Source organism: Scytonema sp. UIC 10036, assembly GCF_009725235.1.
The window spans coordinates 1-57,671 of the sequence record NZ_WJFC01000071.1; the positions used below are offsets into that span (position 1 = coordinate 1).

A 57,671-nucleotide genomic window follows, 5' to 3' on the forward strand; every position below is an offset into this window, starting at 1 on the left:
GGGTTAGGGTGGGGTAAAAAATATTTGATACATCAATCATGACTTTTCAAACATCCTCTCAGATAATGTAAGCATTGTGTGCCAAACTCGTTATATAGATGCAGGGCTATCTCAGTATCAGAGTTGGTTTTTAGCTGATATCCCCATTGTTTCAAATCGCGCTGTATACGCTCGAAGTCATAAAATTCACCATTGGCAATAATATGTAGAGTTTCATCTTGGTTGGCAATCGGTTGATCTCCGTTTTGGAGGTCGATAATACTTAGTCGTGTATGTCCTAATGCAACTCGACGGTCAGGAGAAATCCAAAATTTTTGTCCATCTGGACCTCGATGCTGCAAGCAATCAATACCTAATCTCAAAGAGGATTCGGAAATAAGTCCCTTTTGTGAAAACAAAGCCACTATGCCACACATAAAATACCCGCATTCTTTCAGAATAATTTAGATGAAAAGAGTTTATATGTAAACCGACTTAGTACCACCTGCCCTCGGTCAATATGAGAAAATTAAATACCTTACAGCTTAATCATTTTCTCCAACGCCATTTGTAAATCTTGTGTCAAATCAATAACCGCCTGTCTAGCTGCTTGACGGCTTTGCTGATACTTTGACCAACGTTCTGTTACAGAAATCGGTTCACCCACTGTTATCCGAGATTTTCTCCAACCGAGTCGAGGGCGTGCGGGGCTTTTCTCTCCTTTAATGCGAGCAATTAAGTCAAATAAAATCAAAGAGGTTTCTGCAAATCTCTCGAAAGATGGCTTTTCTAAAATATAGCTTCCTGTAACTGCAACAAAACTCTCTGCCAAACGCATATGCAGTACTCGCAAAGATGCTTCTTCTGCAATCCAATCTGCCAAACCCCTTTCTAAGGGTGATAGTGTCTGCAAATCGGGCAAATCTTTGCGGTAAATATCATCCCAAGATGCGGCTTCCAATCGACGACATCGGTCAATTATGTTTCCTTCGCTGTCCAGCCCAAAAAATTGCTCGGCTGCTTTTAGGGATCTATCTAATACTTTCTGGAGACGATTGGCGAGTATCTGGTTGCGGCTAACAGATGGATCGCTTGGTGCTGCTTGGGTGGTGCTTTGATGGTTAAAGCGATCGTAAAACTTTTCCATTTGCAAAAGGATATGTTCGCCAAGATGAAACAGTCGCTCATAGAAAAACTTCTCTCGGTCAACCAGAGTTGCTTGGCTCATTTGCTGCACTGGTAAACCGCAATCTGCTTCTAACTTTCCTAAAAGCCAATCTAGTTTTTTCCAAGATGGATTGATGTAGCTATATTGATTGTAGACTGGCACAATGAAAACCTCTTCAGTCCGATTGGCTTTGAGCAAGTCTTCCACGCACCAAAAGCCCATGTGAGCAACACCCGGTTCTAGAGGGCTGACAATTTCACTGTGTCCGTTGGTTCCTCCTTCAGGAGCGACAGCAATGGGAATTTTACCATTGGCAAATAAATCCCGTGCTGTCTTCATGCCAATTCTGTCCAATCGCTTACCTCTATGGATTGGTAAGCCGCCCAACCCAGAAAACAGCCAACCCAACCAATTTCCCGCCCATAAAGTCATTCCCCGTTCGTAAATAAAGTGAGAATGGATTGGAGATTGCAGCGAAATCCCTTTTTTACGTGCAATTTCCGGTACAGCTTTAGATACTAGGTGAAACATACACAGAGGATCGTCCACCTCAGGATGGCGAAAGGCAATTAAAAAGCGGATTTTGCCAGCCTGAAATTGTTGGTACAGCTTGGCTAACACCTCAACATTCACCGTTTCAACTTGGGCAATACCAGTTGGTAACCAGGGTCGCAACCTTAAACGCAACACAACGGGTAAAATCACTTGCATCATATAGCGTACAAGTGGGTTGTAGTGCGGTGGAATAAACTCTAGTGGTGGTTGAGCAAGTTGAATGGGATGGGGCAAGATGGCTCTCCTGATTATCTTCCGAAAGATAGAAATACTTAGTAGATCGTAAATAAGTAATATGTCTTTAAATTATAGTCGTTGCTCACCTGATTAAACATCTTCAGAAATTAATTATGCGTGCGTACAACCTTTAGAGACGCTTCAAACAGCGCGTCTCTACATTGCTTTTGGCTCTTATGTTTATTGATGAAACAAACCCCTTATTATTAAATAATATAAAGAACATCTCTACAACATTCAAAAAATCAGTGCTAAAACAGAAGAAGGATAAAGTGTGTGGGATGAAGTGAGTCTATACACTGTATCCGAAATAGAGCATCTTCATTAAGTAGGATTTATTATCCTTTATCGTTTATACTTCATACTTTTTAGAAATAAATGTTGCTAACATCATCTACCCAACTTCCCTTACACGGGAAGCGAATTCTTGTCACTGCACCTCGGAATTATGCTATGAGATTATCTAACCAGCTTGTTAACCAAGGTGCTTTACCAGTGCTCATGCCAACTATAGAAACTTGTTCGCTGGAAAATTTTACTGAATTAGATATTGCATTACAACAAATTGAGCAATTCGATTGGATTGCTTTTACTAGTAGAAATGGAATTGAGGCATTTTTCCAACGGTTGGATGAGTTACAAATCAACCCATTGGTATTGGCAAAGTGCCGTTTGTGCGCTATCGGTATAGATTCGGAAAAATTAGCTGCTTTTGGCGTTAAAGTTGATATGGTTCCAAAAGAACCCAGCCCAGCAGGAATTATTGCTGAATTAGCTAAGATTCCTAATATTGCCAAACAAACAGTGCTTGTACCAGTTCCTGAAGTGTTGGGCGTACCAGAACCTGATGTCGTTCCCAATTTTGTTGCTGGGTTGAAACAGTTGGGGATGAATGTGACTCGCGTCCCAACTTACATGACTCGCTGTTTGGAAAAAACTGTTTATGAGGTTGAATTAAGTTTAGTTAAAAAGGGCAAAATAGATGCGATCGCTTTTAGCAGTACTGCTGAAATTATGGCTTTTTTAAAAATGGTTAATTCAAAAAGCGATTATGAAAATTGTGTTATCGCTTGTTTTGGACCTTACACGGCAGCCAATGCAGAAAAATTAGGTTTAAAGGTGTCTATCGTTTCTCAAGATTATAGTTCTTTTGCAGGATTTACAGATGCGATCGCATTATTTTTTAACGGAAGATGTACAGCCCGGACTGAACAAGGAGATCGTCTCCCTTGCAAATAACTTCCGGTTATCACATTTCTGGAGAAACCGCAATGTTCCTTAGGACAAAATAGTTACACTTACGTCGAACTAAAATCCCTCAAATTGGCTGTTTGTAAGCTTTTTGGCGTAATAATCTAAATAGTTATTCCGAACGGAATACTTCTTGTTACAACATAAGGAAAATCATGGCTAACATCAAAATCGCTGAATTGCAAACCGTCAACCAAGTTGAAGAAACCGTCAACCAAGTTGAAGAACTGAGCAACGAAGATTTAACATCTGTAGTAGGTGGAATAGCTGCAGCAGGAACCGGCGGACTCTTGGATTCAGTACCAGTTGTCGGCCCACTACTAGGTGGTTTATTAGGCGGACTACCAATCGTAGGCGGAATCGTCGCACCAGCACCATAACTGAAAAAACTTGAGAAGTTGTCTCAAGTCTCGTCAGTAATAAAGTACTTCATCTTCCTATTATAGCAACAAGCTTAAAGACTGAAAACTTGATTTTGGGAATATTTCCCAAGACTTGATGACAGTTTTGTTAAGAATTCTATAATGTCGTTTGTACTTGAAGAGGGAACTACGGTTACCCTTTTCTGTAGATCGCGCACTCCTTAAACCAAACAAAAACTTGGGACAATGTCTCAAGTTTTTGTTTTGTAAACACTCAAATCCTCAAATATTCTCCCTGAACATCAAGCTGTGAGTTGAACCACTTGCAATACTTGTTGCTTAAGCCTAAAAATCCGAAAATACGTAGGTTGGGTTGAGGAACGAAACCCAACATTTACAGACATTTGTTGCGATGGTGCCAAAAAAGAGCTTGAATCCACCAAGTAGGTTGAGGAACTCTACCCAACATTCACAGACATTTGTTGGGTTTCACACACGGTAAACCTAACCTACAATTTCCTCAGCCCTTGCAGTATTGGAACCACTTGATGGCAGTTACTGCCACAACGTGCTTCCACATAGAGAACAGAGTCTAAAAATGTATAGAAACACACTTATCATACAAATTAATGTTAATCTACCCGTATACCAGTTCTTCTAGTACTGAATTACTAAAAAACTTTTCAAAATCTACTTTTCGCTTCAAAATTATGAATATAAAGTATTAGGATTCAGTTTCAATCCCTAATAGGGAGTAAATGAAATTGCAATTTGACGGTATCTAGTCCGTCTCCCCCTTTTTTTTGCGTTTCAATCCCTAATAGGGAGTAAATGAAATTGCAATTCTCCCAAGCTATCCCCTCGCGAGTTTTCTGCTCCGTTTCAATCCCTAATAGGGAGTAAATGAAATTGCAATCTGGTATTTCCAGCAAGCTGTCTAATGAAAAAGCAGGTTTCAATCCCTAATAGGGAGTAAATGAAATTGCAATACATTATGGCACATTTCACGAGCTATTCAGTAGAATTTCCGTTTCAATCCCTAATAGGGAGTAAATGAAATTGCAATCGCCATTGATTCGGCAATTGTCAGTCTGTACGGAAACTTGTTTCAATCCCTAATAGGGAGTAAATGAAATTGCAATCGATCGTACCGTATTTGAGCATTGTATTAATGTTGTTTCAATCCCTAATAGGGAGTAAATGAAATTGCAATGCCTGGGACAATTGAAAAGAGTAGAGCTTTCAAGATTGAGTTTCAATCCCTAATAGGGAGTAAATGAAATTGCAATGTGTTTTATGTCAGATATAATTTCCGATCTGTTAGTTTCAATCCCTAATAGGGAGTAAATGAAATTGCAATTTTACAAAGTTCCAGTTATAGAAATAGCATCAGGTTTCAATCCCTAATAGGGAGTAAATGAAATTGCAATCACTTTAGCGATCGCCGTCCGCGCCGCCTCATGTTTCAATCCCTAATAGGGAGTAAATGAAATTGCAATGGCAGGAGCCTGGAACTCAATCGGTATTTGGTTGTCATGGTTCAAAATCGCGGATGGCTCAATCATAGCACGAGAAATTGAGATTGACTAGAGGGAAAATGGCTGAAATCAAGGCTGGGTAAGGTGCGCGGATGGCTTGGATGGTACGCTCGCCGCTATGTCATGTACCAAAAGGAATACGGCTATTTTTCTTGTAAGGTGAATTTCAACACCTACCCATCCGCGCTTAACTGCCAGTAGTTACCACTTTTGCGAACAGTATAGCCTTTTATGAAGAGGCAGAAAATTTTCTTGTATCATTATTAAGTTAACCGAATCCTGGCAACGGGATGAAAGCACATCTTTAATCTAAACTCAGCTTGACCATTCAACTACAACACCTGCCACCAACAAAATACGGATTAGCACTCCACACTACCACTCGCGAACTGGGCTTGGCAATAAGCAACTTTGCGGGAGACACTCGTTCTCATATCTGGTATTTAGACCGTGAGTTATCCAGCCATTTACACCAGTATTTAATTGAATTTATTCAGCCTCAAACTTGGGCTGACTTGGCGTTTATTGCAGTTGCTAAGGGACCGGGTGGTTTTACAGGCACTCGCATTGGGGTTGTGACTGCTCGTACTTTGGGTCAACAGTTGGGCATTCCCGTATTTGCTGTCTCCAATTTGGCAGCTGTGGCATGGTCACACATTCGCTTGCCGCAGGCAGAAGGGGATATAAGTTTAAAGGAACCTGTTATTGCCGTACAGATGCCAGCCCAACGAGGTCAAGTTTTTGGTGGTATCTATCAACCCAACCCCAATGCTTCTGGGCTAGAGGTTCTATTACCAGATATTGCGATCGCACCAGAGGTATGGCAAGAGAAGTTAACCAATTGGAACCAACGCTATCAACTTGTTGAAGCAACATCTGGGTTAGCAGCAACTGTCACAAGCGTATTGCAACTGGCGTATTTAGATTGGCAAAAAGGTATGCGTCCTAATTGGTCAGAAGCGTTACCATTTTACGGGCAACATCCAGTAGATCCCTGATGAGTACTTCGCCTTCGTTCCATTCTGGTTTAGAGAACACAGAGGAGCGGAGCACCGTCTTGCATATCCTCAGAATAAAGAATATTTGCTCCTGCATCTAAAGCACTTGCAACAAGTAGGCTGTCCCAGAAGGAGAAATAATATTGAGTGCGTAAATTAGACGCTTCTAATAAAGTTTCGCAATAAAAGTTAACAACTCTATATTTTCTATAAAAGCTGGTAATTAAATTGGATATTTCCTGTTCAGAGAGACGTGCTTTTTTCAACAAATTTGTACAAACTTCATTAATTACCTGTGTGCTCATTACTATATTTGGCAATTTAAGTAAAGATTTTGCTACTTCAGATTTGCGTGAATCTTCGTCATCTGAAGCAGTTGTTAGAGCGTAAAACCATACATTTGTATCTATAAAATAGACTGGCTGAGGTCATAAATTTCGTCTCGCTTCAAAGGAGTTTGATTATCTACTTGAATAGGATGCTCTAGCAGATAATCAATCATATCAACTTGAGGTTGTGTTTCATCGACAAGAATAATGACTCTTACATTTTTATAGTTTTCTAATTCCTGTCTGTAACGTTCGGGAACCTCAACTAAACCATTTTGGATGTTTGCTTGAAATTCTACAGCTAACATAAAAACTTGCCTTCATCTTTCTTTTTGTATTGCGACAGCATAACATATCGAATATTTAACGTTTCGGTGCTATTTTGACAAAGTTAGCCCAAGGCAAGAAGGAGTTTCTTGACTTGGGTTTATTACTGACAAATAGCTCAACGTGAAAAACGTTATTTTGCCACTGTCGCCATTGCTTTATCAACAGCTTGCAATGCCGTGTTGATTTCCGCCTCAGTCACAATCAAAGGTGGAACAAACCGCACAACTTTAGGACCTGCAGGCACCAGCAACAAGCCTTCGTCTATGGCAGCTTTGACAACATCAGCAGCAGTTATTGGCAGATCTGCGCTCAATTCCATGCCGTCGATCAAACCCCAGCCCCTTACATCTATAATTTGATTGGGGTATTTAGCTGCGATCGCTCTTAACCCAGCACGCAATTGTTCGCCTCTCTCCCTAACATTGAGCAAGATATTCTCCCGCTCTAAGGTTTGGCAAACGGCGAGGGCGACGCCACAAGCAAAGGGATTTCCACCAAAAGTGCTGGCATGCTCTCCTGGTTGGAAAACATCACAGGATGATTTACACATCATTGCCCCAATAGGAATACCACCGCCCAAGCCTTTAGCACTGGTGAAAATATCTGGCTCAACACCAAGATGTTCATACCCCCACAAGTGACCGCTACGCCCCATTCCAACTTGGACTTCATCAAAAATCAGCAAAATACCGATTTCATCACAAATCTCTCGCAGCTTTTGGAAGTAAGCAATATCTCCCGGTCGAACACCCCCTTCTCCCTGCAATGGCTCTAATAAAATTGCCGATACGCGATAATCCCCTTCATCCAGTTCGCTAATAGCAACTTCTACTGCATTGAGATCGTTATAAGGTACATAGTGGAAACAAGGCATTAAAGGTTCAAAGTTTCTTTGATACTTTGGTTGCCCTGTGGCAGTCACCGTTGCCAGAGTTCTACCGTGGAAACTTGCTTGTGCTGTCAAAATGATGGGTTTTTCAATTTGCTGCACTGTGTGAGCGTATTTCCGCGCCAGTTTAATCGCCGCTTCGTTAGCTTCCGCCCCCGAATTGCAAAAGAAGACCCGATCCGCGCAAGAATGTTCAATTAACCACTTTGCCAACTCTCCCTGTTCTGGGATGTAATACAAATTAGAAACGTGGTGTAACTTTTGTATTTGTTGAGTTACCGCTTCCACCATAGCTGGGTGGGCGTGTCCTAGAGTGCAAGTGGCGATCCCAGCCACAAAGTCGAGATACTCTCGCCCCTGTGTATCCCAAACACGAGCGCCATTACCTCGTTCTAAGGCAAGGGGGAACCGTGCGTAAGTAGACATCACGGCTTGATTAAAACCTTCCGTATCAAAGGGGCTAGATGGTATTATCGCTTGGTCAACCAGAGTTTGTGCGCTCACTGCCCACCTCCTGAAAATTCTTCATATTACAGCGAATGGCTACTCTCTATGAGAATCCTGCAAAAAATCTTCGTACAAACATCATCTTAAGCCAGCTCTCAAATATTCTCAAACGAGTTATTTTTTAAAAAAACTGTGTATTCTACCCTCGAGCAAAAGTACAAACGCATTCAAAAAGAGTTAACAGCAGGGATGATTGCCCTCGGTGGTGTCTTTCTGGTTGGAACTTCATGGTACAAGTTCATAGAGGGCTGGTCTTGGGAAGACGCTGCTTATATGACTGTCATTACCTTGGCTACTGTAGGTTACGGTGAAACCCAACCCTTGGGAGCTAGAGGTAGATTGTTTACCATTGCCTTGATTTTAATGGGAGTTGTTAGTATTGGTTACATTGTTAATAGATTTACTGAAGCTGTTATTGAAGGTTATTTTCAACAAGGAATTCGGCTAAGAAGACAGAGGCGTTTAATGGAATCCTTATCTGAACACTACATTATTTGTGGATTTAGTCGAACAGGTCGCCAAATTGCGATGGAGTTCGGAGCGGAGGGTGTCCCTTTTGTTGTGATTGACTCCCGTATAGAATCCGTACAAAAAGCCCAATCTCAAGGTTTTATTGTATACCAGGGTGATGCCACTTTAGATGAATCTTTGTTGAAAGTAGGAATCAATCGGGCAATCTGCATCGTAGCAGCGTTACCTTCAGATGCAGAAAATTTGTATATCGTTCTGTCAGCAAAAACATTAAATCCAAGTATTCGGGCGATCGCAAGAGCTAGTAATGAAGAAGCGTTACAAAAGTTACAGCGTGCTGGTGCAGATGCTGTGGTTTCTCCTTACATTACTGGTGGAAAGCGGATGGCAGCAGCAGCCCTAAGACCTCAAGTGATGGACTTTGTCGATGGTATGCTTTCTGGGACAGACCGACAGCTTTATATGGAAGAATTTGTTCTTGATCCGATAACCTGTCCTTTTGTTGGTCAAACTCTGGGACAGGCAAGATTGCGAGGACAAACAGGAGCATTACTTCTGGCTATTCGTCGGGCGAGTGGGGAACTGATCGGTGGTCCCACGGCTGACACAGTTTTTATGGCGGGAGATGCTCTGATTGCTATGGGTACAGCCGAACAACTGCGTGCGCTTAACCAACTTTTAGGTCCTATTCGTTCTAAGACCTTACGGCGACCGAAAAAAGGTTAAGTTATCTTAAAGTAATGCGATACGGCTGTCTTCCGTTAAGCGAAGCTTATCGCGCCACTAACTATATGTCACTTCATTAATGCCGCTAGCATAGGTTAGGTTCAGCTGTCAATAATTTCAACATGAATGACTGGGTAGAAAACTCGTTTCTCTTCCTTCACCCAGCCCTGACACAGGAGCTGATACCGATTTGAGTGACGATCGAACACGGGTACAACCTGTAAGGTATTCGGGATTAGGTTTTCAGGGATTGATTCTAACAAGGTTTCGATGATGACTTGTTGGCAGATTTCAATAGGAACCATCTCGATCTCGTTTGATAGGGTATGTTGTGTTAAGGATGATGTTGATTGGGGTTCCATCGAACAATCACAAGAGCGTCAAATATCGATAGTGAATAGGCTAACACGATGAAGTGAGAGACTGTCTTGAAAGAAGGGTTGAGTGAAATAATTTGTATAAATTACTTCAAGTATTGCAAGATAAGGAATACGATTAATCCCTAGGTATCCGAGTGGCATGCGGTAATGTAAGTATTGACCAAGTGCTTGATGGCAAAATTCTACTAAATTGGTATATCAGTTTTCAAAATGCTTGAATGTATAGCACTCTAACTCACTGCTATCAAAATTCTAGATTCAGTAATAACACTAGTGACATAATTTACTGATTTATTCTTCCGATTTTCATTTTCTGTCTAAGTATACTTAAGTCATGGGTCAATTTAAATACTAAAACTTCACCAATGCTCTGCGGAAAAAAGCGATCGCGTGGGAAGACTAAGAGCAGGTCATTGAGAGAGGTTGTGTATGAAAACTTTGGGTGTTTTAGCGACGGTATTTTTATTAACAAGCGTTGTTCCTGCCTTTGCTCTCCCCAGTAACTATCAGATATCCAGTGGGTCTCGCGTATGGAGATGGGATACAAAGAATATGAAAATGTCTGACATTAGATTTAATCCTGAATTTCTTCTTTTGTCAGTACCTGCTTCAGAGTCTGATGGCAGTCAATTTAAATTGAAAGTACAGTGCGGTAATAACCCCAATTTTTACTACAAGCAATTGGATTCATCTGGCAGAACTGTAAAAATGGGGAGAGACCAAGGGTTAGTGACCCAACTTTGCATCCAAGCCGCCGAAATCAGGGATGAGTATGTCCGTCAGCTGCTAGCTAGCGAGACTTGTACCCGCATAAATCTACAATATGGTATCCGCAGCATTCCCGTGGCTCAGTTTGGCGACATGGCTAAAAAGAAAGACCGCAACGACAACGGATTTGCATGCGATTTGTAAGTATAGCAGTATTTAGAGCAAGAAATACTCCAAGGTTCTCCTTTAAAATTGGCTGTTTGATTTTTACGTTATAGATTTTTGGGCAGTTTATCCATGTTTTATTGATTCAGGCGCTCGCATTGTTTACAAAACATTTTGTTCTTCGAGTAACCGTATAAATGCTGAATATATCGGTCTGATTGACAGATTGATATACAAGTGCAAGCAATGAGACAACAACAAATAAGTAGAAGTAGATGAAAAAGTTAGAAAAGATGAAGATAATTCATTTATTTTTGTTAGTTATTGTGTTTTTAGCCATTTCGTCAACCTCTGAGAATAAGCAGCTAGGCGCAAATCAACTAAATCCACAGAAATTGGGTTTTTCCAGACCCACGAATTTCACATTTAGCGATAATCCTATGGTTGCTACTGTAGAAACCAAAAGTCAGAGTATGGATTCTTTAAATATTTCTGTAGATGATATTAAACTGACTTTAATGGCTCCTAAAGGCGCAAAAATTATTAAAAATTCTTGGGGAAGCATAGAAATTTATGCCGGAAAGAATTTTCAAATCGAAATCTGGGCTTTCCAGAACGAAAATAATATGATGGTCGAATTTAAAAAAGAAATAGAAAATAATGAGAGTAATCGTTTACAAAGATATTTAATCAATGAGGCAAATGTTATTCTGTATGAAAGCAATGTGTACGGTCATTCACAATATCACCTCAGGAGTCATAAAATGTTTGGAAATCAATTAGTTACTTGCGAAAATCTTAAAGGAGAATTCTTTTCAGAGTCTGAGGCTAGATTAATGCTGAAATCTTGTCTTTCAATTGCTCAAAAGAAGTAGATACGGAAAATTTAAGTACGAGCGGTTCACACAATTGGCGATCGCCGAACGTAAATACTGCATTGTCGGCGTTGAAAGTGCGATCGCGAGCGCGGGACGAATACACTGCTCAAATGTCAGCCTGCTTTACAATCGTGCAAGCAGCAATACGTATTTATTTGACACTAGTTAACGGCTAGGAGCGTTTGGATAAACTTGTTGTGGTCATAGTCAGTAATAATCCACGTGCTAGTTCCTGAAGATAATTTTGCCCCCCATTGGTGATTCTTGCAGTAGATCTCGACCTCAGCCCAAGTTCCAATAGATTCGTCAATAGCACAGCAAGCTGCTAGGGGATCGTGAAACTTTTTTCCTGTAGGCTTCTTTTTTAGATAAACATCCATTCCCTGCCAAATATAAGTCAGCGCACGGCTCTTATCTTTGACCAAAAGTGGAATTTTAGAGCGCAAAGGAATAAGTATTGAAGGGGAGTACGAAGAGGGTTTTCTGAAGAGAATTACTATTGAAATTGCTAATTCTACATGAAAGTTTTAACAATTGTATGCCTTTTTAACGTGGCGACTTCTAAAGCTTTGCTGCTTTAATAAAAATGGCAAGAGCGATCGCCATTAATTTCCGACTGTATTTGCCAAATACCAAGATTTGGGATACATTCGTGCTGGAGTCTGCCTACTTGTACTTCGGGATTTCTATAGAGTTGCATGAATGGGTAACAGCATTAGAAATTGAAGAAGAATTAGAAAATCAAGAGGAGTCACAGCTAGAATCGCAAGGAAAAGAAAGTGTTTTTTTAGAAACAACCTCGTAAAAAAAAATAGATAGTTAAGGTATGCCTTTTATTGTTAAGAGTCGTCATCAACCACCTGAGAGTTTGCGTAAACGTTTTGCCAACGCACTCATCATTGATGTTACTTCCCGTGGTTCAGAACCTTGGGTTCGTTTCAGCCCCATGTATCCTCATGGAGGAATTCCCGTACCGTTCTCCCCTGGGTATTTCAGCACAACCGTTGAAGGGATCTGGCAAGGTTTGAAGGTTTTTGAGTCTATAGGTGTGGATGCAGCTAAAATGTTAATAACTGATATGAAAGGTATCAAACGCTCAACACGGAAGTATGGAAAAGTATTAGGTCATCGTGCTGGCTTGACAGGAGAGCAGCTGCTGCCTTATGACAAAGCTCGTCGGCAAATTTACTTACCTTCTTACCGATGGGTACTGGAAAATTGTCTTTTGGACTTGCTCAACGAACTCGAACAGCTTGGCACTGGCAAAACAGTCGTTTTGTTAGATTACGAAACTAATTGCGACTTGGACAACCTGTCACGTCCTTTATCGCATGCAGGTCTTATCAAGCTATACCTTGAGGGGAATTGGCCGACTTAGGGTTTTTTTGAATTCAGACATTTTTATGAAACTCCCGCCTTTTTAGTACAATTAAACTGTATGAGTGCTAATTGCCATTGGCTTACCTAAACACCACTGCCGATCGACGGCGAACGGTGGGCAGTGCCAACTCTACATGCAGGCGTGGAATTTTAGAGCACCAAAGGGAGTAGTAAATTGTGCTTTTTTCCTACAGTTATTAAACTTGCTACATAGCAATCTTAAACGAGTTGTAAGAAAATTCACCCCCTTGGGGCCTAAGTTCAATTCTGTCCATTCTCCCTTCAACAAGCTCATATTCAGTCTAAAGTGTACTCAACCTCAAAGAGTTGCTCGTTGTGACGTTTTACTACGTACAATTCCTGAAAGTCATTATTGTAATCCTCCTCTCCTTTAATATCCAGACAGGTGTATTGTCCTGCTATGCTAATGCAAGGTTGATCGTAAGTTTGATAAGAACAAAAATCGCTTTCAGATAATGGTCGATCGCAATAAAACGTGCCCGAAAAGTTTTCCCTAAAAGGAATGGCAGTTTTCATTAAAATACAGTAGCGACCATCCGCAGTGTGTAACGTATGCACTGTACCCCTTTGGGTAATACATGCTAAGCCAAAGGGTAGTTGGAGTTCGCGTGCGAAGTTTAAGGGCAAGTTTTGAGTTCTTACCCAATCCATTACTTTCTGAGATTTTTTAAGTGAAGCGATTCTCCGAATTTTGCTTATTAACAGGTATGGAAAAAAAATTATTCGCACTAGTATAAAAACTACTTTTTCTTCCAGACTAAATCTTTCTTCTGGTACATTGTTCATATAGTTTGTTTTGATAGCAAAACCCTCTTATTATAAGCTTCACTAAAGACCTGTTATATCATGACCGGGTAATCAGTTACATTAAATACCCCACTCGCCTAATGCCGCACATGACGTAAGCCAATCAACCCCGGAGAAAATGGAAAATTTTTGGGGCGAGCGGGATAGCCATCGCATAACTGTCATAAAATTGCAATTACCTGGCAATTTCATTGGTTTAGCCAGATGAGGAATTGGAGGAATTAGGCGATCGCCGTTCAGTTTTCATGAGTTAATTTCGTATAAATTCGTTAATTGGAAGAAGCGAGCGTGTTATTTAACATAGAAAATTTAGGTAGAGTTGAACTTGTACTGGGAGAAAAGTTATCCTCAAATCCACGATGGAGCCTGAGAGGAAACTCGCTGATAATCGGACAATATGATAGTGGTGAGACTCATGAAAAACACTTTCTGCAAACTATTGGCAGTGGCAATTGGTATTGGTCAGAGTTTGAAGAATATCGTTTTGGCAAAACAGATAATTTACTGCAAAGTGTTTGGTTTCACATACGTGAAGTCAATTTGGATTCAGAACAACGGCTCGCAACGTGGCAATCCCAGCCACCAGTGGAAGGTTTACTACGTTTAGTCTCCTCAGAACAACTCAAACCAGAGATGGGTGATTTTCGCTTTTTTGAACCTAGTGGAAAATTCTTTACTTGCGTGACACAAGCAGCTCTTAAAGATTCAAAACATCGCCTAAGATTACGTATTGCCCGCGACTTTGATTTATTATTTGCTGACAACCAGTTTTGTGGCTGGTTACTTTCTAACCCTACCGATTACTTGGTCTATTTTTGGGAAGCTCCTTGCCCAATTCTTCAGGCAGAAGACAACTCTCTTGCCCTTTGGGTAAGTGAATATTTATATTTAGTAGCAGAGCCATACATTGACCTGATGGAAGAAGCAGCTCCCAAATTCCGAGAACAACTAGAAGAATTGCACAACAAAATTGACTTGAATTATGGAGCAGTGAATCAACGCCAAATTATTCATGATGCCATCACAGATGTCATTGAAAAATTTTATGATTGAGCAGAACTGACAACAAAACAGGACGGATACAAAAATTTATGAAAATAGACAGAGAAGAGCAGTTGACTCGAAAGTTATTGGGCTACTTTATCTGCGATCGCATATCTTGTTTTATTGTTAACTGGTATTACTTATCGGTCTGCTTAGATTACCTAGGCGAAAGTGACGATGAATGCCAAATTATAATGCCGACACACTCAGATTTGGGAATTGAATTTGCCAAATACTGAGAGTTGGGATACATTTGTGTTGGTGTCTGCCCTTTAACTGAATTAAGATGTGAGGATGAATTCTCTTGGTAAATGTGAAGGGGTCTGTTTTAGCATTGTCTCCCATTCCCTCCAGGTTTTGTAGATTGAAGAGTTGTTGGATTGGTGATTAGATTCTTATGAAGGCACTCAAACTGTCACCCAGCTCGATTCTTTTCACAGTACTAAAGTATTATACTTCGTAGGATGTAAGCAGTAATCAAGCGATCGCGCATTCCTCAAGATCGCCATCGAACAAATCTTGAATACAGGTAGCAACTATTTTAAGTGCCAAGGGATTACTACCGTAGCGATCGCACAATAACTGCTTTTGTTGCAAAGAACCGACCACTCCTTTTGTTTGTAGCAATGAGATCGCTGCTTCAGGTGAGCCTTCGAGTCTTAAAGCACGCACTGCCAATTCTATTCCTTCAAAAGCACCGATCTCCGCAGGTTTTTCTCGGCTAGTCAGCATCAGACAGCTTTGATGTTTTGTTTCATGCTTTCCCTGACCACTACACTCAGGTAGAAAATCTGTTTGAGGATGGAGAGTGGGCTATTTTAGAGTGGAAAGGTAGTGGCACTTGGCAAGGTGAGTTTGCCGGAATGCCTCCCAATGGTAAGTCGTATAAGTTACAAGGCTTCGCATTCTTTCACGTAACAAACGGGAAAATTTGTTTTCAGCGATTTCAACTGAGATCGGATTTCGGACTCTTTTGCACTTTTGGTGATTTGCTTAAGGCAGAGCCAACTCCTATGCTAAGTAGGTAGGCAGAAAGAAACAGAAATGGCTAATTGCTAATGGCTAATGGATAATTGCTAATGACAAATGGCCCTTGACAAATGACGAGGTTATTTGATTATCTAGTAAATTGGCGTTGCCAATAGCCTGACATGATGATTGGTCTTAAGAACATCAAAGCGCAGCAACGTGCTGTTTTACAGAAAATTTTTGACCTAGCCTCAAACCCAACGCCAAATGCTGCTCGGATGCAAGAACTGCTTCAAGCTTTGATGAGAATCGTAACAGCGATCGAAAAGATTTGCTCCAATCAACAAACAACCCCTGCAAACCTCACAAGTTCTTCCCGTCAAATCTACTCATGGATGAAGTTTTTAACCGATGAACGGAATCTGCAACTCCACGTACAAGCAACGTATCGGTTGCAGCATATTGCTCAACAAGCGTTTAGCGCACGGGGTCAAGATTCAGTTAAAGTTATTGTTGAGATAACGAACTTGGCAGGGTTGTACAGAAGCAAAATAGGAGAATATTTTGCCACTCTCATTGTGAGTGAAGGATTTATTAATGCACCAGATGAAGTTTTACAAGTTTTGGTACAAGCGGCTTTATTTGGTAACAGTCGCAACACAACACGAGCAATGAAGGATTTTGCTAGTTCTGAGGAATATAGTGAAATTCTGATGGAGCTAGATTTGATTGTAGAAGCGATCGCAGAAACTTCTACGGGAAAACACTACAATCTAGATAAATTATTTGACAAAGTTAATGAGGAGTATTTTGCTGCTAAACTTGTAAAACCACGTTTAACTTGGAGCAAAATTCATACCTATAGAAAGTTTGCTCACTACGAACCAGCTAGAGATAGGGTAGTGATGAGCCTAACCCTAGATGACGATCGCATTCCCGAGTTTGTCGTCGAGTTTGTCTTGTATCACGAACTACTACACAAGTACCACGGTACAAAACTGGTTAACGGTAGGCGCATGGTTCATACATCAGAGTTTCGGACAAGCGAACGCAAGTTTAGGTTGTACAAAGAAGCTGAGGAATGGTTGAAGCAGATCTCCAGCTTCCACAAGTCAGGGATCTAAAATATGAACGCGCTCATGTTATGATATCGATTTGCATTTGCTACCCTAGATATAGTTTGGCACTGCTAGTGGCGAGCGCAATAACGTTAAATCTCCCTGGCAGGGCAAGTGTATAAATAGTAATATGAGAGCTAGCGTTATGGCAAATTTTGATAGCAGAGCAGGACGTACTTATACCCAAGAAGAAGTTCAGAAAATACTTAATTTAGCGATCGCTCGTCAAGCTGATGACAAAGAGAAAGAATTTTCCTACGAACAACTGCAAGAAATTGCGGCTGAGTTAGAAATTTCTCCAGAATCACTGCAACAAGCCGAACGCGACTGGTTGGAAACACAAGGAGAAATGCAACAACGGCAAGCCTTTAACCTCTACCGTCAAGGAAGATTTAAAAAGCGTTTTGGCAATTATGCAATTCTTAATATTTTTTTCATATCCTTGGATATGATAAGTGCTCCAGGTCTTTCCTGGTCTTTGTATATCTTACTCGTTTGCGGGCTGTCCTTGGGACTGGACACTTGGAATACCTTTCTAGTTAAAGGTGATGAGTACGAAAAAGCTTTCCAACGCTGGCGTCGCAAGCACCAAGTGAAAAAATTCTTTAATTCAGTGGTCAATAGATGGTTGAGGGCTGTTAGTGGTTAGTTGTTGGTTGTTAGTGGTTAGTGGTTGGTTGTTAGTTGTTAGTGGCTGACACGCTTTTTGATAAAGCTGCTTTAACATACTCCGATTTGGATTTTTCTTATACCTGGAGTAGAAAAAGCAGCATCGAATCTAATAATCGGATGGATTGGATTGCTAAAGTTGAAACGGTTCAAATGAACGGTTTGTCAATTCAAAATCTAAAATCCACGCATCCAAAATCTAAAATCGATATTACCAACTAGCTACAGCTTCCTGAACAGCTTCCTGTGCTTTTGCCAAAGATGCTTGGCGAGCATCTTCACCCGCACCAAGGTTTTGCACGTGGATGAATTTAACGTCTGTAATTCCAAGAAATCCAAAGATCGCTCTTAGGAAAGGCTCTTGATAATCGTAAGGTGCTGCAGGGCTTCCAGGTGAAAAGTCTCCACCTCTAGCTGTCACAATCAGCATCTTTTTACCTTCAACTAACCCCTTAAAACCACCATTGGCATCAACAGCAAAGGTGCGACCAGCACGCACAATCTGGTCAATGTAAGCCTTAAAGGTAGAGGGGATATTAAAGTTGTACATTGGTACACCGAAGACATAACGGTCAGCAGCCAAAAACTCATCCACCAAAGTATCAGATAATTCAATGGCTTTGACAAGTTCGGGTGAGCGAGCATCTGGTGGAGTAAAAGCTGCTGCAATCCATGATTCGTCTACATGAGGTACTGGATTGTGACCCAAATCCCGGTAAGTTACCTTATCTCCTGGATGGGCGTTTTTCCAAGTTGAGACAAACTCAGCTGCAAACTTGCGTGAAAAGGAACGTTCTCCACGAGGACTTGAGTCAATATGTAGGATATGCGCCATAGTGAAGTATAAAGTATGAAGAATAAGAGTTTTTCCTCATTAACTTTAAGCTATGTAAAGTTACTATGGAAAGTAGGCACTTAAAAGTAAGGTACTTACCAAAAAGAAACTGCGAGGTCATAGATGGAAGCTAAAGCGGAAAACCACAGCAGGTTAACTTGTGAAGTGGAAACCACTCTTCGAGTCATTGGTGGACGGTGGAAAGTATTGATTATTCGAGAATTGATGGTAGGTGTCAAACGCTTTGGCGAATTACAACGGGCTTTGGACGGAATTACTCAAAAAATGTTGACTCAGCAACTCCGGGAGATGGAAGAGGATGGAATTATCTCTCGCAAGGTTTATCCGCAAATTCCTCCAAAAGTAGAATATTCGTTAACTCCTTTGGGTGAAAGTCTGCAACCAATTCTTTATGCAATGCATGAATGGGGTGTCAAACATCTCTCGAATCAAGTAGGTCATCGCGAATAAGGTGATTGGTCGTTTGTCATTGGTCATTTGTCATTGGTCATTTGTCATTGGTCGTTTTGCCTTCTTCAAGGCTCAACTATTGTGCGTGCAAATACTCAATCGCTGCCTCTAATTTTGAGGGGTAAGTTTCAGCAAATTGTTCAAACCAGAGACCTTCAGGCGAATATGGATCTAGTTTATCTAGCCAATCTTGAGCTTGCTTTTTTAAAACTTCTATTTTTTTTGCTGCGATTTCTGCTTGCTGAATTCGCTCTTGTTCTAGTTGCTCCTGTCTTTGCAATTCCAAGGCTAAGTCTTTTTGCTCAAACTCAGTCTTAACTTGTTCTAGAAGATTATCAATAGAATTTGCCGATTTTGATAGTGGTATACTTACCGATCTTGTTGGAATTTGCTGGCTTGGTTCTGGTTTTGGCTGTTCGTAATTTGCTTTTAATTCAGCTAGTAATTTATCAATTGAATCCATATATTTAGCTACCAGTTATTTACTATAAATGCACTGGACAGATCCCCGACAACTTCTGCGAAGTCGGGGATCTAACCAAGCTTAATCATTTATAGCATTCAGTAAGACTTCAGCTAGACTCATATCTTCCATATCATCCATAGTGATAGTATCGCAAATGTCAAACTTTGCACCCGCTCCTTGCAGTTCATCATCTAGTACTTTCAAAAAACGACTTGCTTGAGCATCTTTACCTACTTGAATAAAAGAGATGGCTAATTCTTCATCCCGATCCATACGGCGAGAAGCTTCAATAATGACCTTCATAACCGCTTTGCGATCGTCTGGTTCGCCATCTGTAACGACTAAAATTGTCTCTCCATTTTCCTTTGTTTGATTGGCACTTTTGCGTTGGAAGTAATTATCAAGAGCGTGTTGCAACACACCTGCTAAGTCTGTACTTCCTGCTGGATCGTTCTCTTGAAAAATTTGTGTCACCTTACTAGCAGTGACATTTTCATAACGCTTAAACTTTCCAGAAAAGAGATAAACAGTAATACCATCAGGGTCAAATTGTTCGCATTTAGTTGCTAACGCAAAGGTAGATTCTTCTGCTGTAGCCCATCGGCTTTTTCCCCCTTTTTGATCTGGGGTTGCCATACTACCACTTTTGTCGATAATCAAGGTGTAATCTCGATTTTGTAACATCTCGTAACTTCCCATAATATTTTCTAACTATTTATTTACATATATAGTAATTCTATGGTAAAGCGATCGCGTTGTGCCAGTTGAGTAAGTCTCGGAAATTGTTAACTATTGTAAATAACTTTCATATTGTTACAAATTTTAAAGAGAAATTGACGTGGAAAAATAAATAATCACCATAAAAGTGACTAATTTTTCGCTCCGTGATAAAAATTTTGTAATTTCGTGATAGAGTAACACCGTACATCAGTGGTCGCATCTAATTGCACTACATCAAAGGCTTACTCAATAGGTTTAGCCCGTGCAGACCACATATTTAGGCTAAAGATTTCTTACTGTCGTCCGATACTAACTTCACGGATTAAAAAATCTGCTTCCTTCGCAAGCAGGTTTCAATCCAAAAATCTCCTAGTACCACACTAGTTCGTTTTTGCTGGCTAATTTTACCTTGAAATGGATCTCATATCTATGAAAAATACAGTGTATCGTACAGCGCTCACGCCCTGGATTGTTGTCCACATACATTCTCTGCAAAAGCGAACGATTGTCGCTCGCTTTCGTAACCGCAACGATGCAGATGGGCATTTAGCAGTTTTGCGTCGATTGATGCCTGAAGCTGAGTTGCAAATCGCATTCGATCGCAACTCAACAGATAATTAACGAGTTCAATTTGTGTGATTTCCACATGAAGTGCCTGGAGTTTATGATTTCTTTTTGGGCATAAGTACAGTTAATTGCATCTACTGCCCATTTTTCCTAAATGACACGCTTACCAATGACAAATGACTATTGACAAATAACTAATCAGTAATCGCATTCATCAAGACATCTGCAAGACTCATATCTTCTAAATCATCTAGAGTCAAAGTATCGCAGATATCAAACTTCGCACCAACGCTTTGCAACTGGTCATCCAAAGCTTTCAAAAACTTAGTCGCCTGGGGATCGGAACCTACTTGGATAATAGAAATTCCTAATTCTTCATCGCGATCCATCTTGCGAGTTGCATCGATGATAACTTCAAAAACAGCTTTGCGATCGTCTGGTTCTCCATCGGTAACAACCAAAATGGTTTCTCCGTTGGGCTTTGTTTTACCCGCAGCTTTGCGTTCAAAGTAATTTTGAGTGGCGTGCAGCAAGACACCCGCTAGATTGGTTGTACCAGCTGGGTCATTTTCCATAAATATCTGAACCACTTTAGCTGCAGTGACTTGTTCGTAACGTTTGAATTTTCCGGAAAATACGTAAACAGTAATGCCATCGGGGTCAAATTGCTCGCACTTTCTGGCTAAAGCGAGAGTAGACTCTTGAGCTATATCCCATCTGCTTCTACCACCTGCTTGGTCAGGTGTAGACATACTGCCACTTTTATCTAAGATTAGGGTGTAATCGCGATCGCTCATCATATTGCCCTTCGATTGTTGCTCTATCATTGTTCTAGTTTAACGATTAAGTTTTTCTAACCCTAAGATTTTTGCATAAATTTTTTATTTCATGCAAAGACGCAGAGGCGCTAAGAAATACTTTGCGACGAGTGCGTCTTTATCCTCAACGTGTCATCCTTTGAATTCGCTGCGGCGCATTAATGCTGACAATCCAATTTCTAGTCGCATTTACTAACTACACATTTGACCATTCATATCAATCTTTTCCACTCATTAAATATTAAATTAATTACATATAGCCTTTCTCAGTCTAATGAGGTACACCCCCCTTTCATCCCCCCTTACTAAGGGGGGACAGAGGGGGGTATTTTGTACCTCACCAAGTTGAAATTTGCTGTATGTATATTCAGTACACTTAAAATGCGTTCTACAGGGTTGCTACCTACTCTACACAAAGAGTTAAACATCCTCTAAGACGACATTTTTATGTTGACAACCCAAATATCAAATCGATTTAACAAAAACCACTCAACAGAAATAAGTTCGTATTTGAGTTAAGTTTATCCATCTGGCAAATTCAGAAAAAAGGGTTTTGAACTTAACTGAGCCGTATTTAGGTAAGAGCGGCGCTGAGAAATAATTATTTCTTTTTATCTACAAAAGGAAACGAAAAAGATTCCTTTTTCCTTTTTAGCCTACTAATCTTACCCAAAATACTTGTTTCTTTTAGCAAATCCTACCTAAGATAGATACTTAAGAATCTATGAACTAATCTAGAAAAATTCCTCAACCACTATTGACAAAATCAATTGCATCTGACAAAAATAGCGTATATAATGTTTTTCAAATTTGTTACAACATAACTGTTATAAGTGATTTAAAGAGAGGAAAAAAATATTTAATTAGGTCAAAAAAAAAGTTTAAAAAGATTGAAATACCAGATTTTAGTTGATAAATTTTAACTTAATTAATAAAACTGCTACTTGGCTAATTCAACTGGAGATAGCCCTTTTGGTTATAGAGTGGTATGAAGACAAGGAAATAGGGAAAAATTCTTCCTGTACTCCCCCCACTTAAACGTAATGTCATTTTTCATAGAGTGAGGACTTACGCAACTCCTCCCCTTTTTCAGGATTGGGGAGAATCTGCAACGCGTAAAATACCCGAAATGCTGTCAAGGCTGCGTAAGTCCACAAGAGTAGGAAATCACTTTTTTGTAGGAGAAAACAAATGGCACGCATTGAAATTGATGAATTGCGTCCTGCTGGCGCTGAACTGTTTCAAGATTTTGAAAGCTTCCTTAATGAGCTAAGCGATGGGGAAATGTGGGGTAGCGTAGGGGGCAACGCTGCTCCCACCTTAGCTGAGCTATTAAGTCCGACATTAGGAAACGGCAGCATAAATATAACGGCGGGATCGGGCAGCATACCTGTAGATATAACGGGAGGACCAGGCAGCATACCTGTAACGGGGTCTGATAGCATCGGTGACCTTTTGGCTAACACCCTCGGTCTAGCTCCTGCTCCGAGATGAGCGCGATCGCGCTCATCTCGGAATACTACGTGGGTTTTGCTAAAAACTCAAATTCAACTTTTGTTGGGTTGATGAACAAAACCCAACATTTATCAGCATTTGTTGGGTAACGCTTATGCGCTCTACCCAACCTACAATTTCCCTAGCCGAGCAGTATTGGCTCAGCTGGCATGAAAAGCGATTTCGATGAATGCTCAATAGCTGTTTTTGAACGATGAGAATTTTCTCATTAACTTTTCATCTTCTTTTCATGCATATATTAGATTCTTAGTAGAAAGAAAGTTTTTACTTATCCTGGGTACTTCTGGGTGCTTTACCCCTTTTTCGGCTATCTTCAGTAAAGAACAAAAACTGCTAAAAAATTACTCGCTCGGGATTTTTAGTCCTTTTAGGCAAGCAGTCGCTTATGCTATCAACCGCAAACGGATGAAAACTAATATCTATCAAGGGCTAATAACCGATGAGCGATCGCTGTTATTATCAAGCTTCTAAAACAATTGAATCAATTGCGACCAGACTGTCATCAAATTTGAGAAACTCAATACCAATCAAGATATCTGTTCCGACTCCAGGTGCCGTAACCCTTAATCCAATAAATGTTTCTTCAGATTTGCCAAATACTTGGTATGAGGCTTGACTATAAGATGGGCTTGCCCTGAGAAATAGGTTCAAACTGATTTATACTTGTCATTCAAGCGCTGCGAAAAACCTGACCACACTTATCCATAAGTCGTTAAGTAGGGAGGTGAACCAACAGCGCTAGTTTTTGATTTAATATGAGGGGTACGAAGTACCTGCACAGTATTCCTCCGTCGTTGTTGTCGGAGTTTTTGCCGAGCGTACTAAAATTTATGTAACATTAACTACAAATAGCATCTTTGATACAAGAAGCAGATGTTTAAAAAGCTGTGGCGCTGGCTGAAAAATTTATTAAAACGCTTTTTGGGACATAATCCCCCACCTGCCCCAGAACCTCCAAGAATGCCAAAAAAGACTTAGAAGCATAAGTTAGCAGTTCAGTGGGGTAAACTCCGATTATTACGTAAACCAATTGTCAATTATTCCTGACATAAAAACATCGCATAAAATTTTTGACACCTTATATATCCTTTTATCCGTAGAAAATGTAGTATATTTTTCAAGTTAAGCGTTATATCTATGTTCCCTTTGGTGTTAAACTGCTATTGGTTTTGGGTAGCGCTGTAACTTAACTTAACCTGCAAAATTTGCAATTACACTAACGACCTCTATGAAAAATCTAGCTCTACTATCTGCCACAGCTATCGCCGCTACATCTGGATTGGTTTTCGGGACAATACAAGCTGCCTCTGCTTTAACTTGGAACTGGAATTATTCTGGTACTGGCATAACAGCAAGCGGGACTTTCACTACTAATGACACCCCTAACGATTTGGGTTTTTACCAGATTACTGGAATTACTGGTACACGAAATAATGAAACAATTACTGGTCTGCAAACTGCTGGGACTCCAATACCGGGAAACGAACCTTTTGAGGTTGACAATTTAATTAGTCTGAACACTCGGCAATTAACGGGTGACGGTTTTGGGTATTCCACATCAGGAGGAAACTATGTGAGTCCATTTTTCGCTAGTTTTTTGCCGACACCGGGCTATTTAGAGGTTTTTTCTGCGCCGCCATTCATACCAGGTTTTGAAAATTTTGGCTCAGAAGATAGTGAATTACCTATTAGTTTTTCTGCAACTATAATCACCGTCCCAGAACCCACCTCTATCCTTAACTTACTCGCCTTCGGTGCTCTCGGCGTTATAAAATTAATTACACGTTACGCTTCGACCAATCAAGAGTCAACTACCTACACCTACCCGAAGGGAGGTGTAGGCTTGCCAAAAACTAAAGCAAGTCTTTAGCTCTTAATAGGCAACGCAAGAGTTGGTTAGGTCACTGGGGAGATTGAACAGAAATGTTCTCAATGACCCTAATTACTGTCACCTTAGCTCCTCAGTGAAGGTGTTTATGGTTAATGCCTGACTTGCCAGCGGCTTGTTCGGGTTTTTAATTTTTAGGTATACGAGTAAATAAAATCTCTTTCACCCGATCGAATTCCGCTTCAGCCGTGTTAATCGTGTGAGTTGCCCCCAGCGATCGACATTTCTCCAGTTTCCAGTTGGTGCGACTGGTGATCGCAATCAAACTTGCTCCCATCACCCGTGCGAGCTGGATAGCTGCTACACCAACACCACTGGCACCTGCATGAATCAGTACCGTATCACCCGCTTGAAAGTTTGCCTTGTCAATTAAGGCATCGTAGGCGGTAAAGAACACTTCTGGAATTGCCGGTGCTTGTTCAAATGTGAGAATGTAAATCATTAGAGTGAAAAACTTAGCGACTGCCAGAAGTAGATTGCGATCGCTAATTATAAATAACGATCGACTCAAGTCACAACTTAACAAATAAAGCTGTTACCAGAAAATGGACATTAACGTGAGCCAGATGCTGTGGGAGTAAATTGTGCAAACAGCTTTAGCATTTCTCGATTGAATGCGGGGATATCATCGGGTTGACGGCTTGTAACCCAGTTTCCATCCACCACAACTTCCCGATCTACCCAGTTTCCACCTGCGTTACGTATGTCATCTTGAATTGTGTAGTAACTGGTTAAGGTGCGCCCCTGCACTAGATTGGCAGATACCAATTCCCAGGGCGCATGACAAATAATGGCAAATGGCTTACCTGCTTGCTGCATTTGCTGGAGGAAGGATTGCACTTCGGCTTTGTTTGCAGCGTTGTCTGCAAAACACTCGCTTAAAGGTGTTACGCTATCACTACGCCGACGGAGATGTCGCTCAGTTTATCGGTTGCACGCTCAATCTGAGGGACAGTCAGCTTGTGACTCTCTGCACTAATGACAATCACATCCCCAGTAAAATATAATGGCTTGGTCGGATTGGGAAGGTGCGTTAGTATGGGTGTAAGTACGCTCGTTCGATTTCAAATAAATAGTGAGTAATGCTGCAAATATCTAATAATGTCATCATCCCAGAGAACGAGATTGAAATTAGTGCCGTTCGTTCTCAAGGAGCGGGCGGTCAAAATGTTAATAAGGTGGCTACCGCTATTCATTTGCGCTTTGACATTAAGGCTTCGTCATTACCCGATTTTTATAAAGAACGGCTTCTAAAACTTAAAGATAAACGTATAACTCAAGATGGAATTATCGTTATTAAATCTCAAGAACATAGAAGCCAGCTACAGAACAAAGAAGAAGCATTACAAAGACTTCAAGAACTTATCAAAAGTGCAGTAGCAATCCAGCAAAAGCGCAAAATCACTATTCCAACTCGCAGTTCTCAGCTAAAAAGACTTGAAAGCAAAAGTAAGCGTTCCCAAATTAAGGCAAATAGAAGGCAAGTTAGTGATGATGAATAAAATTATGATTCTTTGTGCGAAAAATGCACTTTTGCCTAGTAGAATCTGATGCTCAAGAGGTTATCAATGTTTTTGCGATGGCAATTCGATCTGGGTTTAGTACATATGAACTTAAAAAGATGATTTTCGCCTATCCGACTGGTGCTTAAGTATGATAGCCAATACAGTTATTTGATTCTAACTTTTGAAGGAATTTCAAATGAAGATGTATAGATAAGCTAGTCATAAATTCATTGCCGTTGAAAAACTAATCAACTACTTAGATGTTATGCTGGTTCAAAATCAAGCTATGCTTACTGAAGCTAGAAATATGTTCTTTGAATTAAACAGAAATATTGAGAAAGCTAATGTAATCATAATTACAAAATAATTTAACAACTATCTCTTCCTACAGGTTGTACAACTTTTACTTTCATTAAGTAAAAGTTAAAGATATACTTCATGCTCAAAATCGGAGTCCACCCTGCACCTTCTCTCCTTCTCGCGTAAGCCTTGTTGCAGGGTTTTTTTTATTTGATTTACGCTCATACTGTATTGGTGCTAACACAAAAACGTGAAGAAGGCAGACGGCAGATGGCAGATGGCAGCTATGTTTGCAATATGGTAGGGGCTTCAACCCACTACCAATTGCTAGCCACCCTTCGGGTTCGCCAGTCCACCCGGCGGGAAACCCGCACGTGTGTGCGGTGTACCAAATCGGAGATTATGGTGGGGGACTTAAACCCTTGCTCCCAAAGGCCCTTGAGAAGTACGAGGGCATTACATAGCTGCCCTCTGCCCTCGTACTTCTGCCTTTTGTTAAACCCCTTGCAACCTCGACAATAAGTTAGGCATTTGGCTTTTCCATACCTGTCTTATTTTGTAAACCCAATGTTGTCATCAATTATAGTTGTGGGCGCAACAGGCAGCTTCTCCGGGTTGGGTAAATTGAGTTTTTCAAACTCTATTTTGTCATTCCATACTTTTTTAAAGAAATCTTTGAATACTTCAACAGTGAAGAGTTCACCAGCGCAGCGACGATATCCAAACCCAAACGGCGCGTATCCCGCATAATCACAAACGGGATAGGCTTGACCATCAGTACGGTTATAAACGGTTCCAAATATACTGTTGGTCATTTCGGTATTCCTGCCGTCCTTCACTGCAAAAGTTTCTTGGTGGAAGGGGCATTGAGCAAATCCAATCTGTTTCGATTTGACTTCATCCATCTGGTCGCTCGTCGGCGCATTTTTGTAGCGATCGGGATTGAATTCTGTTGCGTTCTGCCAGTGTCGTGGATCGAAACTGGTGGCTTTGTGCGGAGTGTTAATGTAGCCGTATCGCTTGTATCGAGGTTCTCTCATTTCTTGAAGCGTGGAGATGCTGCCCGTGTTGGGTGAAATGGTACGGAACAATTCCATTACGAAGCGATCGAGCGGAGTAAAGGGCGAAGAGCCATCCACCTGCTCATACTCACTTTTCATCGTTTGCTCAAACCAAGCTTGAACCGTTGGGTCTCCTGTATTCTTGCTTAACTTGGACATGAAGTTATAGATTGTATTGCCCCATTGGCTGAGGGCAACGAAATTATGAAAGCACTCAAACACAACGTCTTTGCGTCGAAAGTTCTCACCCTCTTCACCGTTCTTCAACCAGTAGTACACGAACGTCTTTTGAGGATCGTCAACTGTTCCCTGGAGTACGGCTTCGACTCGCTCATTAATCCATGCCTTCAACGGCTCTCGCAGCGATCGCACCTGCATGAAATTCTCGTAAAAAACATCCAGAGTGGGATCGACGTAAGCAAGGATGGTATTGAAACTCTGTCCAACTTGCCGACTTGCTAGTGGGATAGCATCTCCCCGAACACCTACATGGAGATTCCAGAATAAATCGAAATAGTTATCCAAGTAACGCCGCATTACAGGCTGACCCGCATTCTTCGCATCGAATAGCTGGTCGAAAAACTGAATAATTTTATCTTGATAAATGGGACGGTAAAGATCGGGGGTCAGTGCTGAAGAGTAAATCTTCTTTCTGCGATTATGTTCACCCCGGTTTTCGTACCCTTGAATAAAGACGGAAAGCCCATCCTCTTCTTTATTGGGCTTCCAGTCGTCGTACAATGCGCCCCAGAAGAAATACGGCAAAGCATTTTCCTTTTCTAGCACCAGGTCAATCATCGGCAAGGATAAACGCTCTCCCTGATAAACGCTAGTCACTAAACAAGGTACAATAACCTGCTGAATGTAATCAGGCTCAAAGTAGCTTGGAAGCAATTCGCGGAGGCGAGCGAGCGCAAACTGCTGTCGCTCAGGAAGTTTTGAAGTAATGGCTTCTTTAGCTTCCTCGGATAAGGTTGAGGAAAATTTATCTGGGTCAGGAATTGGATAAAAATACATGGTTGGAAGTTCTTAAAATCTTCTATTGGAAGGGACTTGCGAAGCGATTAAAGCAATGTTGAAAAAGCGGCTTTTGGTTTAATAAAAAGAGCGGAGCAGAGCCAATCTTTCTGTTTGACGTTAAGCAGTTGTCTCAACATTAAATAAGAGACAGTGAATTTGCATCTTTCAGACGAGAGATTGCTATATTAACCTTTTTTATCGGCAATTCACCTGTCACCGGGCTGTTGCGTAAGGCAAAGCAGGCGCAAGTATGTCATCGATTTCTCGCAACACCTCCGAACTCAATCTCACACCCGATGCTCCTGCATTATCTGCCACTTGTTCGGGACGACTTGCACCAATGATGGCTGAGGATACCCGCTCATCCCGTAATACCCACGCTAACGCCAGTTGAGCCATCGAGAGATTTAATCGCTGTGCGATCGGCTTGAGGTTTTGAACCGCACTTAGGACGCGATCACTCCGCAAGTCTTGCATAAACCCATTCATCTGGTCGTTTGCGGCACGGGAATCTTGAGGCGGTGCTTCGCCCGGTTTGTATTTCCCAGTGAGAACACCTTGCGCCAGAGGAGACCAGACAATCTGAGTGATACCATTTGCTGCACATAAGGGAAACACTTCAACTTCGGGTTGACGCCACAACATTGAGTACTGTGGTTGGCTCGATATGAATTGCTCCACGTTGGGAAGATTTAATGCAGCTTGAATCTGTGCTGGATTCCACTCACTAAAGCCAATGTAACGAACTTTCCCTTGTCGCACAACATCGGTTAACGCTGCCATCGTTTCTTCTAGTGGGGTATTTACGTCATAGCGATGGCACTGATAGAGATCGACATAATCAGTGCGAAGTCGCTGTAATGAGGCATCGATTTGTTTATAAATTTGAGCAGCTGATAATCCCTTGTCGGTGGGTGACATCGGAAAGTAAACTTTGGTCGCAAAAATGTAAGAGTTGCGATCGATACCCTGTAACACTTCACCTAACAACGATTCTGCTGCACCATGTCCATAGACATTGGCGGTATCGATAAAATTAATTCCGACATCAAAGGCTTTGTGAATGCAAGCTTCTGCTTGTTGCCGTTCGACTCCACCGCCATAGGTCAACCACGAGCCTAAACTGATTTCAGAAACATTTAGCTCGCTCTTACCAAGCTGTCGATACTTCATAATGATATCTCCAATTAATTTAGAGGACTGTAATAAGAACAATGCAACTGCCTCCGGCGGGTGCTCCGTAGGAATGTGGCAGCTATTGCCAAGCTAAAAAATTCTGCCGTTATTACTAGCTGCTTTGTTGGAACAACTGGCGATTTTATCCTAGAAATCTCAAGTTGTCTTTCCCTCTAACTTATGGAGCATGACAATCATCAAGCTGGTCTATCCATTGAAAGAATTCGTGTAAAATTAAGATGTGAAATCAAATACAAGCTCAGGGTAAGAGCATCTCAATCAGGCTTGACAGAAGGAATCAAAAGAATCTAAAGTATTGCCAAATCCCCGTCCTCGATACTCTTTTAAAAACCACATACATTTGAGGAAAGCAGATTTCTTCATTTTTTGTCATTGTCGCACTATAATCTGGAACATGGTAACGGTTAAGCTTCTACAAAGAGTAAAACCACTTTGCCTCGCGTGCCGCCTTGCTCTATGCGCCGATGTGCTTTTGCTACTTGATTCCAAGGCAGGACAGAATCAATCAAAGGACGCAACTGCTGGCGTTCAATTAAGTACCTGAGTGACTCTAGTTTGGCATGGTGCTGTGAGGTAAAAACAAAATGCATGGTTAAGTTTTTACCCCACGCTTGCAGTAATGACTGAGGGGTAGCGGTATCTACAATGGAGACAAGACGACCATAAGAACGAAGAACATTAGTTTGCTCAATGGTATCGCCACCAATTGTATCTAGTACTAAATCGACACCTTTGCCGTGAGTGAAGCGTTGAATGACATCAACGTAATCTTCATTTGTGTAATCAATTGCGTAATCTGCACCTAACTTTCTGACAAAATCAAGATTTTTAGTACTACAAGTGGTGAAAATGTAAGCACCCATTGCCTTAGCTAATTGAATCGCAAATGAACCAACGCCACCAGCCCCAGCATGAATCAAAACAGTCTCACCTACAAGTAATTGACCTCTAGTCACCAAACAATCCCATGCAGTTCCCGCCGCGAGTGGAAAACAGGCAGCTTCAACGTGTGATAGATTCGTCGGTTTGTGAGCGACTATCTGTTCGTGGGCAACATGATATTCTGCGTAACTGCCTGCTTCGCTAAAAAGCTGTGGTGAATAGTACACTTCATCACCAACCTTGAATTTTGTGACTGACTCGCCAACAGCTTCAACGACACCGGAGATATCTACACCGAGAATGGCAGGTAACTTCACCAAATTCTGATAATCCCCACGACGAGTTTGATAATCAATTGGATTAACCGAGGTGGCATGGACTCGTACTAACACTTCCCTAAGCTTTGGTTGGGGTTTAGGGACTTCTTGGAGTTCAAAGCGATCGACATTACCAAACCCCGTTAGCAAGACAGCTTTCATGTACTGCATTGTCCTTATCCTTTAGAATGAAGTTAAAGTGTTTTGGCTTTGTTATCCAGAATAAAGATCTGTTTTGGTGACCACAAGTAAGCACTATTTGGTAAGGTAGGAACCGTTTGGTAACAAATGACTCAACAGAAGGCTCATAGCCTAGAAAAAAATTTTGCTCCTGACCGTCGGTTAAGGAGAAAAATACGAAAACACGTAGGTTGGGTTGAGGAACGAAACCCAACATTTACAGGAATTTGTTGATTTTCCCCAAGGGGAAAGCCCAACCTACAAAAATTCTTATCCGAGCAGTATTGGGACTACAGGCAAGTATGCGATGCGATCGCTAAAAAGAAAAAATTTTTTCCAAAACAATTTTATGTCGAACTATTGTAGAACCACCTCGGCTAGAGCTTTTAGGTAAGTTACCATATCCTGGTTTTCAACGGAGTTAACCTGCATTGCTATAGCGACTTTATTTTCCGGGAAATATGCAAATATACTTTGATAGCCGGGAGTCCAACCGTTGTGACCATAGGTTATCCCAAACTCAGTCTCTCGGATCGTAACACCAAGCCCGTAGCGAGTCTTTTCAGCTTCGTCTCGGGGTACTGAGGTGAGTAAATCATTGAGATAAAGGTTCTTCATAGCTTTACCTTCATAAAGCACTTTGGCCCACTGAACAAGGTCTTGTGGATTAGTGAACAGACCGCCATCAGTCCATTCAACGGCGGGGTTAAAAACCAACACACCGTCGAGCATATTTTTTTCTGGTAAACCCAAGGGATTACTCGGACTGAGATAGCCCGGTGATAGACCAGGGATGTTACGACTATTAGCAGGACCAGTTAAGCTAAGGTTGAGTAGAGTTAGGAAGCGTTTACTTAGTTCTTCGTAATACGTTGTACCGCTTACCTGTTCAACGAGCATGCCGATAAGAATATAACCAGTGTTGCTGTAAGAAAAACCTTCGCCTGCTGCAAACAGTGGCTCTTTATCTAATATAAGTTCCACTAACTCTTGTGGCAAAAAACAGAAGTCACGATTGGGGTTGTCTGACGCAAAGTGCTGTCGAATTGCTTTACGAAAGCGTTCATCACGGGTATGGTTGTTTAGACCACTGGTATGGTTCAAGAGCATACGGAGCGTAATGTCCTTACCATTGGGTAGACGGTCATACCAAAGTTGTTCTCCGAACCACTTCTCAAGTCGGTCGTCCAGGTGAACTTTGCCAGACTGCACCAAGCTGAGCACTACAGCTGCAACAAATGTTTTCCCAACACTACCCGATAGCATCTTCGTATTGGGTGTCATCGCAATTTTGTTTTCTTTATCAGCATAACCAGTAGCAAAACCACTACTTTGTCCATTAGCAAGCATGAAAGCAGCTGTAGCACCTGGAAAATTAGCTTCTTTTTGGAGCACATCCAACCTATCTTGGAAATGTTTCAACCTCTGAGAATACGTCTGGGATGTCATTTCTTGTGGTTACTATCTGATTATCGTTGACATTATGGCACAGATAAACACCCTTGTTCACTAGTCTTTAAGGAAGCCCCAGCCGTTTTGGCAGCAGATACTTTAGTCGAGTTTGACCAGTATGGGTTTGGATTGCTCCATGAGGCAATCCAGATAGCCGTTAATGTCTCGATCGCCAGTGGTTTCCTTTCCGGAAAATATCGTTCGGAAAAAGATTTAACCAATAGTTCCCGTGCAGGTTATGTAAAGAAATATTTAAACGCTCGTGGCTTCCGAATTTTAGAGGCAATTGATGAGTTGGCAAAAACTTATAATACGACTCCCACCCAAATCTCACTCGCATGGCTCATCCAGCGTCAGAGCATTACTGCTCCTATCGTCAGTGCGACAAAGCTCGAGCAACTTAATGAAATTATCAAAGCGGTCAATCTTAAACTTGACTCAGCCTCGATGGAACTTTTGGATCGAGCCAGCGCTTATGACAGTGATGAGTGATGCGTACTACAAAGAATGTGATAGCTAAGGCTTTTAAATAAACTCCAATTCATCCATAAAAATAAATTCACATTCAGTTGGTGAGAGCCAAACTTGACATATGATATTGTCGTACACTTCGGCTTCAAGCGTAACGCCCGGTTGCAGATATTTATTTCCTACAAAATCAGAGTTTCTAATGTAAAAATTTCCTCCAACTAACAGTTTAACTCTTTTCAACTTCCCCTCTTGTCTAGCTTGGTAATACACTTGGGACAGTTCTTCATTTGTGGGATGATGATGTATATAACTCATTAATAATTCCCATTTTTCTTGACTTAGACTTTGTTTTAACTTTAAAGATAACCCACTTGGTTTTACGTGTTCGGCTTCTACTTTCAGCTTTTTGATATATAAATCCAAGGCAGCAGACACGCTGATTTTATGAGTTTGAGCAATTGTCATAACGTGGGCAACAATCTCTAAATCTTTTATTGAGTCATCTAGCATCTTTTTTCTCTCATAAATACAGGTACTAATTATCGCTCGCGTCAGTAAACTTGTCTGGTCTCAGCATCTGGTTCCAGTCTAGATGATTTGTCTAAAAGTGAGGTTTATTCTTGGCTGAACAGGTTTACTCGTCTTTGCTATTTGATGCTGCCAAAACTGTTGGGTAGTTCCTTGCATTAGTAATAAACTACCATGCGTTAATTCAATATTAAATTTTAATTCCTTTGTTTGTTTGTGCCTGAACATCAAGTGACGAGTGCCACCAAAACTCACAGAGCCGATTACAGGGTTAGTACCAAGTTCCTTTTCATCATCACTATGCCAAGCAATACTATCTCTTCCATCACGATATAAATTCAGCAAAACACTATTAAATTGCTGACAAGAGGCTTCTTCAATTTGAAGCTTAATTGCCTTTAAAACAGGAATCCAAGGCTGGGGTTCCATTTTAATCTTGGAATATGTGTATGACTTTCCTTTATCTCCAAACCAAGCAGTCAGTCTTGGTAGAGCAACCTGTTTACCATAGAGATATGTAACTTCCTGTCGCCATGTTACAGTTTCATACAAAACAGAAAATATCGTATCACTCTCATTGTCAGAGAAAAAATTGTCATACACAATTACATCTGCATCGGGCATAGGCAGACTTGAACCAATCTTGTGATGGCTTTTTTCAAATTCTTCTAAAAGAGAAAGTTGATTGTGGCTAAATCTATCATTCATGGATTAATACAATAGTACTAAAAAGGCTGTGAATTATAAATTTTATCCAATAAGAACAATCAGCAGAACTTTTTATATTCTCTCATAGCTTAACCACGTATCCGATATGGTGGCTCAATTTACACCAGTTTTGAGGTAGTTCAGATAATATGTGCTTCTAAACAATGCTGCTATCCACTACTTCGCAATAGCTTTGCTAACGGCTATACTGCTGTACCGGTTCATGACCTTTATACCTCGGAGTTACATAGGGAGTGCGATCGCCTCCCTCAAATATAGATGGAATTACCAAGCAGCAAGCACGTGTTGGTAAAAGGAGGGAGTTTAAGACCAAGTGTCAAATAACTAGTCTTCAAATAAGGCATCAACACTGCTTGTGCTTACATCTTCGTACTTTTTTGCAACAGTTAGTGTTTGCAGAATTTATTTAAAAAACTTTCAGCAATTAAACCCTGCTGTTATATCTTTCCTCATTTTTCGATAAACTTAATATTACTGAATAAAGAGGTTTTTATGGTTCAAACAGTTACGTCTCATGATTATCCTAACTTAGGCGTGTTTGAAAGTCATTCTGTTTTGACGGGAAGGCTGATTACAATGGGTCGCGTAGTTCAATGCAGCAAAGGTTATTTACCGCAAGTTAAGCATTACAACAAATGGATTAACGTTTCGTCCTCACTGCCAACGTCAGAAGAAGCTAGAAAATTTCTGTTTACCCGTCATTACGCGGAAGCTCAAGCAAAACGGGGTTGGACTGACGAACAACTTCAAGAACAAGTACTGAAAGTAGAGGAAAAGAATTTAAAAATGTGGTCATCTAGACTCCAAAAAAGAATGCAGATTCAGAAACAACTAGATGCCAATTTAGAACCAGTTAGAACTCAAATACAGATGATTCTTGATGACCCACACACACAAACACTGACAGCTAGGAAGTTGCTAGATTTAATTATTCCTTTGTGCTCAAAAATTTTCTTTCCTGAACATTGGGTTGAAAGAACAAAATCTGGGGCATTTCGGACTCTACAACATATTCTTAGATATTGTGACGACATTGAGTTACAGCAGCAACGCTTAAGGCAAGTAGCGGAACTTGATTAATGTAAAAAACAATATAATTTAAATTAATTGTATCTGAAGAAGTAATGGCAATACTACTCGGATAAGAATTTTTTTATGTTGGGCTTTCCCTTTAGGAAAACCTAGCAAATATCTGTAAATGTTTGGTTTCGTTCCTCAACCCAACCTACGTGTTTTTGTGTTTTCAGGTTAAAAAAACAGAGATTGAACAGCTAGATCCTTTTGGGTGATAGTGAAGTTACGCTGTTCTGCTGTGGCAATGAATGAAACGATCGCTTCACACGCCACAGCGACGGTTAACATCACCAGGTTTCGTGCCAACGGATAATCACAGACATCATCATAAGCATCGGAAGGAACGCGATAAACGTCATTCCAAATCACTTCTGCATAATCAGCCGATAGTCCAGCATGAAGACAAGGTATATTGAATTGTTCGGCATAATCTTTCACTGCTTGGCGTGCCACACTATTGTCAAAAACATCAACAATTAGCTGGCTGCTTTGGAGTAGTTGAATTGTATTTGCTGATGTCAACTCCTTGGTTTTAGCATCAACTTTAGTACCAATTGCTCGGTATAAATTGTTAGCTAGTATCTTCGCCTTAAACGCTCCCACATCGGAACGGTAGTAAGGCTGAGTTGAAAGATTGCGCTCTTCAATGCGATCGCGATCTATCACTGTAAGTCTATCAAAACCAGACCGAGCTAAATTTTCAGCTATGTTAGCTCCTAATGCTCCAGCCCCACAAATTGTTACAGGATAGTTTTTTAACTTTGCCATCACAGCATTGGTGCGGTAAAGCTGTTCGTGAAAAAAGATACTCATAATAATTTTTAATAAAGGCAAAAGGTTCCCTACGTTTTAAATGTTCTCAAGACCCCCGTTGTTCCATGACACCCACTAAGGATTGCAAGTCAAAATCGCCATCGCGTCCACTCAGACAAATACCAGAACTTACAACAGTCAAATCAGTTTTAGCGATCGCACTACTATGGCGAACACCATCAGCCGTTGTCCAATCGACTGTCCAGTAATCGCCGCGATCGTGGAATTGGTTTAAAGAACCTCCGCCAATTTGCAAAGCCTTTCTCAATCTCCTTTCATCCTGTTGAGGTTGAGCAAATCCCTCAATGCGCCGAGTTGCTAATTCATACACTGTGCGGATTTCTGGAGTCATGCCCTTAAACTGTAATAAAGATGCAGGAATGAATTGCTTAACAGCAGATTGCAAAGTTTCAGAAATAGCCGGATCGGTACGGCGATCGACTTCCTCAAACCAGCAGGATTGCCCATTCCAGCGAGCAATAATTTGCTCAAAGGCGACACCCTCAGTGACTAAATGCACTGGAAGAGGCTTAACGACCTTCAACCGTTGACGCATATCTACTTCATTTACAGGGTATGCCAACCAAGTTTGGAAGCGCAGTTGGTGTGCTAACCGCAGTCGTATTTGGGGAAAGTGTTGCAGGTATTCCGCAACCTGGGGTAAGTCTGCTTCTTCTACAACTGTTGCTGTTTTCTCATCTACAGGCTGAAAGATGCCCCAACCTTCAAATTGACTGGGTTTTGGACGGAAGGTGTAGACCATCCCAGCTACTCGTGTGCGAACCCGTCCACCTTTGACACAGGGTGCAAGGAATTGGGTGGTAGACAATTGTGCTTCTGCGATCGCAATTTGATTGATTAGCTTACGGATGTCAGGCATAAATAATAGCAATTTTTTTAAACAAGGCTACAAAGGCAGCCCTATAGTATCTGTAGGGGCGCAAAGCCGCCGCGCCCCTACCAACGGTGCGGTTCTACTTATCATCTCGCACAGGCAACGGCATATCCAAAATCTCCATCAGCAAATCCAGGCGAGAGGGGCGCGTTAGCAGTGGGACGAGGTTTGGCAAGCTGTAGTAATCACCAAGGAAAGTGAAGGTTTCTACAGGTGCTTGCTGCTGCTTCAATTGGCTCTCCAGCCAGTCGTAATGAGTACCTACACGGACAATCACTACATTCGGTATTACTGCCAACTCCCGGCAGTAGGTTTTGTAAACTTCACCGAAGTAAGGAGCAGCATTCTCGCCTTCATCTGTAACCAGGATAATTTGGTCAACCACCTGCTTCTTCTTTCGCATTGCTTCCAATGCACAACCGATGCTAGTACTACCACCTGCGTTAATGTACTGGAAAGCACGTTCCCAGTCGGTCAACTCTTTGCCTTTTGCTGTAACAGCGTAAGGAATGGTGTCGAAGGCGTAGACAAACAGTTCTGCCTGAGTGATACCAGAGATTAGAGCAGCCAGTCTCTTACCAATCTCGATCGCATTTTCCATTGAACCGGACTTGTCTACCAGTAGGGCAGTTGGGTGAGCGATCGCACCGCGCCGTTTTACCTGTTCGTTTGTCACCTTTTCCAGTTGGGCAACGGTGTCTGCATCTAAAGAAACCGCGTCTGCGGCAATCTGTGCTTTGAATGCTGCAACACGCCCACTTTTAGATGCTTCTTCCAGCTTGGAATCAATCAGCTTCTTGACTGCTGGGTTATCCATTGCACCTCTAGCTTGCAGAGACTTGAGGTTGTTGATTGCTTCTTGGGGAGTCATGCTGTTGATTAAGGCAACCAATACAACTGGTGTAAGTTGCTTGATGGCACCAATTGCGATCGTGTAGGGAATGTTAAACTCCACAATCAGCCGTGCTTGTTCTGCAGCACTTTCTGCCTTAGCAAGCTGCTTCAATACATTTGCTAACGAACCCTCTGGAGGAGTATCGCGGAATAGAATCGCATTTGCCCGTTCATTCGGCTTGATGTGCAGCGAAGCATACAAGTGCTTCATTGCCTTGCGACCCCGCAGTGCAGCGCGATCGAACAGAGCCGGATTGCTCTCCCTTGTCTTTAAATAACGTCGTACCGCAGTCCGAGCCGAACGAGGCAATTTATTTTGCTGCTGTTTCATGAAGTCTACTACACGAGCCACTTCATAGGGAGGAAATTCTTGCAGCATCATAAATCCAGCATCTCGGTGTTCTATCAAATTGCTGGTTAATAAGTGAGCAACAAACACTTCCTTGTGGTCGCGGACATCACCATGACGCTGATACCAAACTGCCAAGTGCCCGTAAAAAAGTGGATCTAATTCAACAATTAACTTATGAATTTCTGCGACTTGCTCTAGCTTGCGGTGAGGAGTTGTCAGCAAGCTGTTGAGCATTTCCAAGCGCAGGTCACGTTCTACAGTATTCATGATAACCTCCTCTAATAATTTTGGATTTTAGATTTTAGATTTTGGATTTTGGATTGCAATCTAAAATCCACGCATTGCAGGAGGCAGATGTTGCATGCAGGGCGATCGAGTCACCGCGCAAGTTGTAGAAGCATGGTGTATAACTGATGAGAGAGTTATGTAAGCTTCTGCGGTCGGGACGCGGCAACAACTGCCAATTAATGAATAAATCACCTCATGCAAGTTGAAAAAGCTGTTGATTCACACACAGGATTTGAACCTGTAATCGCTTGCTTTCAAGTCAAGTGCCTTTTCCAATTAGGCTAGTATGTAAGCTTTTCCGGTTAGGGCACGAAGTGAAATTTTACTTTTTAGAAATTTGATTTAAATAATTAGAATTCCGCGCAAGTTAGCAAAGCAATTGTCACAATTGCCTTTACCAATTAGGCTACGCTCCCATCAGTGGAAGCGGCAGGAATCGAACCTGCAGATCCGTTGCCGGATAGTTTGTAAGCTTTACAAGTCAGGGCGCGGAAAACTAAAATCTTCAACCGTAGACGGCTTCAGGGCGAACGATCAAATCGCCACTAGGACGACGATCTACTATGTAAGCAGATAGGCGATCGCAATTCACATCAAGATGCCGAGCAACCCGCTCCTTCACTGCCACATCATTCATAGAAGCTGCAATTCCCAGTTGTGTTTCTGCAACATCAACAGAACGTCCTTCAAATCGAATATGAACCATTGCAATCACCTCTTTTTAACTACAAATTATTGAGTGGATCTGACCGGGATTGAACCGATACCCTCCCTGTGAGAGTTGCACTCACACCTCATGCAAGTTGAAAAAGCTGTGGTAACACACACAGGAATCGCACCTGCAACTTATCGTTTAATAGACGATCGCTCTACTGTTGAGCTAGTATGTAAGCTTTTTCTGTTAGGGCACAAGTGACATCCGGGAACTCTACCATTAGAGCTACAGACCCAAGGGATGAATAATTGCGTTCTGCGTTGAGCGCAGCACCGCAGGTATTGCCTCAATTAGACTATTGCAACAAGAGTCAAAATCAAGGCAAGTGGAGCCGTCGGGAATTGAACCCGAATCCTGCAACCGTCCGTTTGTTGGTTTCGGAGCAGTCGAACGCCAATCGCGACCCCAAAAGGGGCATCTATGGGATTGTTAAGGTTCCAAGGACTTGTAGTTTTGCCTTTTGAGGAGGCTTGTTTTTCATACTACAAATGTAATATAAGCTTTTACACAATGTCAAGGGGCTTTTAGCTAAATTTTTCAGCTACCTTTTTGCCCTATGCAGCAAATAACAACAAAAAGTCGGGCTGCTCCGAACTACATCGTCACTACAATCTTTCTACTCGCTTGGTTCAATGCCATGTAATGCATTGCATCAGGCAGAGCCTCTAAACCCTGAAATTCGCGATCGATGATAATCGCGAAAGAACTATCCTCCAACCCTACAGCAATAGACATCTGGTGGAAAAGATGTAGGGGCGCGGCGGCCTTGCGTCCCTCCCCAATCCTCATTAAGATTTAGAGATCAGAGCTTGAATGCTGGGAGTAGCCAACAACCTTTGGGCGTCTGCTAGCAGAGAATTTCCCCAGAGTTGCTCTTTAAGATAATCTATTTCTCCTAAGCGCTTCTCCAATTTTAAGGCGGTTTCCGCCATCTTTAGAGCTTGTTCTCGTTTACCTTGAGCATAAAGGGCGACAGCAAGAGCTAATTGTGGTTGTGCTGCTTTTTCGTCGATCTTAAGAGCCGCTTGCCACTGAGTCATAGCTGCATCGACTTCGCCCAATTCGTATTTAACCATGCCAATATTGGTAATCGCCCCCCAATATTTTGCGTCTTTGCTAATAGCTTGATTGTAATAGTCAATGGCTTTTTGGTAGTTTCCTTGTTGGTATTGAATGTTTCCTAGCCCATTGTAAGCCTGAGCATAGTTGGGATCTAATTTTAAGGCTTGGTTATATTGAGAAATTGCTGTTTGGTAGTCTTTTAATTTACGGTAGACAGAGGCAATATTTATGTAACCTTTGATATATTTTGGGTCAATTTCAAGAGTTTTTCTGAAATCTGCCAAAGCTTTCTGGTAGTCTTTTACATCGAGATAAAAATAACCACGAAAGTCATAACCATCCGTCTTCTTTGGTTCAATTTCAATAGCTTTGTTGTAGTCGGCTAGGGCTTTTTGGTAGTTTTTTAACCTTTTGTAAGCAGTGCCTCGAACTTTATACAGGGAAGACAAAGTAGAATCATTTATTGTTCCATAGAGATAGTCACTATTTGCCTTAGGTATTAATTCAATGGCTTTGGTGTAGTCAGCTACAACTTTCTGAAATTCTCCTAAGGAAAGATAAGTAGTACCTCGTCGGTGGTAAGCATTAAAATACTTAGGATCGAGTTCAAGGGCTTTGGTGAAATCTGTGATGGCTTTCTGGTAGTCTTTTAAGAAAAAAGAAGCACTACCTCGAAAGAAGTAGGCAAAAGTATTGTCAGGGTTAAGTTCAATGAATTTAGTGTAATCAGCTAGGGCTTTCTGGTAGTTTTTTAGTTGGTTGTAAACACCTCCTCGTCGATAATAAGCACCAACAAACCCAGGGTCGAGTTCAATTGCCTTATCGTAAGATTTTATTGCTTCTTCGTATCGCTTCAATTCTTCTAATACCTGTCCTCGCTCATACCAACCAGGGCTAAAGTCTGGTTTCAGTTGAACAACTTTATCAAAAGATTCCAGAGCGGCTTGTGGTAAACTTGAGGAAATAGAAAAACCTTTTCCACGAGCATACCAGGTTTGATAAGAGTTTGGCTTAAGTTGAATGGCTTTTTCATAAGCACCGATTGCCTCTAGGTGTAAATCTAAACGCATCAGTTGATTGCCATAATTTAGCCAAGCAACTGCATCTGCGTTGTTCCTTGGTACTGGAATTGTTTTGCGTAAGGATTCCCGAAGCTTTTCGTTATAGGCAATTCCCAAGCCCATGGGCGCATTCGTTTTTAACGATAGACTTTCAGGATTAATTCCTACCAGACCGACTGAACGGATAAAAGTACGGATGGGAACCCCCAAGCTGAAACCTAACTGTATGGGAGGAGACTCCCCTACCTCTGCGATGGGAACTTCACCTTCAGCCCGTCCATGAATGCCAATCACCCGTCCCTCTGTATCTAATACGGGTGCGCCGCTCATTCCAGCACCAGTAAGATTGTTGTAAATCAGCTGATAACCGTAAGTAAAGGAAAGGGAGTTAATAGTGGATGTTGCTCCTAATTCATTACCATATAGTTGTCCTGTAGTCAATTGATAACGGTTTTGAGATGCAGGTATTCCAGAGACAAAAACCCAATTGACTAGTTTATTGTTATAGTTTGCCAGAGTCGCAACTTGATAAGTTTGGGAACTGGTAAACTGCAACACTGCCAAGTCAGCCGCCTGAATGCGTTTGATGGTACTGCCATTGACTTGATATCGCTGAGAGTCATGGGTGACAACTTCAATTCGGCTGGGATTGCAGTTTAAGCTTTCGCGCAGGACGTGTTCTGAGGTGAGGACGGTGTATGTGTTTCCCTTTCGCGAAATAATCACCCCCGAACCTTGACAGTGCAGACTACCACGGGAATCAATCTGTACCGTAATCTGCTTGGCAATGGCATCTACTTTCGCCATCACATCTGGTAAAGTTGCTTGAGGGCTAGTTGCCGCTTGTCGGGCGGCTTTGAGGGTTTCTTGCACTGTAACGTATGCAGGGTTATCAGTCAGTTTGTGTTCGTGAAAAAGTGGAACGGCTTTCTCCAAATCTAGTATTGCGGTTGAGTAGTTTTCTAGGTCAAAATATGATTTGCCTCGCAACCCGTAAACCATAGCCCCCAACTTCGGGTCAGATTTCTCAATTCCGAGCGCAATGGCTTGGTTAGCATCAGCGATCGCTTGTTGGTAGTTTTTGAGTCTATTGTGAATTAGAACTCTACCTGAGTAGGCAATAGCGTCTTTAGGGTCAAGTTGAATGGCTTTATTCAAATCAGCTAACCCTCCCTGCAAATCTCCTTGAAATAAGCGGAGATTACTTCGCACAATGTATGCTGCAGTATAATTAGGTTTGTTTTCGATGGTTTTATTCACATCAGCTATCCCTGCTTGAAAATCGCCTAAATCATGACGAATCATAGCCCGATGGAAGTAAGCTTCAAACAACTCTGGCTTGAGTTCGATGACTTTAGTCAAATCACCAACGGCTGCCTGATAATCTTTTTTTCTAGAGTAAACTGAAGCCCGACCATAATAGACTTCCACAGAATCAGCTTGGATTTCAATGGCTTTGTTGTAATCTGCCAGGGCTTTTTCATATTCTTCTAATGTTGCATAAACTAAGCCTCGTCCCATGTATGTTGGCACATCATTGGAGTTGAAGCGCAGTGCTTGGTTAAAGGCTTGGATAGCTTTTTTCGGTTCTTCTCCAAATCTGTAAACGTAGCCTTGGCTGCGGTAAGCTTGTGCTTGTTTTCCTTGGGCTTGAAACAGGGTAGCTGCTTGCTGCATATCTGCTCTTGCTTCCTGTCTGTAGCGATTCCACCTGAAGCCTTCTTGATGATAGCGAGCGTCTTTCATCTTAGCCAATGCCCGGTGATAGTATGCCTCTGCATACCCAGGGTAGCGGCGAATCGCTTCGTTAAAGGCTGCTATTGCTTCTTCATGCTCCCAAGCTTGATATTGTTTCAATCCCTGTTGATAAAACCTATTTGCTTCCATTCTCCCCACAACCGTAGCAATGGGTATTCCCCAACTGTAACGCCTCATCGCTTCTTGCTGTTGCTCATTTGGGATTGAGGCGTCTTCAAAGCGATACTTTTCGATCATGGGAAAAGCACGCCGCCCATTAATTCCGATTAACTCTCCCCTTTGGTTGAAGATTGGTCCCCCACTCATTTCCTGACGAATCTCGTTGCTATAGCCAATTTGGTATCCCCCTTCCAACGCCTTTTTCGGTAACAAGGAGATTTCCTCCTCCGTCATCACTAGCTTGTCGCTATCAAAAGCAAATCCCGCAGCCCAAATTTTCTCTCCTGTAGTTGGGTTTGAAGAAGTTGTTGAAGCGACGGCATAGTTTTCCCGTGCTTCAAATTGCAACAGTGCTACATCCTTTCCTTGGAAGTCCATCCCCAAAATCATTTCAGCCCGATGGGTTTTGCCATCTGGAGTTTGGATGCGATAAGATTTCCCCGAATTCGTGACATGAGCGTTGGTAACGACAGTATGGACTTGCCCAACTTTAAGAATCAGAGTTCCCGAACCTTTGTTTGTATCAGCAAATACCCTGACAGTCACTGACTCACTCAGACGTCGCAGTTCATCAGCAGACAGTTGATTCGTTATTTGTTGGGATGCTACCACTGAAGGAGTCAGCAACCAGATACCGGGAACGGGAAGCAGTAATATACTGCTGAGGGAAGCAACTAGGGTGAGAGAGTAGGGTTTCATTTTGGGTTTGAGATGCGTGGATTTTACATGAGCAAGTTTTGTCTTTCTTCTGTTTAAGGGCAAAATATGTTCTACTAGCCGTCGCAAAAGGTCATATTCCCAATCGTCAAAATTGAGCGGCTTGTAAAGATTTGCAAATTCTTGATGCCGGCAACTCGATTTGGAGATGTTTCTTTCTGTTGTTGGTAAACAAATGTAACTCGGTTTCGGTCATAGTATGAGAAATTGCTACCCCTCCCCAATCCTCATTGAGATTTAGAGATCAGAGCTTGAATGCTGGGAGTAGCCAACAACCTTTGGGCGTCTGCTAGCAGAGAATTTCCCCAGAGTTGCTCTTTAAGATAATCTATTTCTCCCAAGCGCTTCTCCAATTTTAAGGCAGTTTCCGCCATCTTTAGAGCTTGTTCTCGTTTACCTTTGGCATAAAGGGCGACAGCAAGAGCTAATTGAGGCTCTGCAGCTTTTTCATCGATTTTAAGAGCCGCTTGCCACTGAGTCATAGCTGCATCGACTTCGCCTATTTCGTATTTAACCATGCCAATATTGGCAATTGCTCCCCAGTATTTTGCGTCTTTGCTAATAGCTTGATTGTAATATTCAATGGCTTTTTGGTAGTTTCCTTGCTGATATTGAATGTTTCCTAGCCCATTGTAAGCTTGAGCATAGTTTGGATCTAATTTTAACACTTGATTATATTGGGCAATTGCCGTTGGATAGTGTTTTAATTTACGATAAACATACCCTAGCCCGATGTAGCCTTCGATATATTTAGGGTTAATTTCAATGATTTTTCTGAAATCTGCCCTAGCTTTCTGGTAGTCACCTAAATCCCCGTAAACATAACCTCGCTCTTTATAAGCATTACTGCTCTTAGGTTCGATTTCAATGGCTTTGTTATATTGAGCAATTGCTGTTTCATAGTCTTTTAATTTATAATAGACACGCCCAAGTCCAATGTATCCATTAATATATTTTGGGTCAAGTTCAAGAGTTTTTCTAAAATCTGCCAAAGCTTTCTGGTAGTCTTTGATTTCTTTATATGCATAGAGATGACCCCGCACGACATAAGCATTACGGTTTTTAGGTTCGATTTGAATAGCTTTGGTGAAGTCGGCTATAGCTTTTTGATAGTCTTTTAGGTAAAAGTAAACAATGCCTCGCTCTACATACAAAGAAGACTCAACCTTAACTTTCCCAGGTTGATAAAGAAAAGCCGTATTAGCTATTAATTCAATGGCTTGATTGTAATCTGTAATGGCTTTTTGATATTCTTTTAAACTCGAGTAAGCATTACCCCGTCCGTGGTAAGCATAAACAAACTCAGGATCGAGTTCAATGGCTTTAGTGTGATCTGTAATGGCTTTTTGGTATTCTTTTAGGCTCGAGTAAGTACTACCTCGATCGAAATAGGCTTGAGCATTGTCAGGCTGAAGTTCAATGGCTGTCGTGTAATCAGCTAGGGCTTTCTTGTAGTTTTTTAGTTTGTAGTAAGCGCTCCCCCGTTGATAATAAGCACCAAAAAACTCACGTTCAAGTTCAATTGCCTTATTGTAAGATTTTATTGCCTCTTCGTATCGTTTCAATTCTTCTAATACCTGTCCTCGCTCATACCAACCAGGGCTAAAGTCTGGTTTCAGTTGAACCGCCTTATCGAAAGATTCTAGAGCTGCTTGTGATAACCCTGGGGAAATCAACAAAACTTTTCCACGAGCATACCAGGCTTGATAAGAGTTAGGCTTAAGTTGAGTCGCTTTTTCATAAGCACCTATTGCCTCTGGGTGTAAATCTAAACGCCACAATTGATTGCCATAATTTAGCCAAGCAACTGCATCTGCGTTGTTCCCTGGTACTGGAATCGTTTTGCGTAAGGATTCTCGAAGCTTTTCGTTATAGGTCATTCCTATTGCCACGGGCACATTCGTTTTTAAGGATAGACTCTGAGGATTGATTCCCACTAGACTAGCTGAACGGATAAAAGTACGGATGGGAACCCCCAAGCTGAAACCTAATTGTATGGGAGGAGACTCCCCTACCTCTGCGATGGGAATTTCACCTTCAGCCCGTCCGTGAATGCCAATCACCCGTCCCTCTGTATCTAATACGGGTGCGCCGCTCATTCCAGCACCAGTAAGATTGTTATAAATCAGCTGATAACCGTAAGTAAAGGAAAGGGAGTTAATAGTGTTTGTTGCTCCTAATTCTTTACTACATAGTTGTCCTGCAGTCAATTGATAACGGTTTTGAGATGCAGGTATTCCAGAGACAAAAACCCAATTTAATGTTTTATTTTTGTAATTTGCTAGAGTCGCAACTTGATAAGCTTGGGAACTGGTGAACTGCAAGACTGCCAAGTCAGCCCCCTGGATGCGTTTGATGGTACTGCTATTGACTTGATATTGCTGAGAGTCATGAGTGACAACTTCAATTTGCTTGGCATTGCAGTTTGGGCTTTCGCGCAGGACGTGTTCCGAGGTGAGGATGGTGTAGGTGTTTTCTTTTCGGGATATAATCACCCCCGAACCTTGACAGCGGAAACTACCAGGGGAATCAATCTGCACCGTAATCTGCTTGGCAATGGCATCTACTTTCGCCATCACATCTGGTAAAGTTCTTTGAGGGCTAGTTACCGCTTGTCGAGCTGCTCTAAGGATTTCCTGAACTGAAATGTCTAGGAATGGGGTGTTATCAGTCGGTTTATTTTCACGGATAAGTCTAATGGCTTTCTCCAAATCTGGAATTGCAGTTGAGTAGTTTTCGAGGTCAAAATATGATTTTCCTCGAAACAGGTAAACCAATGCCGCTAACCTCTTGTCAAACTTGTCAATTCCGAGTGCAATCGCTTGGTTAGCGTCAGCGATCGCTTGTTGGTAGTTTTTTAGTCTATTATGAAATAAGGCGTTGATTGCGTAAGCAAGAGCATTCTTAGGGTCAAGTTGAATGGCTTTATTAGAATCAGCTAACCCTCTTTGGAAATCTCCTAACCACCAGCGTATTTGACTTCGAGTCTCGTAAGCTAAGTCATAATCAGGTTTGATTTCAATGGCTTTATTAACATCAACCATCCCTGCTTGCAAATTGCCTAACAAAATCCCATGAACTTCACCTCGAGCGACATAAGCTTCAAAAAAGTCAGGCTTGAGTTCAATCGCTTTAGTGTAATCACCAACGGCTGCCTGGTAGTCTTCTTTCTTATAATAAACTGAAGCCCGACCATAATAGATTTCCGCAGAGTTAGGTTGAATTTCAATAGCTTTGTTGTAATCTGCCAGGGCTTTTTCGTATTCTTCTAATGTTGCATAAGCCAAACCCCTTCCCATGTATGTTGGCACATCATTGGAGTTGAAGCGCAGTGCTTGGTTGAATGCTTGGATAGCTTTTTTCGGTTCTTCTCCAAACCTGTAGACGTAGCCTTGGCTGCGGTAGGCTTGTGCTTGTTTTCCTTGGGCTTGAAACAGGGTAGCTGCTTGCTGCATATCTGCTCTTGCTTCCTGTCTGTAGCGATTCCACCTGAAGCCTTCTTGATGATAGCGAGCGTCTTTCATCTTAGCCAATGCCCGGTGATAGTATGCCTCTGCATACCCAGGGTAGCGGCGAATCGCTTCGTTAAAGGCTGCTATTGCTTCTTCATGCTCCCAAGCTTGATATTGTTTCAATCCCTGTTGATAAAACCTATTTGCTTCCATTCTCCCCACAACCGTAGCAATGGGTATTCCCCAACTGTAACGCCTCATCGCTTCTTGCTGTTGCTCATTTGGGATTGAGGCGTCTTCAAAGCGATACTTTTCGATCATGGGAAAAGCACGCCGCCCATTAATTCCGATTAACTCTCCCCTTTGGTTGAAGATTGGTCCCCCACTCATTTCCTGACGAATCTCGTTGCTATAGCCAATCTGGTATCCCCCTTCCAACGCCTTTTTCGGTAACAAGGAGATTTCCCCCTCCGTCATCACTAGCTTGTCGCTGTCGTAAGCAAATCCCGCAGCCCAAATTTTCTCTCCTGTAGTTGGGTTTGAGGAAGTTTTTGAAGCGACGGCATAGTTTTCTCGTGCTTCAAATTGCAACAGTGCTACATCCTTTTCTTGAAAGTTTATCCCCGGAATCATTTCAGCCCGATGGGTTTTGCCGTCTGGGGTTTGGATGCGATAAGATTTCCCCGAATTCGTGACATGAGCGTTGGTAACGACAGTATAGACTTGCCCAAGCTTCAGAATCAAAGTTCCCGATCCTTTGTTTGTATCAGCAAATACCCTGACAGTCACTGACTCACTCAGACGCCGCAGTTCATCAGCAGACAGTTGATTCGTCATTTGTTGAGATGCTACCACTGAGGGAGTAAGCAACCAGATACCGGGAACGGGAAGCAGTAATATACTGCTGAGGGAAGCAACTAGGGTGAGAGAGTAGGGTTTCATTTTGGGTTTGAGATGCGTGGATTTTACATGAGCGAGTCGATCCTGAGATTGAATTGTGAATTGCTTATTCTTGGGCTCTTGCTTGCTTCAAGAACTCGTCAACATCAAAGCGAATATATACTTGAGATTCACCTGTATTTTGATTCAGAACTGAGTTAGCGTTTCCTCCAAGAATAGAATTCAGTTGGTTCAGGACTTGGACGGGATTATCTTCAGTTTTGAGGGTAAATAGCAATTCTTCACAAGGTCCCCCGTAATCTCTGGTAGAGCAGATCACGCGTTGACGGTTTATCCACCCATAAGTCAGATAAGCTAAAGCCCCTTTATCGTAAGCACTCTGGAATCTAGGCGATACTGCTTCACACCGTTTCATTGGCTCCCATCGACCCAACTGACCTGATTTCCAGCGAATAATAGCAGTTTTTCTTTGCTGGGGACGTTGGGCAAAGGTCGTTGGTACAGATTGTTTCACTCCTGGATCGTATCCCTGTCTGCAAAAAAACAGAACCTGACTGGGAGAAGTCTGGGTTAACGCCTGAGATGTGTTGAAAACGGCGATCGCTCCTGTAGCAATACCTGTAGCTATAACTCTTACAACTGATAACTTTTTCATCGTTAAAAACTCTCGGCTTAAAATTTATTATGAAAACGTGCTTTTCAAGGAGAGGAAAAACTGAGCCTCCAAGTAGCAGTTTGCAGATTAGCCGCTTGTAAAAATTTATATATATTTGACCACAGTACTGCGTACTTCTGCTAGAAAAACTTAGCAGTGCAAGTTTTGCTACTTTTAACGCCCTCAAGCCTAACTAATTTCCAGCTTTTCCTAAGGGTATTAACCATGGCTCTAAATGTTATTCATTTTCTAAAATTATTAACAATAAAGGATTTAAAAATTAGAGCTGGAAAAATCAAAAATTAGTTAGTGTTTATATCTAGGATAACTACTATAATAACACTCAATTATGTCAAAATTTTATGTACTTATGTATGATTTCTTGAACTTTATTAACAACTGTAGACTTTTGACTTGCTTAAGAGGTCATTTATAAAGTAAATCTTAAATGGCCAAATGTATTGTGTAGTAAAACCCAACTATTTCATTAAATGTTGGGTTTCGTTCCTCTTCATTAAATGTTGGGTTTCGTTCCTCAACCCAACCTACTATTTTATTGCTTCAGCTCGTAAACTGTAAGCTCCTGTTTCTCCCCCTTGCGAAGAACTAGCAATGACTTTGTAAATGCCATTTTTAGGCAGTGTCACTACAATTCTGGCATTAGAATCATTAACTGATATGTCATCATTGGCAGCTAGTTGGTTGCCATCAGGAGCACGCAAGCTCAAATAGGAGTCAAGCTCTTGGCTTATCATATCAATTATTACTTGTTGACCTTTTCGACCCTCAAAAACGTAGACATCTCTGAAGTAAAGGTCTTTTGAGAAAGCATTAGTTTCGGTAAAGTCGTCTTCCTTACTGAGGCTACTACTAACTGCTTTGCCATTTAGCAATAATCGTGGATAGCTTGAAAGACTGTTTCTTTGCCACATTTGTATCATGACTGGGATTAAAACAACAGCGAAGCAGGTGATAATGGCAACAGATAGCCCTATAGTTAAGATTTTCCCTTCTTTAGACGAGCGTGGTAACGGCAAAGATGGAACTGAGGATGAAATAGTGGAAACATTACTTTTCAAGGCTCTGACAGCTTGCAGTGCTTCCTTTGCTGATGGGTATCGATATTTATAATCATAACGAGTCATTTTTGTTAAAATTTCAGCAAATTCATCACTAACCTGTACGCGATCGCGCCAAATCAGTTCTTGTGTAGCAGAGTCTTTGGCAAATCCGCTACCATTTTGAGGAACGGGATTGATTCCCGTTAGGGCTTGGATACCGATAATTCCCACTGCATAGACATCACTGCTGAAATTAGGATAACCAGAAGCTTGTTCAAATGGCATATAACCAGGAGTGCCGATCGTAATGGTTAATTCCGATCCCTGAGTGGTGACTTGCTTGACCGCCCCAAAGTCAATCAAAACTAACTTATTATCCTCATGCCGTCTGATTATGTTTGTCGGCTTAATATCTCGATGAATCGCATTGTGGCGATGCACAAATTCTAGAATCTCTAACAACTCTTCCAAAATATTAACGACTTGCTCTTCCGGAAGCCCAATACCCGTTACGAGTTGTTCAGCCAAACAAGTTCCCTGAATATATTCTTCGACTAAGTATAATTCACCTTTCTGCTGGAAGTAAGCAAATAATTGCGGAATTTGATTGTGTTGTTTTCCTAATTTTTGTAAACTTTCTGCCTCTAAATTGAACAGACGTTGAGCCTCCTGAAGAGATGTAGGGTCACGCCTAAACGGGTGTAGTTGCTTGACAACACAGGTAGGTTGTCCCGGAAGTAGAGTATCTTTAGCTAGATAGGTATGTCCGAACCCCCCTCTTTTCAAGAAGGCAATGATTTCGTAACGTCCAGCTAAAAGTTCTCTAATCATCGAAGATGAAATTTGTTAATTCATTCTTCAAATGATATCACTTGTTTATGGCACAAGGGAGACAAGGGAGATCAGATGTATAAACGCAACTTAGCATCACTTACCCCTGCTACAACGGCAGATTATTCAGTATACACAACAGTTGCCAAACTGTGAAGCATCGCCTCTGGATGAATTAAACCACAAATTGCCATCAAAGTTTAGTTAACAGGTATTGCTTTTTCTCTATGAAAGCAATTTAATATTTATTGAACAATATAGCTTCTCAATGAACAACATTGACTTATATCGTTGTAAGCTATTGTTACCCCATTCAAGTTGGCAAGCTATAAAACTTGCAATTTATGTAAGTTTGTGCAGTCAACTTTTTGAACAATTTTTAACTTAAGCCTTCTTGATTGGGCGTGCTTATTCAGCTGCTTGCCCTGTCGAAAGGCATAATAGCTTGCTACTTTACAAAGAATTAAAGTTTTCTTTGCTTGATTTTTTGTGCCCATAAAGCATGAAAAATGAGGCAAAGTAGCTGACAGTTTTTACAAATCAAAATTTTGCTGTTTTTTATCCCCATAGCCTTAATATGTCATTGACTAACACTATCCATTTTAGAAACCTACGAGGTGATGTATTCGGTGGTGTCACTGCTGCTATCGTTTCGTTACCTTTAGCGCTCGCATTCGGTGTCGCCTCAGGTGCAGGACCTGTGGCAGGTCTTTATGGTGCTGTTTGCGTCGGCTTTTTCGCCGCCTTATTTGGTGGTACGCCAACCTTAATTTCTGAACCGACCGGACCGATGACCGTAGTCATGACTGCAATTGTCAGTTCCATGACTGCCAGTAACCCCGAAAACGGCTTGGCAATGGCATTTACTGTCGTCATGCTCGCAGGAATATTCCAAATCATCTTTGGGATATTTAAGCTAGGGAAATACATTACCCTCATGCCTTACAGTGTGATTTCCGGCTTTATGTCTGGAATTGGGGTAATTCTGATTATTTTGCAGATTGCTCCTTTTGTCGGACAGCCCAATCCGAAAGGTGGCGTACTGGGGATGGTGCAAAATCTGCCTGAGTTATTGACTAAGATTAATCCAGTTGAGACAGCTTTAGGTGCGCTAACACTGGCAATTATTTTCTTCATGCCAAAAAAACTCAAGCGCTTTGCACCCCCGCAACTGGTGGCACTCATTGTCGGAACCATCGTTTCTCTCACCATCTTTGGCGGTGCGGATATCAGACGCATTGGTGAAATTCCAGTCGGACTGCCAACATTGCAAATGCCAACTTTTACCCCCTCCCAAATGACAACAATGGTTGTTGATGGTGCCATGCTGGGGATGTTGGGTTGTATTGATACTCTCCTGACGGCAGTGATTGCAGACAGTTTAACTCGCACCGAACACAAATCTGACAAAGAATTGATAGGTCAAGGTATCGGTAACCTCGTCTCTGGTTTGTGTGGTGGGCTACCTGGTGCTGGTGCCACTATGGGAACGGTGGTGAATATCCAAACGGGTGCGATTACAGCTCTATCTGGTTTAACTCGTGCAATCATTTTATTGATTGTCGTTTTGTGGGCAGCAAGAGTCACTCAACCCATCCCAATGGCAGTGTTGGCTGGTATTGCTCTCAAGGTGGGGATTGACATTCTCGACTGGAGCTTCCTCAAACGCGCTCACAAAATATCCCTCAAAGGCACAATCATCATGTACGGTGTTTTGTTCTTAACCGTATTTGTTGACTTGATTGTTGCTGTCGGCGTGGGAGTGTTCATTGCCAATATTTTAACTATCGATCGCCTGTCTGAATTGCAAGCTCAGGAAGTAAAGACCATTAGCGATACTGATGATACAATTGTCTTGAATGATGAAGAGAAAAAATTGCTGGATCGAGCTAATGGACGTGTCCTGCTATTCTATTTGAGCGGACCGATGATCTTTGGGGTATCCAAAGCCATCGCACGCGAACACTCAGCCATGGCAGACTCTGATGTGTTGATAGTCGATTTGAGCGATGTCCCAATGTTGGGCGTCACCGCTTCTTTGGCAATTGAAAACGCCATCAAGGATGCCAGCGAACAAGGTCGTCAAGTCTTCATTGTTGGTGCCCATGGCAAAGTTAAACGGCGCTTGGAAAAGTTTGGAATTTCGAGGTTTGTACCGCAGCATTATATGTTTGGACATCGTGTAGAGGCACTCAAACAAGCTGTTGCTTTAGTGAATCCTCATGAGAGTTCTGTTAATACTCTTGGCGTTAGTACTTACCCTAACACCTATTAATCATGAGTTAGAACTTTCAAATTCATGGTCTTGGGTAGGCATTTTGCCTGCCCAAATTCTTTCAATCCCAGAATGAACCAGCAACACAAACAAAAACATGATTTTTTCACACCCAATAGTTAGTTTATTGAGTTGGTTAAATTTCCTCACTGTGGGTTTACAGCCTCCTTTAGTCGCAACAACTCATGAAGCCGAATATGCTCCTATTGTTTTGACGGGAGTCTTGCTCAGTTTAGTCGTCATTTATCTGGCGAGTAAAATTGGTGGTGAATTATCTCGCATGATGGACTTGCCTCCTGTGTTGGGAGAATTAGTTGGTGGTGTGATTGTGGGTGCTTCTGCTCTCCATTTGGTGGTTTTTCCCGAAACTGGAGCAGCAGCAAGCGACTCCATCATCATGGCGATTCTGCAATTGATTAACCACCTCAATCCTGATGCCATCTCATCTATCTTTCAAACTCAGAGTGAAGTCATTTCGGTGCTCGCCGAACTCGGTGTCATCATTCTGTTATTTGAAATCGGTCTGGAATCAGATTTAAAAGAATTACAGAAAGTCGGTTATCAAGCGACAATTGTGGCTTGTGTTGGTGTTGCTGTTCCTTTTGCTGCAGGCACAACAGGGTTAATTTTGTTATTTCATGCACCCGTGATTCCGGCAATTTTTGCAGGTGCCGCGCTCACAGCTACGAGTATTGGTATAACCTCTAAAGTTTTGTCAGAAATTGGGCAGCTAAAATCTCGTGAAGGTCAAATTATTGTCGGCGCAGCTGTCATTGATGATATTCTCGGTATCATCGTGTTAGCAGTGGTTGCAAGTCTTGCTAAAACCGGTGAAGTTGATATTTTCAACGTCATTTATCTGATTGTCAGCGCCACTGTATTTCTCATCGGATCGATTCTATTAGGCAAATATTTCAATCAGACTTTTGTTGCCATTGCCAATAAATTGCAAACCCGAGGCAACTTAATTATCCCAGCATTTATCTTTGCCTTTTTCATGGCGTTTTTGGGTAATGCCATTCATTTAGAAGCGATCTTAGGCGCATTTGCGGCGGGCTTAGTTTTGGATGAAACCGATAAACGCAAAGAGCTCGATGAGCAGGTGAAACCCATTGCTGATATTCTCGTACCAGTTTTCTTTGTCACAGTTGGTGCGAAAGTAGATTTAGGCGTTCTCAATCCTTTAGTTCCAGGAAATCGAGAAGGATTAATTATTGCTACCTTCTTAATTGTGGTAGCGATTATCGGTAAGGTTGTCACAGGTTGGTCGGTTTTTGGTCAAGCCGGAATCAACCGATTAGCGGTTGGTGTGGGAATGATTCCCCGTGGCGAAGTCGGGTTAGTGTTTGCAGGAATTGGTGCCGCGAGTGGTACCCTTGATAAACCATTACAAGCCGCGATCGTCATTATGGTGATTTTGACAACATTCTTAGCACCTCCTTTGTTGCGCTTTGCCTTTAAACAATCGCCACAAGAACAACAATCTTCAGAGGCATTACTAGATAATTAATACTGAGCCAAACTCCTCACCTCGATACCTCGTTCCCAGGCTCCGTCTGGGAATGCCTTTTTTAGAGGCTCCGCCTCCTCAGCGAGAGTTGCGAGACAGCCGCGATGAAATTTTTGCATTACCAATCATCTAAGTTTATATCTTGTAGGTAACTATAACAATCCTCGATAACGAATAAAAACCAAAATCACCGCCCATGACCCCAACGCGACTTTGATTGCAACCAAAATATTGAGTATGGGGATAATTCCTCCACTGATGAGTGTGCCTAATTCTCCGTGAGGTAACTCTATTCCAGCTAGAGTTACAACCGATAGTACGATGAACACGAGAACGGATACTTTTTCCCATGTGGCTGCATGCCAGCGCTTGTAGATCTTTTGCATCCTCTCGGTGATGAAGTGATGCAATTAGACCGATCGCAGTTCGCCCGCCACCCCCGCCGCAAAACACCGCCCGACTGAGATGCCTCGAATCGTAGTTCATACTGACTAATGCAGCAATGGTCGCTCCCAACGTGCGAGAATAATAGATGGTTTATCTGTGAATTGATAGATGGTGCAGGACGGTCTTTCATTTGCAAGCAGATAGTATGCCCCCATAATTGCGATCGTGAATACTACGACCTCGAAGATAGTGTCATACAACCGATTTCTCAAAATAATACCCGAAACGACATTGGGTATTCCACAATCTCGTAACACTGCTTCGACAATAGACAAATCTGGTAAGCTTGGTGCTGGATTGGGCATGATGAGGAATTTAATAAATAGCGCTATGCCCGCAGCTATGTATGCCCATTTCATACCTGCTTCTCCCCTGAATCTGGTGCATTTACATAAGTCAGAGTCGTTCCTGGTGAGGTGAGTTCAGCTTGCACGATTTCATAAATGCGTCGAACTCTAGTAGTAGCGTGATAGGATGGCTTTTCGCTCTGTTGCGATAAGCTGGGTACAGCTTGCGCCAAGGGCGATGCTGCAAAGCAGCCGCTTCGCGAACGCAATTGTCGGGAACAGGTCATATGAACTTCTTTGTCCATCAGTGCCTGGTACAAGCGCTCTGTATCGTAATAAGTCACAAGCTCCAGACGCATATGGCGTTTGTCAAAAATGGTGCGTAACTCATTCATCAGTTGTCCAAAATGACTATTAGCTTTGTCATCTGGCAAATCTTTATCTGCTTCAATTGACTCATTTTCAAGCACGCCAAGACGCATGACTAGCGATGAACGCACTGCAACCGCGTACAGGGTAATGGCAAGCATGGTACCCACCAATGCCTCGGTCAAAGCAACATCTGCCGCTCCCAGAACTGCATAAATCATTGCCGCGACTGCTCCCAATATCCCACGGGTAACTAGGGCATGATATGGATTAACTTGAAATACAACCATAGACGCGGCTAATGGCAGCAGGGCGACCATAATATAGATATAGATATCATTCATGATGGTCTCCTTCACCAGAACAGTAAGCTAACACATAGCCCAATACTGTATTCCAGATTGCCAAGGTGATGATGGCGAGGATAAGTAGAGGCCATTTACTGGGTATTTTTAAGAGCAGCCCGAATACAATACTCATTGCACCGAGGGTATCTGCTACTGAAAGACTGTGGAGCTTAAACAATAGCGATCGCTTGCTGAGTAAGTGAGAGGTTCCCCAAAACGAGAAGACGATCCCTACAACAATGCACGTATAACTCAATATGTCAATCATATGTTAATAATCCGATACATCATTCATACGTTTGAGTAAATGGGCAAGCAGCATCAATGCCGCATTACCCACACTCAGGATAATGACCCCAACAACACCAACCATCCAGTCATCGCGCATGACAGACACAACCAGAATTAAGATTGATGTTTTTGAAGCGATGCTGGAAAATGCCAACATCTTCTGCCAGATATCATCATCCTTACATACCTCGTAGATGGGTATGAGCAGAGCCAGAAGCATTGCGATGGTGATTAGGTTCAGATTCATGAGTTTTTCCTCCGTCGAACCCGGTGGACTTCATACCAGCCATCTTCGCGATATTTCAAAACAATAGTTTTTGGCGTAAAGGTAATCAAGAATATGTCTAGGAATATGAGACCGGGCGTGCGTCCTGGTTTGACTCGTTCCATCGTTATATTTTCGTACTTGTGCGGACGAAAGATGATTTCAAATGCCTCAATATAGGCTTGCGGAATTGCCACTAGGATCTCACCCAGCACGCGCAACCAATCTTTTAAGGCTTCTGGGGTTTTTTGACGACCAGGTAATAAAAATGCGATAGCAACGCCAATGATGATGTTTGCCAAACTGAAATCGGCAGTTAGCAGAAACCATATAGCTAATCGCAATATGAGATTTAGATGCCCAACCATGCAAACCCCTTCCAAAATAGCAGGATTAAAATTAGACTCATGACACCGATGAGATGCTCGAATTCTTCGAGGACACGTGGGAGTTTGAGTTGCGATCGCTTAAAAATTACAAAATAAGCCAACCAGCCAATGCCGATAGTTGCCAGAGGTTTGATGATATTTGTAACAGTATACGCCTCGTAATACACAATATTAGCTACAATTAGCCCACCAATTAAGAGGATGACTGCTGCCCAGAAACCGGATTTTACCTTTGCTTCTCCCCCATGGGGCAAAAATATGAACTTGGCAAACGATATTGCCGTTCCGAGGGCTGCAAGGTTCATGGCGATAACTTGCCAAGGTAGCAGGTTCTTCGTTGTCAACACTTTCGCCCCAAAACCAGATAATAAGGGAAAGCCAGAAATCGAGAAGCTGGCTATAA

58 protein-coding genes, 1 tRNA gene, 2 pseudogenes and 1 CRISPR repeat array (1 of these 62 running past the window's edge) are annotated in these 57,671 nt (G+C 41.9%); of the genes and pseudogenes, 24 read left to right on the plus strand and 37 right to left on the minus strand.

Annotation, left to right across the window (positions count from 1 at the left end):
• Positions 1–32 precede the first annotated feature (32 nt).
• Together F7734_RS28865 and F7734_RS28870 are read right to left on the minus strand one after the other, a co-directional pair.
• Positions 33–404 carry a hypothetical protein gene (locus F7734_RS28865; RefSeq protein WP_207714239.1) on the minus strand — a complete coding sequence of 124 codons (372 nt, stop codon included), beginning with the start codon at positions 402–404 and terminating at the stop codon, positions 33–35.
• Between the two features lie 113 nt (positions 405–517).
• Positions 518–1,936 carry a 1-acyl-sn-glycerol-3-phosphate acyltransferase gene (locus tag F7734_RS28870; RefSeq protein WP_155748025.1) on the minus strand — a complete coding sequence of 473 codons (1,419 nt, stop codon included), beginning with the start codon at positions 1,934–1,936 and terminating at the stop codon, positions 518–520.
• 381 nt (positions 1,937–2,317) lie between these two features.
• Here F7734_RS28870 and F7734_RS28875 point away from each other — a divergent pair, with 381 nt between their 5' ends.
• The 3 genes from F7734_RS28875 to tsaB all read left to right on the plus strand — a co-directional run bounded on the left by F7734_RS28875 (position 2,318) and on the right by tsaB (position 6,088).
• Positions 2,318–3,178: a uroporphyrinogen-III synthase gene (locus F7734_RS28875; protein ID WP_155748026.1), complete on the plus strand. Its 861-nt coding sequence runs from the start codon at positions 2,318–2,320 to the stop codon at positions 3,176–3,178.
• Between the two features lie 167 nt (positions 3,179–3,345).
• Positions 3,346–3,570 (plus strand): hypothetical protein, encoded by a 225-nt coding sequence (locus F7734_RS28880; RefSeq protein ID WP_155748027.1) that lies wholly within the window; start codon positions 3,346–3,348, stop codon positions 3,568–3,570.
• A 716-nt stretch (positions 3,571–4,286) separates the two neighbouring features.
• Positions 4,287–5,051: direct repeats of the CRISPR family, unit length 37 nt; unit sequence GTTTCAATCCCTAATAGGGAGTAAATGAAATTGCAAT.
• 359 nt (positions 5,052–5,410) lie between these two features.
• Complete coding sequence (tsaB, locus tag F7734_RS28885) at positions 5,411–6,088, plus strand: tRNA (adenosine(37)-N6)-threonylcarbamoyltransferase complex dimerization subunit type 1 TsaB (protein WP_155748028.1); 678 nt, start codon at positions 5,411–5,413, stop codon at positions 6,086–6,088.
• Positions 6,089–6,117: 29 nt separating this feature from the next.
• On the opposite strand, the gene F7734_RS28890 is transcribed toward tsaB, so the two are convergent.
• The 3 genes from F7734_RS28890 to F7734_RS28900 form a co-directional block, all read right to left on the minus strand.
• Complete coding sequence (locus F7734_RS28890) at positions 6,118–6,498, minus strand: PIN domain-containing protein (RefSeq protein WP_166482225.1); 381 nt, start codon at positions 6,496–6,498, stop codon at positions 6,118–6,120.
• The gene (locus tag F7734_RS28895) at positions 6,495–6,725 is read right to left on the minus strand and encodes a hypothetical protein (RefSeq protein WP_155748029.1); all 231 of its coding nucleotides are present in this window, start codon (positions 6,723–6,725) and stop codon (positions 6,495–6,497) included. The genes F7734_RS28890 and F7734_RS28895 overlap by 4 nt, the downstream gene beginning before the upstream one ends.
• A 152-nt stretch (positions 6,726–6,877) precedes the next feature.
• Positions 6,878–8,140: an aspartate aminotransferase family protein gene (locus F7734_RS28900; RefSeq protein WP_166482222.1), complete on the minus strand. Its 1,263-nt coding sequence runs from the start codon at positions 8,138–8,140 to the stop codon at positions 6,878–6,880.
• A gap of 135 nt (positions 8,141–8,275) precedes the next feature.
• Between F7734_RS28900 and F7734_RS28905 the strand changes: the two genes are divergently transcribed.
• A complete protein-coding gene (locus F7734_RS28905) occupies positions 8,276–9,340 on the plus strand; it encodes a potassium channel protein (protein WP_166482223.1) in 1,065 nt (354 codons plus the stop codon).
• Positions 9,341–9,441: 101 nt separating this feature from the next.
• On the opposite strand, the gene F7734_RS28910 is transcribed toward F7734_RS28905, so the two are convergent.
• Positions 9,442–9,645: an element excision factor XisI family protein gene (locus F7734_RS28910; RefSeq protein ID WP_166482224.1), complete on the minus strand. Its 204-nt coding sequence runs from the start codon at positions 9,643–9,645 to the stop codon at positions 9,442–9,444.
• Between the two features lie 504 nt (positions 9,646–10,149).
• On the opposite strand from F7734_RS28910, the gene F7734_RS28920 reads away from it, so the two are divergent.
• From F7734_RS28920 to F7734_RS28930, 3 genes are all read left to right on the plus strand, one after another.
• Positions 10,150–10,632, plus strand: a complete 483-nt coding sequence (locus tag F7734_RS28920) for a hypothetical protein (RefSeq protein WP_155748032.1) — start codon at positions 10,150–10,152, stop codon at positions 10,630–10,632.
• A 236-nt stretch (positions 10,633–10,868) separates the two neighbouring features.
• Positions 10,869–11,468 (plus strand): hypothetical protein, encoded by a 600-nt coding sequence (locus F7734_RS28925; RefSeq protein ID WP_155748033.1) that lies wholly within the window; start codon positions 10,869–10,871, stop codon positions 11,466–11,468.
• Positions 11,441–11,647, plus strand: a complete 207-nt coding sequence (locus F7734_RS28930; RefSeq protein WP_155748034.1) for a hypothetical protein — start codon at positions 11,441–11,443, stop codon at positions 11,645–11,647. The genes F7734_RS28925 and F7734_RS28930 overlap by 28 nt, the downstream gene beginning before the upstream one ends.
• On the opposite strand, the gene F7734_RS28935 is transcribed toward F7734_RS28930, so the two are convergent.
• Positions 11,633–11,896: a hypothetical protein gene (locus F7734_RS28935; protein ID WP_155748035.1), complete on the minus strand. Its 264-nt coding sequence runs from the start codon at positions 11,894–11,896 to the stop codon at positions 11,633–11,635. The genes F7734_RS28930 and F7734_RS28935 overlap by 15 nt on opposite strands.
• A 161-nt stretch (positions 11,897–12,057) precedes the next feature.
• On the opposite strand from F7734_RS28935, the gene F7734_RS28940 reads away from it, so the two are divergent.
• Both F7734_RS28940 and F7734_RS28945 read left to right on the plus strand, forming a co-directional pair.
• Positions 12,058–12,276: a hypothetical protein gene (locus tag F7734_RS28940; RefSeq protein WP_155748036.1), complete on the plus strand. Its 219-nt coding sequence runs from the start codon at positions 12,058–12,060 to the stop codon at positions 12,274–12,276.
• A gap of 21 nt (positions 12,277–12,297) precedes the next feature.
• Positions 12,298–12,849, plus strand: a complete 552-nt coding sequence (locus F7734_RS28945; RefSeq protein ID WP_155748037.1) for a hypothetical protein — start codon at positions 12,298–12,300, stop codon at positions 12,847–12,849.
• Between the two features lie 299 nt (positions 12,850–13,148).
• Here the strand turns inward: F7734_RS28945 and F7734_RS28950 are convergent, their stop codons facing one another.
• Positions 13,149–13,523, minus strand: coding sequence for a hypothetical protein (locus tag F7734_RS28950; protein WP_155748038.1), 375 nt, complete (start codon positions 13,521–13,523; stop codon positions 13,149–13,151).
• Between the two features lie 444 nt (positions 13,524–13,967).
• Between F7734_RS28950 and F7734_RS28955 the strand changes: the two genes are divergently transcribed.
• Both F7734_RS28955 and F7734_RS28960 read left to right on the plus strand, forming a co-directional pair.
• Entirely contained in the window at positions 13,968–14,732 is a 765-nt protein-coding gene (locus tag F7734_RS28955) for a hypothetical protein (protein WP_155748039.1), read from the plus strand.
• A gap of 38 nt (positions 14,733–14,770) precedes the next feature.
• On the plus strand, positions 14,771–14,962 hold the full coding sequence (locus F7734_RS28960) for a hypothetical protein (RefSeq protein WP_155748040.1): 192 nt from the start codon (positions 14,771–14,773) through the stop codon (positions 14,960–14,962).
• Positions 14,963–15,200: 238 nt separating this feature from the next.
• Here F7734_RS28960 and F7734_RS28965 read toward each other — a convergent pair whose 3' ends face one another.
• Positions 15,201–15,455, minus strand: coding sequence for a hypothetical protein (locus F7734_RS28965; protein ID WP_155748041.1), 255 nt, complete (start codon positions 15,453–15,455; stop codon positions 15,201–15,203).
• Positions 15,456–15,472: 17 nt separating this feature from the next.
• Here F7734_RS28965 and F7734_RS28970 point away from each other — a divergent pair, with 17 nt between their 5' ends.
• The 3 genes from F7734_RS28970 (at position 15,473) to F7734_RS28980 (ending at position 17,459) form a co-directional block, all read left to right on the plus strand.
• Positions 15,473–15,751, plus strand: a complete 279-nt coding sequence (locus F7734_RS28970; protein WP_155748042.1) for an ester cyclase — start codon at positions 15,473–15,475, stop codon at positions 15,749–15,751.
• A gap of 123 nt (positions 15,752–15,874) precedes the next feature.
• Positions 15,875–16,816, plus strand: coding sequence for a M48 family metallopeptidase (locus tag F7734_RS28975; protein WP_155748043.1), 942 nt, complete (start codon positions 15,875–15,877; stop codon positions 16,814–16,816).
• A 139-nt stretch (positions 16,817–16,955) separates the two neighbouring features.
• Entirely contained in the window at positions 16,956–17,459 is a 504-nt protein-coding gene (locus tag F7734_RS28980; protein WP_155748076.1) for a 2TM domain-containing protein, read from the plus strand.
• A 231-nt stretch (positions 17,460–17,690) separates the two neighbouring features.
• Here F7734_RS28980 and F7734_RS28985 read toward each other — a convergent pair whose 3' ends face one another.
• Entirely contained in the window at positions 17,691–18,314 is a 624-nt protein-coding gene (locus tag F7734_RS28985) for an FMN-dependent NADH-azoreductase (RefSeq protein ID WP_155748044.1), read from the minus strand.
• A gap of 123 nt (positions 18,315–18,437) precedes the next feature.
• On the opposite strand from F7734_RS28985, the gene F7734_RS28990 reads away from it, so the two are divergent.
• Entirely contained in the window at positions 18,438–18,785 is a 348-nt protein-coding gene (locus F7734_RS28990) for a helix-turn-helix domain-containing protein (protein ID WP_155748045.1), read from the plus strand.
• A 76-nt stretch (positions 18,786–18,861) separates the two neighbouring features.
• Here F7734_RS28990 and F7734_RS28995 read toward each other — a convergent pair whose 3' ends face one another.
• Positions 18,862–19,248 (minus strand): hypothetical protein, encoded by a 387-nt coding sequence (locus F7734_RS28995; protein WP_155748046.1) that lies wholly within the window; start codon positions 19,246–19,248, stop codon positions 18,862–18,864.
• Between the two features lie 81 nt (positions 19,249–19,329).
• Positions 19,330–19,935: a VWA domain-containing protein gene (locus tag F7734_RS29000; RefSeq protein WP_155748047.1), complete on the minus strand. Its 606-nt coding sequence runs from the start codon at positions 19,933–19,935 to the stop codon at positions 19,330–19,332.
• A 465-nt stretch (positions 19,936–20,400) separates the two neighbouring features.
• Here F7734_RS29000 and F7734_RS29005 point away from each other — a divergent pair, with 465 nt between their 5' ends.
• Positions 20,401–20,592 (plus strand): hypothetical protein, encoded by a 192-nt coding sequence (locus F7734_RS29005; RefSeq protein WP_155748048.1) that lies wholly within the window; start codon positions 20,401–20,403, stop codon positions 20,590–20,592.
• A 140-nt stretch (positions 20,593–20,732) separates the two neighbouring features.
• On the opposite strand, the gene F7734_RS29010 is transcribed toward F7734_RS29005, so the two are convergent.
• Positions 20,733–21,338, minus strand: a complete 606-nt coding sequence (locus F7734_RS29010; protein WP_155748077.1) for a VWA domain-containing protein — start codon at positions 21,336–21,338, stop codon at positions 20,733–20,735.
• A gap of 1,209 nt (positions 21,339–22,547) precedes the next feature.
• Between F7734_RS29010 and F7734_RS29015 the strand changes: the two genes are divergently transcribed.
• The 3 genes from F7734_RS29015 (at position 22,548) to F7734_RS29025 (ending at position 24,741) form a co-directional block, all read left to right on the plus strand.
• Positions 22,548–22,850 (plus strand): hypothetical protein, encoded by a 303-nt coding sequence (locus tag F7734_RS29015; RefSeq protein WP_155748049.1) that lies wholly within the window; start codon positions 22,548–22,550, stop codon positions 22,848–22,850.
• 207 nt (positions 22,851–23,057) lie between these two features.
• Positions 23,058–23,342 (plus strand): hypothetical protein, encoded by a 285-nt coding sequence (locus tag F7734_RS29020; protein WP_155748050.1) that lies wholly within the window; start codon positions 23,058–23,060, stop codon positions 23,340–23,342.
• Between the two features lie 757 nt (positions 23,343–24,099).
• Complete coding sequence (locus F7734_RS29025) at positions 24,100–24,741, plus strand: PEP-CTERM sorting domain-containing protein (RefSeq protein ID WP_243147158.1); 642 nt, start codon at positions 24,100–24,102, stop codon at positions 24,739–24,741.
• Positions 24,742–24,886: 145 nt separating this feature from the next.
• On the opposite strand, the gene F7734_RS29030 is transcribed toward F7734_RS29025, so the two are convergent.
• Positions 24,887–25,270, minus strand: a complete 384-nt coding sequence (locus tag F7734_RS29030; RefSeq protein ID WP_207714240.1) for a zinc-binding dehydrogenase — start codon at positions 25,268–25,270, stop codon at positions 24,887–24,889.
• A 41-nt stretch (positions 25,271–25,311) separates the two neighbouring features.
• Positions 25,312–25,611: pseudogene (locus tag F7734_RS29035) on the minus strand (DJ-1/PfpI family protein); the annotation flags it as partial.
• A gap of 230 nt (positions 25,612–25,841) precedes the next feature.
• On the opposite strand from F7734_RS29035, the gene arfB reads away from it, so the two are divergent.
• Complete coding sequence (arfB, locus tag F7734_RS29040; RefSeq protein ID WP_155748051.1) at positions 25,842–26,261, plus strand: alternative ribosome rescue aminoacyl-tRNA hydrolase ArfB; 420 nt, start codon at positions 25,842–25,844, stop codon at positions 26,259–26,261.
• Positions 26,262–27,115: 854 nt separating this feature from the next.
• Here arfB and F7734_RS29045 read toward each other — a convergent pair.
• From F7734_RS29045 to F7734_RS29060, 4 genes are all read right to left on the minus strand, one after another.
• Positions 27,116–28,642: a hypothetical protein gene (locus F7734_RS29045; protein ID WP_207714241.1), complete on the minus strand. Its 1,527-nt coding sequence runs from the start codon at positions 28,640–28,642 to the stop codon at positions 27,116–27,118.
• Between the two features lie 216 nt (positions 28,643–28,858).
• On the minus strand, positions 28,859–29,818 hold the full coding sequence (locus tag F7734_RS29050) for an aldo/keto reductase family protein (protein WP_155748052.1): 960 nt from the start codon (positions 29,816–29,818) through the stop codon (positions 28,859–28,861).
• 428 nt (positions 29,819–30,246) lie between these two features.
• On the minus strand, positions 30,247–31,212 hold the full coding sequence (locus F7734_RS29055) for a zinc-dependent alcohol dehydrogenase family protein (protein ID WP_155748053.1): 966 nt from the start codon (positions 31,210–31,212) through the stop codon (positions 30,247–30,249).
• Between the two features lie 366 nt (positions 31,213–31,578).
• Positions 31,579–32,670, minus strand: coding sequence for a serine hydrolase domain-containing protein (locus tag F7734_RS29060; protein ID WP_155748054.1), 1,092 nt, complete (start codon positions 32,668–32,670; stop codon positions 31,579–31,581).
• Positions 32,671–32,757: 87 nt separating this feature from the next.
• Between F7734_RS29060 and F7734_RS29065 the strand changes: the two genes are divergently transcribed.
• A complete protein-coding gene (locus F7734_RS29065; protein ID WP_243147159.1) occupies positions 32,758–33,165 on the plus strand; it encodes an aldo/keto reductase in 408 nt (135 codons plus the stop codon).
• A gap of 33 nt (positions 33,166–33,198) precedes the next feature.
• Here the strand turns inward: F7734_RS29065 and F7734_RS29070 are convergent, their stop codons facing one another.
• Positions 33,199–33,654, minus strand: a complete 456-nt coding sequence (locus F7734_RS29070; RefSeq protein WP_155748055.1) for a hypothetical protein — start codon at positions 33,652–33,654, stop codon at positions 33,199–33,201.
• A gap of 78 nt (positions 33,655–33,732) precedes the next feature.
• The gene (locus F7734_RS29075; protein WP_155748056.1) at positions 33,733–34,380 is read right to left on the minus strand and encodes an alpha-ketoglutarate-dependent dioxygenase AlkB; all 648 of its coding nucleotides are present in this window, start codon (positions 34,378–34,380) and stop codon (positions 33,733–33,735) included.
• Between the two features lie 513 nt (positions 34,381–34,893).
• Here F7734_RS29075 and F7734_RS29080 point away from each other — a divergent pair.
• Positions 34,894–35,481 (plus strand): hypothetical protein, encoded by a 588-nt coding sequence (locus F7734_RS29080; protein WP_155748057.1) that lies wholly within the window; start codon positions 34,894–34,896, stop codon positions 35,479–35,481.
• Between the two features lie 168 nt (positions 35,482–35,649).
• On the opposite strand, the gene F7734_RS29085 is transcribed toward F7734_RS29080, so the two are convergent.
• The 10 genes from F7734_RS29085 to F7734_RS29130 form a co-directional block, all read right to left on the minus strand.
• Positions 35,650–36,288 carry a ThiF family adenylyltransferase gene (locus tag F7734_RS29085; RefSeq protein ID WP_155748058.1) on the minus strand — a complete coding sequence of 213 codons (639 nt, stop codon included), beginning with the start codon at positions 36,286–36,288 and terminating at the stop codon, positions 35,650–35,652.
• Positions 36,289–36,334: 46 nt separating this feature from the next.
• Positions 36,335–37,168: a hypothetical protein gene (locus F7734_RS29090; protein ID WP_155748059.1), complete on the minus strand. Its 834-nt coding sequence runs from the start codon at positions 37,166–37,168 to the stop codon at positions 36,335–36,337.
• A 94-nt stretch (positions 37,169–37,262) separates the two neighbouring features.
• Complete coding sequence (locus tag F7734_RS29095) at positions 37,263–38,696, minus strand: vWA domain-containing protein (RefSeq protein WP_155748060.1); 1,434 nt, start codon at positions 38,694–38,696, stop codon at positions 37,263–37,265.
• A gap of 241 nt (positions 38,697–38,937) precedes the next feature.
• Positions 38,938–39,008, minus strand: a tRNA-Ser gene (locus F7734_RS29100).
• A gap of 214 nt (positions 39,009–39,222) precedes the next feature.
• Entirely contained in the window at positions 39,223–39,423 is a 201-nt protein-coding gene (locus F7734_RS29105) for a hypothetical protein (protein ID WP_155748061.1), read from the minus strand.
• 603 nt (positions 39,424–40,026) lie between these two features.
• Positions 40,027–40,167, minus strand: a complete 141-nt coding sequence (locus tag F7734_RS29110; RefSeq protein WP_155748062.1) for a hypothetical protein — start codon at positions 40,165–40,167, stop codon at positions 40,027–40,029.
• A 53-nt stretch (positions 40,168–40,220) separates the two neighbouring features.
• On the minus strand, positions 40,221–44,171 hold the full coding sequence (locus F7734_RS29115) for a tetratricopeptide repeat protein (protein WP_155748063.1): 3,951 nt from the start codon (positions 44,169–44,171) through the stop codon (positions 40,221–40,223).
• Between the two features lie 245 nt (positions 44,172–44,416).
• A complete protein-coding gene (locus F7734_RS29120; protein ID WP_155748064.1) occupies positions 44,417–48,583 on the minus strand; it encodes a tetratricopeptide repeat protein in 4,167 nt (1,388 codons plus the stop codon).
• 64 nt (positions 48,584–48,647) lie between these two features.
• Positions 48,648–49,196, minus strand: coding sequence for a COP23 domain-containing protein (locus F7734_RS29125; protein WP_155748065.1), 549 nt, complete (start codon positions 49,194–49,196; stop codon positions 48,648–48,650).
• 548 nt (positions 49,197–49,744) lie between these two features.
• The gene (locus F7734_RS29130; RefSeq protein WP_155748066.1) at positions 49,745–51,088 is read right to left on the minus strand and encodes a protein kinase; all 1,344 of its coding nucleotides are present in this window, start codon (positions 51,086–51,088) and stop codon (positions 49,745–49,747) included.
• A gap of 577 nt (positions 51,089–51,665) precedes the next feature.
• On the opposite strand from F7734_RS29130, the gene F7734_RS29135 reads away from it, so the two are divergent.
• The gene (locus F7734_RS29135) at positions 51,666–53,363 is read left to right on the plus strand and encodes a SulP family inorganic anion transporter (RefSeq protein WP_155748067.1); all 1,698 of its coding nucleotides are present in this window, start codon (positions 51,666–51,668) and stop codon (positions 53,361–53,363) included.
• Positions 53,364–53,460: 97 nt separating this feature from the next.
• Positions 53,461–54,873, plus strand: coding sequence for a cation:proton antiporter (locus F7734_RS29140; protein ID WP_155748068.1), 1,413 nt, complete (start codon positions 53,461–53,463; stop codon positions 54,871–54,873).
• Between the two features lie 152 nt (positions 54,874–55,025).
• Here F7734_RS29140 and F7734_RS29145 read toward each other — a convergent pair.
• From F7734_RS29145 to F7734_RS29170, 6 genes and pseudogenes are all read right to left on the minus strand, one after another.
• A pseudogene (locus F7734_RS29145) lies at positions 55,026–55,679 on the minus strand (Na(+)/H(+) antiporter subunit B).
• On the minus strand, positions 55,676–56,320 hold the full coding sequence (locus tag F7734_RS29150; protein WP_155748069.1) for a DUF4040 domain-containing protein: 645 nt from the start codon (positions 56,318–56,320) through the stop codon (positions 55,676–55,678). The pseudogene F7734_RS29145 and the gene F7734_RS29150 overlap by 4 nt, the downstream one beginning before the upstream one ends.
• Positions 56,313–56,591: a monovalent cation/H(+) antiporter subunit G gene (locus tag F7734_RS29155; RefSeq protein ID WP_155748070.1), complete on the minus strand. Its 279-nt coding sequence runs from the start codon at positions 56,589–56,591 to the stop codon at positions 56,313–56,315. The genes F7734_RS29150 and F7734_RS29155 overlap by 8 nt, the downstream gene beginning before the upstream one ends.
• A gap of 3 nt (positions 56,592–56,594) precedes the next feature.
• Positions 56,595–56,861 (minus strand): hypothetical protein, encoded by a 267-nt coding sequence (locus tag F7734_RS29160; protein ID WP_155748071.1) that lies wholly within the window; start codon positions 56,859–56,861, stop codon positions 56,595–56,597.
• On the minus strand, positions 56,858–57,247 hold the full coding sequence (locus F7734_RS29165) for a Na+/H+ antiporter subunit E (RefSeq protein ID WP_155748072.1): 390 nt from the start codon (positions 57,245–57,247) through the stop codon (positions 56,858–56,860). Before F7734_RS29165 ends, F7734_RS29160 begins: the two co-directional genes overlap by 4 nt.
• A protein-coding gene (locus F7734_RS29170; protein WP_155748073.1) for a cation:proton antiporter crosses the window boundary here: on the minus strand, positions 57,232–57,671 show its end. The gene runs 1,000 nt beyond the window's last position; the window shows 440 of its 1,440 coding nt (coding positions 1,001–1,440); its start codon lies beyond the right edge, outside the window; its stop codon occupies positions 57,232–57,234. The genes F7734_RS29165 and F7734_RS29170 overlap by 16 nt, the downstream gene beginning before the upstream one ends.

Coding starts and splice junctions, on each gene's coding strand:
- F7734_RS28975 (WP_155748043.1), top strand. CDS start 15,875: ATGATGATTGGTCTTAAGAACATCAAAGCGCAGCAACGTGCTGTTTTA.
- F7734_RS29045 (WP_207714241.1), bottom strand. CDS start 28,642: ATGTATTTTTATCCAATTCCTGACCCAGATAAATTTTCCTCAACCTTA.
- F7734_RS29060 (WP_155748054.1), bottom strand. CDS start 32,670: ATGACATCCCAGACGTATTCTCAGAGGTTGAAACATTTCCAAGATAGG.
- F7734_RS28895 (WP_155748029.1), bottom strand. CDS start 6,725: ATGTTAGCTGTAGAATTTCAAGCAAACATCCAAAATGGTTTAGTTGAG.
- F7734_RS29000 (WP_155748047.1), bottom strand. CDS start 19,935: ATGTTACAAAATCGAGATTACACCTTGATTATCGACAAAAGTGGTAGT.
- F7734_RS28995 (WP_155748046.1), bottom strand. CDS start 19,248: ATGGATTCAATTGATAAATTACTAGCTGAATTAAAAGCAAATTACGAA.
- F7734_RS28940 (WP_155748036.1), top strand. CDS start 12,058: ATGGCAAGAGCGATCGCCATTAATTTCCGACTGTATTTGCCAAATACC.
- F7734_RS29095 (WP_155748060.1), bottom strand. CDS start 38,696: ATGAATACTGTAGAACGTGACCTGCGCTTGGAAATGCTCAACAGCTTG.
- F7734_RS28950 (WP_155748038.1), bottom strand. CDS start 13,523: ATGGATTGGGTAAGAACTCAAAACTTGCCCTTAAACTTCGCACGCGAA.
- F7734_RS29125 (WP_155748065.1), bottom strand. CDS start 49,196: ATGAAAAAGTTATCAGTTGTAAGAGTTATAGCTACAGGTATTGCTACA.
- F7734_RS29085 (WP_155748058.1), bottom strand. CDS start 36,288: ATGAGTATCTTTTTTCACGAACAGCTTTACCGCACCAATGCTGTGATG.
- F7734_RS29110 (WP_155748062.1), bottom strand. CDS start 40,167: ATGTCTATTGCTGTAGGGTTGGAGGATAGTTCTTTCGCGATTATCATC.
- F7734_RS29150 (WP_155748069.1), bottom strand. CDS start 56,320: ATGAATGATATCTATATCTATATTATGGTCGCCCTGCTGCCATTAGCC.
- F7734_RS29025 (WP_243147158.1), top strand. CDS start 24,100: ATGAAAAATCTAGCTCTACTATCTGCCACAGCTATCGCCGCTACATCT.
- F7734_RS29160 (WP_155748071.1), bottom strand. CDS start 56,861: ATGAATCTGAACCTAATCACCATCGCAATGCTTCTGGCTCTGCTCATA.
- F7734_RS29005 (WP_155748048.1), top strand. CDS start 20,401: ATGAAAAATACAGTGTATCGTACAGCGCTCACGCCCTGGATTGTTGTC.
- F7734_RS29115 (WP_155748063.1), bottom strand. CDS start 44,171: ATGAAACCCTACTCTCTCACCCTAGTTGCTTCCCTCAGCAGTATATTA.
- F7734_RS29080 (WP_155748057.1), top strand. CDS start 34,894: ATGGTTCAAACAGTTACGTCTCATGATTATCCTAACTTAGGCGTGTTT.
- F7734_RS28880 (WP_155748027.1), top strand. CDS start 3,346: ATGGCTAACATCAAAATCGCTGAATTGCAAACCGTCAACCAAGTTGAA.
- F7734_RS29010 (WP_155748077.1), bottom strand. CDS start 21,338: ATGATGAGCGATCGCGATTACACCCTAATCTTAGATAAAAGTGGCAGT.
- F7734_RS29090 (WP_155748059.1), bottom strand. CDS start 37,168: ATGCCTGACATCCGTAAGCTAATCAATCAAATTGCGATCGCAGAAGCA.
- F7734_RS29015 (WP_155748049.1), top strand. CDS start 22,548: ATGGCACGCATTGAAATTGATGAATTGCGTCCTGCTGGCGCTGAACTG.
- F7734_RS28945 (WP_155748037.1), top strand. CDS start 12,298: ATGCCTTTTATTGTTAAGAGTCGTCATCAACCACCTGAGAGTTTGCGT.
- F7734_RS28920 (WP_155748032.1), top strand. CDS start 10,150: ATGAAAACTTTGGGTGTTTTAGCGACGGTATTTTTATTAACAAGCGTT.
- F7734_RS29120 (WP_155748064.1), bottom strand. CDS start 48,583: ATGAAACCCTACTCTCTCACCCTAGTTGCTTCCCTCAGCAGTATATTA.
- F7734_RS28980 (WP_155748076.1), top strand. CDS start 16,956: ATGGCAAATTTTGATAGCAGAGCAGGACGTACTTATACCCAAGAAGAA.
- F7734_RS29140 (WP_155748068.1), top strand. CDS start 53,461: ATGATTTTTTCACACCCAATAGTTAGTTTATTGAGTTGGTTAAATTTC.
- F7734_RS28965 (WP_155748041.1), bottom strand. CDS start 15,455: ATGCTGACTAGCCGAGAAAAACCTGCGGAGATCGGTGCTTTTGAAGGA.
- F7734_RS28910 (WP_166482224.1), bottom strand. CDS start 9,645: ATGGTTCCTATTGAAATCTGCCAACAAGTCATCATCGAAACCTTGTTA.
- F7734_RS28925 (WP_155748033.1), top strand. CDS start 10,869: ATGAAAAAGTTAGAAAAGATGAAGATAATTCATTTATTTTTGTTAGTT.
- F7734_RS28875 (WP_155748026.1), top strand. CDS start 2,318: ATGTTGCTAACATCATCTACCCAACTTCCCTTACACGGGAAGCGAATT.
- F7734_RS29055 (WP_155748053.1), bottom strand. CDS start 31,212: ATGCAGTACATGAAAGCTGTCTTGCTAACGGGGTTTGGTAATGTCGAT.
- F7734_RS29070 (WP_155748055.1), bottom strand. CDS start 33,654: ATGCTAGATGACTCAATAAAAGATTTAGAGATTGTTGCCCACGTTATG.
- F7734_RS29135 (WP_155748067.1), top strand. CDS start 51,666: ATGTCATTGACTAACACTATCCATTTTAGAAACCTACGAGGTGATGTA.
- F7734_RS29105 (WP_155748061.1), bottom strand. CDS start 39,423: ATGGTTCATATTCGATTTGAAGGACGTTCTGTTGATGTTGCAGAAACA.
- F7734_RS29050 (WP_155748052.1), bottom strand. CDS start 29,818: ATGAAGTATCGACAGCTTGGTAAGAGCGAGCTAAATGTTTCTGAAATC.
- F7734_RS28960 (WP_155748040.1), top strand. CDS start 14,771: ATGAAAATAGACAGAGAAGAGCAGTTGACTCGAAAGTTATTGGGCTAC.
- F7734_RS28985 (WP_155748044.1), bottom strand. CDS start 18,314: ATGGCGCATATCCTACATATTGACTCAAGTCCTCGTGGAGAACGTTCC.
- arfB (WP_155748051.1), top strand. CDS start 25,842: ATGCTGCAAATATCTAATAATGTCATCATCCCAGAGAACGAGATTGAA.
- F7734_RS29165 (WP_155748072.1), bottom strand. CDS start 57,247: ATGGTTGGGCATCTAAATCTCATATTGCGATTAGCTATATGGTTTCTG.
- F7734_RS29075 (WP_155748056.1), bottom strand. CDS start 34,380: ATGAATGATAGATTTAGCCACAATCAACTTTCTCTTTTAGAAGAATTT.
- F7734_RS28990 (WP_155748045.1), top strand. CDS start 18,438: ATGGAAGCTAAAGCGGAAAACCACAGCAGGTTAACTTGTGAAGTGGAA.
- F7734_RS29130 (WP_155748066.1), bottom strand. CDS start 51,088: ATGATTAGAGAACTTTTAGCTGGACGTTACGAAATCATTGCCTTCTTG.
- F7734_RS29155 (WP_155748070.1), bottom strand. CDS start 56,591: ATGATTGACATATTGAGTTATACGTGCATTGTTGTAGGGATCGTCTTC.